The following is a 56,583-nucleotide window of genomic DNA, read 5'->3' as shown; positions in this document are numbered from 1 at the left end:
AAACCCAGCGCGCCTGCGTCGTGCCGTTGACCGCTGGCTGGAGCGATGTCGGTTGCTGGGCGTCGTTGTGGGAAGTGAATGAAAAAGACGCCAATGGCAACGTATCCAAAGGCGACGTGGTCATCCAGGACAGCAAGAACTGCATGATCCACGGCAACGGCAAACTGGTGTCGGTGATCGGCCTGGAAAACATCGTGGTCGTCGAAACCAAGGACGCCATGATGATCGCCCACAAGGACTCGGTCCAAGGCGTGAAACAAATGGTGAACACCCTCAACGAGCAGGGCCGCAGCGAAACCCAGAACCACTGCGAAGTCTATCGTCCGTGGGGCTCCTACGACTCGGTGGACATGGGCGGCCGCTTCCAGGTCAAGCACATCTCGGTCAAGCCGGGCGCGTGCCTGTCGTTGCAAATGCACCACCACCGCGCCGAACACTGGATCGTGGTCAGCGGCACCGCTGAAGTGACCTGCGACGAGAACGTGTTCCTGCTTTGCGAGAACCAGTCGACCTACATCCCGATCGCCTCGGTGCACCGTCTGCGCAACCCGGGCAAGATTCCACTCGAGATCATCGAAGTGCAATCGGGCAGCTATCTGGGTGAAGACGATATCGAGCGGTTCGAAGATATCTACGGTCGCTCCACCCCGATCGAACGCGGCGTGTCGGTGAAAACCATCGCGCAGTGATTGATCTGTAAAACTGAAAGCCCCCGTCCAGCCCGCTGCGTTTTTCCCTATCCGCAGCGGGTTGGTCGGGGGCTTTTTTTTAATCTAGCGACCCGGCCAATACACTTGTGTTTGTCCGGTAAAAATCCTGGGATTATCAGGATCGTAATCCGGGGCTTTGGAAATATTGCCTTGGCCTCTTTTTTTATAAAAATCATCCGCTCGAAAGATTTCCTCCCCGTCAAAGTATGGAACCCGAGCAGAGTGCGGATCCGCAGGGTCCGTTGGTATCATCGGAATAAAATCCGATAAAAACGTATCTGAAAGGTCCATGCCTGATTGCTGAAGAAAATGTAACGTATTGATTTTTTGTTCCATGTTGGGTCGGTAATGGCCGCTTTTGTTTTCGATAAACGCGATACGCCCCTGATAAAGGGTCATCAATCCTGCATCCAAAACCCTACCGCCACCAAAACCACTGCTGTGATGAATTTCATTGTCCTTGCTCTTGTAAATCAAGAGTTGCTTTTCGTTAGGTGAGTCCGCGTTCCAGCCCAATACATAAGCCATTTGCGTACGTTTCCAACTATGCGCGTTGGTGGTTTTGGGTGTTTCTCTTGTAACCGACCGGCCTCGAAGCATCACATCTGCCGAGGAAGTTAAAGGCACACTCTCGCCCTCGAGCGATGTTGAATAAATCCGTTTATTCCTTATCGTGACGGTATGGGACTGCCGCTCTTCTTGCCCCATATATTGCACCCCTCGGTATTGTCGCGAGTTGGGCGTTATACGTGACGGATCAGAGGTATTTTCCGCCGCATATTCCACCAGGCGCTTACTGCCCAACATTGGATGAATCAGCGCAGCAGGTCGCGTCTCCGGAAAAAGTAGCTCTCGGGCACGACGCCATCTTTCGCCCACCAATCCATAGGCATCCATTTTGCTGGTTGGGTTGTTAGTGACCATTGAAAAAAAATTCAGCCCGTCCACTTTCCCCGCCGGATCAGGGCTCAACCACCGCTGCAACCACGGCACGTAATACCTGAACCCATAGTAATAAAGCCCCGTCGCATCCCGTTCCTTGCCCGAATACCGCACAGTCTTGTAACTGACCTGAACCGACTCGTCGTTCGACCAGGCCGTGCCGCCAAACGGGTAATAGCGTTCCTGCGTGATGATGTTGGCATCCTGATCCAGCTCCAGAGTGCTGGACCCCAGATGATCCGTCAGGCTGTAGCGCTGTTGATTATCAGCAATCTGCGTCGGGCGCCCCGCCGCCCAATGCAACACCCGCACGCTACCGCGCCCGGTCTGGACATCGATCACATGCAGTTCTTCGCCGGTGCCGCTATGGGTGCGGATTTCCAGACCCGGCAAGTATCGGGTTTCGAGGATGTTGGTTCGGGCGCTGGTTTGCAGTGAGCGAATCTTGCGCACACGCATGCCCTCGGCATCGTAGATGTAGCGTTCGCAATCATCGGGACCGGAGTCGCGCGCCACCGGGCGCACTTCGCGAAGCTGATTACGCAGGTCCCAACTCAACGCCTGACCCGGTTGCAGGTTCAGCAAATTGCCGTTGGCGTCGAACCCGCTACGAAAGTCTTCTTCACCCGGTTCCATGCCATCGCGTACGGGCAGGCACCGATTGCTGTACGCGGCAGCGACCAGCCGATGGCCAGGGTTTTGCGCGCCGATGTGGATCAATTCGAGCAGGTTGTTGCCGTCGTCGTAGCGATAGGTCTGGCGGTAGTTGGCGAGACTTTCCGAATACTCGGAAAAGGGCCCCTGCCTGACGGTGCCGGCCTCCCAACCGGTGGCCTCAATCAGTTGCGACAGACTGTCATAGGCATAGCGATTGATCGGCTCGATGCGCTGATTGGCGAAGTAACGGATCGGCAGCACCGCGTCTTCGATGCTCAGCACATTGCCGAGTGGATCGTAGGCGTAACGCAGGTCCTGCAACGGACCTTCTTGTCCTGGTCGGGATAACAAACGCTTCAGTCGTGCGTCTTCGGCGGTGTACTCAAGGACAGTGACCACGCCATTACCCGCCACTTCCTTTTCGACCTGACCGTGGGCGCTGTAGGAGATGGCGCTGACCATCGGCAGCCATTCAGTGGTGCCGCTCAGGCGCAAATCCACCGCGCGCAACTGGCCGTTGCACGTCTGACTGAATCGCTGTTCGTTTCCCTGGGCATCTATCTGGGCATGTACGTCACCCAGCGGGGTCAACCGCCACTGCGTCGCGGCGCCCGGATCTGGCTCGTGGGTGAAGCGGCGTTCTTGCTTCAGTACCGCGCCGGTCAACCCGTAGTCATGGAACAGCAAAACGCCCGCCGGATCATCGTGACGAACCAATCGCCCGCACTGATTGCGGTCACTGAGCGACTTATCCCCATAAGCCAACTGCTCCGTACACTCGCCGTTCTCGAACACCGCAACCGGCCGCCACTGTTCGTCATAGCGAGTCTGTCGTCGAGTACCCCGCCCGTCCCATTGTTCCAGTTGCTGTTCGCCCTCCCCCCATAGACCCAACCGCCATCCGGCATCGACACTGTCCGTACCGAGCACCTTGGCGGAAAGCGAATACACCGTCGCCAGATTAGCCTGCGCCGTCCCCCATAAACGCGGGTCCCACTGTGCAACCACTCGCCCGAGCGGGTCGCGCATCGTGCGATCAATCCGGGCCTGCGCGAGCCGGCTGCCCTCGTCGCGCCAGTAACCCACCGTGCGAACCTTTAGCCCCCGCGAGTCCAGGGCCGTCACGGTCGGGGTATGGCGGTGGACAGACAATGTGGTCGACATTGACGGGCCGTCCTTGAACAGTCCGTCCATCTAATACTGGCGACGGAATAGTTGGCTACTGTCAGAAATTACAGGGTGGACAAACGGTAAGCTGCGCTTGGCCATCGCCAACCGCACCCGCGCTTAGGTAGGATGACCTTCTCCCTTCCCGAGGTTGTGCGACATGTTCATCGGCGTCCTGCTGGTCATCACCTGGCTGATCCTGTTGCTGCGCTACCCGGCCAAAGCCTTGCCGGTGTCCGTGGCTGCCGCCGTGGGTTTGGGCCTGGTCGCCACATGGGTGATCTGGCTGGACAACCGCGAGGTCAAGCAACTGGCGCGCCTTGAATTGCGCATCACCTACGCGCCGGAACAGTGCCCGGCGGACCGTCCGTTGCAGTTAACGATGAACAATGGCAACGACGTTCCGCTCACCGAATTGCGCTGGCGCATCGCCGCTTACGCGCCCGGCGACACGGTCAACCTGGCCGACAATCAATACGCCGCCCCGCGTTATCGCGGCCCCGGTGAGTTGCAGGCCGGCGCCAATTGGGAAGACTGCTTGCCGCTGCCACCGCTGCGTCCCGGTTATCGCCCGCAAACCCTGGAGTTTCGCGCCGAGCGATTGCAGGGTAGTTTCTCCGACTGATCCCCACTTCTTATTGCACAAGGACCGCGCCATGCCCGTTGCGTTGATTACCGGTTGTTCCAGCGGCATCGGCCGCGCCCTGGCCGACGTGTTCAAAACCGCTGGCTACGAAGTCTGGGCCAGTGCCCGCAAGGCTGAAGACGTGGCCGTCCTGGCGGCGGCCGGGTTCACGGCGGTGCAACTGGACGTCAACGATGGCGCCGCACTCCAACAGCTGAGCGAGCGCATCAACCATCAACATGGCGGCCTCGATGTGCTGATCAACAACGCCGGTTATGGCGCCATGGGACCGCTGCTCGATGGCGGCGTGCCGGCGATGCAGCGCCAGTTCGAAACCAATGTGTTCGCGCTGGTCGGCGTCACCCAGGCGTTGTTCCCGGTGTTACGCCGGGCCAAGGGTCTGGTGGTGAACATCGGCAGCGTGTCCGGCGTGCTGGTCACGCCGTTCGCCGGCGCCTATTGCGCCTCGAAAGCCGCGGTGCATGCCTTGAGCGATGCGTTGCGTATGGAACTGGCACCTTTCGGCATCCGTGTGATGGAAGTCCAGCCCGGCGCCATCAACACCAGTTTTGCCAAGAATGCCGGGCATGAAGCCGAACAACTGATCACCGAACAATCGCCGTGGTTTCCGTTGCGCGAGGGTATTCGAGCGCGGGCCAAGGCGTCCCAGGACAACCCGACCCCGGCCAGCGAATTTGCCACCGGTTTGCTCAAGGCTGTGCAGCAAAGCAAACCGCCGCGGCTGCTGCGCCTGGGCAATGGCAGCCGGGCGTTGCCGTTGTTGGCGGGGTTGTTGCCTAAAGGGTTATTGGAGTCGGGGCTGATGAAACGGTTTGGGTTGCGGGGGCAACTTTAAGACCGAGTCGACGCCTTCGCGAGCAAGCCCGCTCCCACATTTGGAATGCGTTCCTCCTGTGGGAGCGGGCTTGCTCGCGAAGGCGCCCTGACAATCACCACAAATCCTCAACCCCACCCCTTCATAAAATCAATAAACGCCCGCACCTTCAGCGGCAGATGCCGGGTGTCCGGGTACAACGCATACACCCCTTGCTGAGCGAATCGATGGTCCGCCAGCAAGCGCTGTAACCGCCCCGCCTCCAGATCCTCCTGAATCAGCCACTGCGGCAAAATCGCCACGCCCTGCCCGGACAACGCAAAGGCCCGCAGCGTCGCCGAGTTGTCGGCGACAATCGCGGTTTTCCCCGGTTTCGGCTGGTACAGATACTCAGTCCCGACCGGGTCGTTCACCGTCAGTTCAGGCACTCGCCCATGCCCCAGCGTCGGCAGCGACTCCAATGCCGCCAGTGTATCGACCGTCCCGAAACGCTCGACCAACACCGGCGCCGCCACCGCAAAAATCTCGAACGTCGACAACTGCACCGCTCGCAGGTTGGAATCAAGCATGCGCCCCAGGCGAATCGCCACGTCAAAACGCTCGGAAATCAGATCGGCGTGAGTCGAGGATGTAGATAAGTGAATGTTCAGCTGCGGATGCTGCTCACGAAACACCCCCAATGCGGGCACCACCTGAGCCAGGGCAAACTCCACCGTGGTGGTAATCCGCAACGTACCCTTGAGCTGCGAATGCTCGGAACGGGCCTCCTCGATCGCCAGTTGGGCCTCGTCCAGGGTGCGCAAACAGCGTCGATAAAAACGTTCGCCGGCATCGGTCAGGGCCAATTGGCGGGTGCTGCGGGTCAGCAAGGTCACGCCCAGCTCTTCCTCCAGACGCTTGAGGTTGAAACTCACCACCGCGCGGGTTTGCCCCAACGTATCGGCCGCAGCGGTTAACGACCCGGCCTCGACCACGGCTTTGAAAGTGTCAAAACGGTCCAGGCTGACCATGCTCGCGGCGCTCCCTTGTCAAAATAATTTTGACAAACTAGCAGTCAAAGCAGCGTTTTCCTAACGTCGCCAGCGCTCTACCCTGCACCTCTCATTACAGGGAAAGTGGCCATGGCCTATCGCTCGAAAGTCGCGCTGGTGTATTTATTGGGGTTCGCCCTCGACCTGCTGAACATGTTCGTCGCCACCATCGCCTACCCCGACATCGCCCGGGAACTGCGTGCGTCGGTGACGGAACTGGCGTGGATCAGCAACGCCTACATGCTCGGGCTGACGCTGATCATTCCGATGAGCGTGTGGCTGGCGGCACGGCTCGGTGAGCGGCGGCTGATCATCGGTTCGCTGCTGCTATTCGGGATCGCTTCGGCATTGGTGGCGCAGGCAGGATCGATTGAAAGCCTGATCGGCTGGCGATTGCTGCAAGGGCTCGGTGGCGGGCTGCTGCTCCCGGTTGGCCAGGCCCTGGCCTATCGACAGTTTCCTCCGGCCCGGCGTGCGCATTTCACCGGGGTGGTGTTGCTGGTGGCGCTGATGGTGCCCGCGCTGTCGCCGGCGGCCGGCGGGTTGATCGTCGAGGCGTTGTCCTGGCGCTGGATTTTCTACCTGAATGTGCCGGTCGCGTTGCTCGCATTGGGCCTCGCCGCGCTGTGGTTGAAACCCGATCAAGCCTCCAGCGAACGCCCGACACTCGATGCTCGCGGCTTACTGTTCGCGGTCTCGGCCCTGAGTCTGCTGCTGATTGCCCTGAGCCTGTTGAGCGAGCCCGACACGCGCCTTTTCGGCGTGCTCGGTCTGACATCAAGCGCGGCAATGGCGGTGTTGTACCTGCACGACGGCTGGGCAAAACCCGCGGCAATCCTCGACCTGCAACTGATCAGAAATCCATCACTACGCACAGCGATGCTGATCTACCTCTGTGTGCCCGGCATCTTTACTGGCACCCACCTGATTGCCGTGTTGTACCTGCACAACCTCGGTCTCGGCGCGGCGCAAATCGGCGCGTTGATGTTGCCGTGGGCGGCGGGCTCGGGGGTGGCGATCCTGTTGGGCAAACGCACCTTCAACCGCATCGGCCCCAAACCGTTACTGATCACCGGCATGCTGTTGCAGTGCCTGGGCATCCTGTTGCTGACACGCATCGCACAGCCCGTCGGCCCGTTGCTGATCATCGCCTACGCCGTGATGGGCCTGGGTGGCAGCCTGTGCAGCGTCACCGCCCAGACCTTGGCGTTCGTCGGCATCGCGCCTGAAAAAATGGGCCACGCCAGCGCCCTGTGGAACATCAATCGCCAACTCGGTTTCTGCCTCGGCGCGGCGCTGTTGAGTTCGTTACTCGGCGCGTTGGGCGCTCAAGGCTTCAACGATTGCTTCCTCGCGGCAGCACTGCTGACCGTGATGCCAATGGCCGCCGTCCTGCGCCTCGATACGACGAAAATCCTCGCTTTGCTCACCCCACCGCCCCTTCAGGAAAAATCCGCATGACTGACTACACCGACTACTTTGACGAAGTAATCCAGGCCCACGTGGCCATCGAAAAATGGTTCGCCACTGAACAAGACGAAGCTGCACTGGAACGTTTGCTGGCGCGATTTTCACCGCAGTTTTCCATGGTCTCACCACTGGGCCGGGTGCTGGATCTGGAGGCGTTGCGGGGGTTGTTTCGGATGGCGGGGGGGCAGAAGACCGGGTTCAAAATCGAACTCAGCGAGATGTGCGGGATTGCCCTGCATGAACGCGGCGCGACGGTGAGTTATCGCGAGCAACAGACCGATGCGACAGGGTTGCACTCGGATCGGCGGTCGACGGTGGTGTTCGAGAGGCTCGAATCAGGCAAGGTGGTTTGGCGGCATTTGCACGAAACGCTCTGTCAGGGTTAACACCAAACCTTTGTGGCGAGGGAGCTTGCTCCCGTTCGACTGCGAAGCAGTCGCCAACGCTAAATAAGCGGAGTGCCTGACAGAATCGGGATAACGGTTTTGGGGCTGCTACGCAGCCCAGCGGGAGCAAGCTCCCTCGCCACAGGGGTTATTCGCCGCCCTCTTGTTTCACCACCACAGTGCAGGTAATCCCCGCCGCCAACAGCACACCCTCCGGCACTTCATCAATGTGAATCCGCACCGGCACCCGTTGCGCCAGGCGCACCCAATTGAACGTCGGGTTCACATCGGCAATCAGCTCGCGACTTTCCGGGTTATCCCGGTCGTAGATCCCCCGCGAAATGCTCTCTACATGCCCCTTCAAAACCTCGCCGCTCATCAACTGCATGTCGGCTTTATCGCCCACGCGCACATGCGGCAATTTGGTTTCTTCAAAGAAGCCATAGACCCAGAACGAGTTCATATCGACCACGGCCATTTTCGCTTCGCCGATGCGTGCGTAGTCGCCGCGATGCACGTTGAGGTTGGTCACATAACCGTCCACGGCGGCGCGCACTTCGGTGCGTTTGAGGTTGAGTTCGGCGGCTTCCAGTTGTGCCTGGGCGTGCTGGTAATCGGCTAGGGCGGAGTCGGCGATGTTGCTGGCGTCGTCGCGGTTTTCCTTGGAGATCACCAGCGCGTCCATGTCGGCGCGGCGATGGGCGTTGACCTTGCGCATCTCCCACGTGGCCTTGCGCGAAGCCACCAGCGACTGCGCCTGTTTCACGGCGATGCGGTAGTGCTCGGGATCAATTTGCATCAGCAAATCGCCCTTCTTCACCAACTGGTTATCACGCACCGGCACGTCCACCACGGCGCCGGTGACGTCGGCGGCGACGTTGATGATGTCGGCGCGCACGCGACCGTCGCGGGTCCACGGCGTGTCCATGTAATGCACCCACAGGGTCCGGCCGATCCATATCGCGAGGGCCAGTACCAACAGGGTCGCGAGCAGGCTGAAAAGCTTTTTCATCAGTACGTTCTCAACGGTAGACAGTCAGCGCCAGGGCGCCGAACAGACAGGTAAACAGGCTTAGGCGCAGCAACGCCGGGTGCCAGAAAAAACGGTACAGATCGAACCCGGACAAGAACCGGTCCAGCGCCCAGGCCAGCGCGGCGGCGATGAAAAACATCAGGGTCATGGTCGGCATGTACACGCCGTGGAAGGCGATTTCACGCGGCATGTTCAACTCCTTTGGCCGTAGCTTTTATGTAGCCGGATAGCGGCGATTGGGGGTCCAGCAACGAGGTGCGGATGAAGTGCAGATAGCTCTTCACCCGACGCAACGCCGAGGTATCGAAGTGCGGGGCGAACGGTTCGTCGGTGGCTTGCACACGGCTGATCGCATGGTCCACAGCGATCAAGCCGCGTTCGAGATTGCTCTGGCTCGGCTGCAAAAACAGCCGTACCAGCGAACGCCCCATCACCCGGATCGCCTGGCGCCACGGCTGGGATTCGGCATACGCCGGGTGCACCGGCAAGATCGCCTGTTCCTTGCGCAACTCGATGATCGCGTGGCCGACTTCCAGCACCACGAACATCCAGCGCAGCAAGTCGCGCTGCACATGTGGCGAACCTACCGCCAGGCCATACGCCTGGTGCAGCAAATCCCGGGTACGACTTTCAAAACTCGACCCCAGGCCCTTGAGCTTGCCGCTGATCGCGTACACCACTTGCTCGCGCAAATCCTGCTCCAGCCGACGCCACAACCAGCGGCTGTTGGGCGGCAGGATGATCGCCCCGGCGGCGGCGCACACCAGCATGCCGAGGACCATGGCGATGTAGTCGTTGATAAAGGTGTAGGGGTTGTAGACCGTGAGGTTGTCCGGCACCGAACCGGTGCTGAAGAAGATCAGCAACCCGAGGCCGACCCCGGCGTATTGCGGGCGCGAGGCGAGGAACGAACCGAGCACGATCACCGGCGCGAGCATCACGCACAGCAACGGAAAACCATCGATCCACGGGAAGATGAAAAACATCTCGACGAAGCCAATCAGCGCGCCAAGCAACGTGCCGCAGGCCATCTGGAACGCCATGCGTTTCGGGTTCGGCGTCGCTGCGGAAAGGCCCACGGTGGCAGCGGCAATCAACGTCATCGTCGCCCCGCTCGGCCACGCGGTGGCGACCCAATAACTGCCGAGCACCACCAGAATAAACGCCGCGCGAATCCCCGACGCCGCCGACGCCAGCCAGTTGGTTTGCGGGGTGAACGGTTCGTCCCATTGCTCACGGGCGTGACTGTGATCCGCTAGCGATGCGTGGGTCTGTGCATAACTGTGCAGGTCGTCGACGAAGCGATAGAGCAATTCGTACGCGGTGTGGAAATCCAGCTGCTCGGCGTCGCTCGGGTCGCTCTCCTGGAAGGTCGCCCGCAGGCTGCGCACCCGCGCCGGCAAGCCTTCCTTGTACGCGGTCAACGCCGTGACCAGGCGCGCCGCATCGGCATCGGTCAATGCCCGACCGCTGAAGCCGTCGAGCAATTCGGCGAGGTCCTGCAAACCGGGTTTGATCGCCGCGACGACGTGATCCGCCTCACTGATGCGCAGGCGTTCAAGCAATTGGTGCAAGGCGTTGAAGCGCGTGGTGATGCTCATGAATTCGCTGTTCAAGCGACTGAGCCGACCGTTGCGCCGGCGCATGTGCGGGTCTTCGAACACCGTCACGCTGCGCAAGCCTTCCAGACCCACCGCTTCGGCGATGAATCGCACGTTGCTCGCCTCAAAAGCCTCGCGTTTGCTGCGACCGCGCAAGCCATCGGTGACGAACAACGCGAACACGCCGAAGCGCTGATACAAGGCGTTGCGCATCGCGGCGCTGGCGGATTGCGGCAGGATCGCGGCGCTGATCAGAGTCGAGCAAATAATCCCCAACGAGATTTCCAGCACCCGCCAGACCGCGGCCATGAATGCGCCGTCCGGGTGCGCCAACGCCGGCAAACCGACCATCGCTGCGGTGTAGCCGGCGAGCACAAAACCGTAGGCGCGGAAGTTGCGATAGCGCGCCGCGCCCGCCGTGCACAGGCCAACCCAGATCGCCAATGAGCCGAGGAACAGTTCGGTGTTCTGCGCAAACAACGCGATCAGCAACACCATCACCGCCGACCCGGCGAGGGTGCCGAGGAAACGATAAAAACTCTTGGCCAACACATGACCGCTTTGCGGTTGCATGACGATAAACACGGTGATCATCGCCGTGCGCGGTTGCGGCAATTCCAGGCGCATAGCCAGCCACAGGGTCAGGAATGCCGCGAGCAGCACCTTGAAAATGTAGACCCAGGTCACGCCGTCGCTGCGTGCCCAATCGTAGAAGCCACGGCGCCATTCGAGGGAATACAGCCAGCGCAGCGGTGCGGGCAAGGGAGTCATCGAATCCTGCTCATTGATATTTCAGTCGGGCCGGGACCCTGTGGGAGCGGGCTTGCTCGCGAAAGCGGTGTGTCAGTCAGCATCTGCATTGCCTGACACGCCGCATTCGCGAGCAAGCCCGCTCCCACAGGTTTTGGGTTCACTTCAGAAGCGCCGGGGTTTTCGGGGCCTGGGTCTGGCTGTCTGTCGGCACATCACCGCCAGCACCCAGCCCACCACCCAACGCCGTCACCAATTCCGCATGCGCACTCAACCGCGCCGCCTGCACTTGCTGCTGAACCTGCTGCTGCTTGAACAACAACGTCTGGGCATTGAGCACGTTGAGGTAATCCGTGAGCCCACGCTGGTAGGCGATCATCGCGATGTCGTAGGTCTTCTGCGCCGTGGCCACGGACTCAGCGGCGAAGGTTTGTTGCTTGTCCATCGACTCGCGGCGGATCAACTGGTCGGAGATGTTCTTCAGCGCATTGACCAGGGTCTGGTTGTACTTCGCTACCGCGATGTCATACCCGGCGGACGCTTCGCCCAGTTCCGAGCGCAAGCGGCCGCCGTCGAAAATCGGCAACGAGATCGCCGGGCCGACGCTGTAGTTGAGTTTTTTGCCGGTCAAAAACTCCAGTGCGCCGCCGCCCGTGGCCATGTAGCCGAGGCTGCCGACCAGATCGACATTGGGGTAGAAACCGGCGTGGGCCACATCGATGCCTCGGGCCTGGGCCGCGACTTGCCAGCGGCTGGCGACCACGTCCGGGCGTTGGCCGAGCAATTGCGCGGGCAGCGATGACGGCAGTTTCAGTGCGGCGCCTAAAGACAACGTTGGCCGCTGCAACTGCGCGCCCTCCCCCGGACCTTTGCCGGCCAGCGCGGCGAGTTGGTTACGGCTCAGGGCGATTTCTTCGTCCAGGGCATCGATCTGTCGATGGGTTTCCGGCAGTGGCGTTTCGGCCTGGCTGACTTCGAAATGCGTGCCGATCCCGCCGTTCAGGCGTTTTTGCGCCAGGTCGAGGATTTGCTGTTGTTGCTTCAGCGTCGCCTGCACGATGTCCCGTTGCGCGTAATGCAGCGACAGTTCGATGTAGGCGCGCACGATGTTGTTCTGTAATTCAAGCTGGGCCAGCCGCGCTTCGGCGGCGGTCATGTGCGCCATGTCGACGGCGCGCTCGGTGGCGTTGCTTTCGCGGCCCCACAGGTCGAGGGCATAGCTGAAGCCAAGCGAAGCGTTGTTGTCCCAGGTCGTGGTATTGGAAAGTTCGCCGGGGCCGTAGAACTGATCCGTCGGCCAGTTGTGGCGCTTGAGGGTTGATTCACCGTTGACCTGCAACGACTCGGCAGCCTCGGCGATGCCGGCCATGGACTTGGCCTGGCGCACCCGGGCGGTGGCCATAGCCATGGTCGGGCTGCCTTGCACGGCGAGGTCGATCCAGCGGTTCAGTTGCGGGTCGCCATAGGCCTGCCACCATTGCGCGGTGGGCCAGTGAGCGTCCTGTGCAGCGTTCTGGATGGCTTCGTCGGTGGCCAGTGAATCAGCCTCCAGTGCCTTGCCCTGCGGGGCAATTCCTCCGGTACCGATGCAGCCGCTGATTGCCAGGGTTAAAGCCAAAACACTGAGCGTCTTGAGCGCTCTGTTGATGCGACGCGGCACTGCTGCAAATTCCTAAGGTGGGGGGAGGCACGAAATATTGTGGGACCGGGCACTGACCCCTGTGGGAGCGAGCCTGCTCGCGAAAGCGGTTCGTCAGCCAACATCAACGTTGACTGATACTCCGTCTTCGCGAGCAGGCTCGCTCCCACAGGTATTGATGTTCCTGCGGTGGCGCAATTCTAGGGGTGGGCCTGGTTGGCGATAAGCTGGGAATCCTGTGAATCTTTGTTACCGTTACTGCGATAATCCCTTGGTCGGGGTCACTGCCCCGGTAACTTCGTGTCACAATTTGCCATCGAACCCGAGAGCACCCCATGGACACTTTGCAAAACATGCGCGCCTTCAGTTACGTGGCCGAGGCCGGCAGTTTCACCGCCGCCGCCGTGCAACTGGACACCACCACGGCCAACGTCTCGCGCGCGGTTTCCAACCTGGAAGCCCACCTGCAAACCCGCCTGCTCAACCGCACCACCCGCCGCATCGCCCTGACCGAAGCCGGCAAGCGCTACTTGTTGCGTTGTGAGCAGATCCTGGCCTACGTCGAAGAAGCCGAAGCCGAGGCCAGCGACGCCCACGCCCGTCCCGCCGGGCAACTGAAAGTGCACACCATGACCGGCATCGGCCAGCACTTCGTGATCGACGCGATCGCCCGCTATCGCAAGACCCACCCGGACGTGACCTTTGACCTGACCATGGCCAACCGCGTGCCGGACCTGCTTGACGAGGGCTACGACGTGTCCATCGTGCTCGCCAGCGAACTGGCGGACTCGGGCTTCGTCTCCCAGCGCCTGGGCATCACCTACAGCATCGTTTGCGCCTCCCCGGCTTATGTAAAAGCCAACGGCTGTGCACAAAAACCCAGCGACCTGCTCAACCACGCCTGCCTGCGTCTGGTGAGCCCGGTGATCCCTTTGGAAAAATGGACGTTCGATGGTCCGGAAGGCCAGGAAATGGTCACCATTAACAGCTCACCGTTTCTGGTGAACTCCGCCGACGCGATGAAAACCGCGATCACCAGCGGCATGGGCGTTGGCGTGTTGCCGGTGTACGCGGCGATTGAAGGGCTGCGCAACGGCACGCTGGTGCGGATGATGCCGAACTACCGCTCGCAGGAGTTGAACCTGTACGCGATCTACCCGTCACGGCAGTACCTGGACGCGAAGATCAAGACCTGGGTCGAGTACTTGCGCGGGTCGTTGCCGGAGATATTGGCGGCGCATCAGGCGGAATTGACGGCGTATGAATTGAGCGGAAGCCTGGCCGGCGCGCGACTGGCGAATTGAGCTACGGACAGTCCTACAAACTGCGAATTTTCTCGGACGTTTCCGACGTGTTTTGACGGTTGTTGTGTGGGAAGGGAAGTGGATAGGCTTTGGGAGTCACTGACGAATCAGTGACCGGGTCTGGAAAACCCGAATCGATACCTCACCTCAGCACATGGCATACTGCGGCGCTTTTTTCCGCTAGCAATGTTATGGCGGCTGTGCGCGGGAGACCTTCGGGTCTACCGGGTTTTGGTGAGGTTTGACCGGTTTTTCCAGTCCGCGCACGGCTGCCACCCTTCGTCTGGAAAACGAAAGTGGCAGCTCCATAACCTCACGATGGAGTAGCCCCCTTATGTTCAAGCCAACACCGAATCCTCCGCACACCCCCAGCCACCTGTTCCAGGTCGTCCCCGACGCCACCACCGAAGCCCTGATGGTCTACGCCAGCGAGTCCCTCGCCTCGGCCAGCGTCATGGCCAGCGACTTCGCCGGATTCGTCGACGGCACTCACCGCAACACCCTGCTCGGTATCCAGCAAGTCATCATGCTGGCCGAACTCTCGGTGAACCGGGTGCTGGACACCATCGACCCGCAAGACTGACCCACACCACAAGGGATAACTGTCATTCACAAGTGCTGTGTTCACTGAGAACCCTTGTGGGAGCGGGCTTGCTCGCGAATACAGTCTGACATTCAACATTGATTTACCTGACACATCGCTTTCGCGAGCAAGCCCGCTCCCACAGGGAATAACTGTCATTCACCAGAGTTGTGTTCGCTGAAGAACCTTTGTGGGAGCGGGCTTGCTCGCGAATACAGTCTGACATTCAACATTGATTTACCTGACACACCGCTTTCGCGAGCAAGCCCGCTCCCACAGGGAATAACTGTCATTCACCAGTGTTGTGTTCGCTGAAGAACCTTTGTGGGAGCGGGCTTGCTCGCGAATACGGTCTGACATTCAAGATTGATTTACCTGACACACTACTTTCGCGAGCAAGCCCGCTCCCACAGTTTTGATCCGGTGTTGATCGTGATAATGCGGTGCTGTCAACTGTCAACTCTGACAGTTTACGATGCACTTCCCCGTGTCTATCTTCAGCGCAAAGCCAGACACAGAGGAAAGCGTTATGCCTGCCGGCACTGCCAATCCAAGTAAAACAACCCACACGGTATTTGGCAGCGTAAACGCCATTATTCAAAAATATGGTCTTTTCGAAGGCACTGTCACGGCATTCACCACAAACAACATCCTGATCGGCATTAACGCCTCACACATCAACGCTGGCCCGCATGCCACCCACTTTTTATACCTGACCTTCCCGATAGACATTAAAAACAAACGCTACGAGTTTGTTGACGGCGGTCCGGTACAACCGCCGGTCTTTCGCCAAATCAAGAATGGCCAGCACACCCTCCATGAACCAAAACGCAATACCGGCCACATCACCTTCAACTTTGATCGGGACAACGGCACATTAAGCGCACCGTTCAACTTCAGCTTCATCGACAGTACTACCCAGGAAGAACTCATGTTTACCGGTGAGATAAAAGCGCAAGGCATTCAACTTCAGCTCCGTTAAAACCTGTGGGAGCGGGCTTGCTCGCGAATGCGGTGGGTCAGCGACCCATCTGTCGACTGACACTCCCTCTTCGCGAGCAAGCCCGCTCCCACAATGGGGGCGATGTACACCCGGGACCTCGCACAACACCTGAGAAGAATGTTAGCGTGCTTGGCATTCACCACCGCCCGCCGAGCCGCTTCCCATGAAAAAAACTGTCCTCGCTTTCAGCCGTGTCACACCCGAAATGGTCGAGCGCCTGAAACAAGATTTCGACGTGATCGTGCCGAACCCGAAAAACGGCGACATCAACGCCCAGTTCAATGAAGCCCTGCCCCACGCCCACGGTTTGATTGGCGTCGGTCGCAAACTCGGCCGTGCGCAACTGGAGAACGCCGGCAATCTCGAAGTGGTTTCCAGCGTCTCGGTGGGCTATGACAACTATGACGTCGCCTACTTCAACGAGCGCGGGATCATGCTGACCAACACCCCGGACGTGCTCACCGAAAGCACCGCCGACCTGGCCTTCGCCCTGCTGATGAGCAGCGCCCGCCGCGTCGCCGAGCTGGACGCCTGGACCAAGGCTGGCCAGTGGCAAGCGACCGTCGGCGCGCCGCTGTTTGGCTGCGATGTGCACGGCAAAACCCTGGGCATCGTCGGCATGGGCAATATCGGCGCGGCCATCGCCCGTCGCGGTCGGTTGGGTTTCAACATGCCGGTGATCTACAGCGGTAACAGCCGCAAGACCGAACTGGAACAAGAGCTCGGCGCGCAGTTCCGCAGCCTCGATCAACTGTTGGCCGAAGCCGATTTCGTCTGCCTGGTGGTGCCGCTCAGCGAGAAGACCAAGCACCTGATCAGCCACCGCGAACTGGCGATGATGAAGCCGAGCGCCATTCTGGTGAACATCGCCCGCGGCCCGGTGGTGGACGAGCCGGCGCTGATCGAAGCGCTGCAAAATAACCGGATTCGCGGCGCCGGCCTCGACGTCTACGAGAAAGAACCGTTGGCCGAGTCGCCGCTGTTCCAATTGAAAAACGCCGTGACCCTGCCGCACATCGGCTCCGCCACCGATGAAACCCGCGAAGCCATGGCCAACCGCGCCCTGGCCAACTTGCGCAGCGCCTTGCTCGGTGAACGACCGCAGGATCTGGTGAACCCGCAAGTCTGGAAAGGCTGATAAAAAAACGGGCCGATGTATAAAACACCGGCCCGTATTTAATTAACGCTTATTACTTGAAGTTCGATACACACCTTGAAAATCAGTGCATCACCGAAAACTTGATACCCTCTATAAACTCCGCGCCACTTACTCGACTTCCACGAGTTCTGGCTACGGAGAGCACATACATTGAATCACCTGACCACAGACCAACTCATCAGATACAGCAAAGCCGTGCTTATGGCGTCCTTCAGTTTCTTCGGACTATTAGTGATGGTCGGCAACTTTACTGATTACCCGACCAACTATGAATATGTCGGTCATGTCCTAAGCATGGACACCACCCGAGAAAACACCAATATCAGTTACCGCGCGATTAGATCGCCGATGCTGCATCACCGGATTTACTGGATCATCATTACCCTGGAAGTGATGTACACCGTTTATTGCCTGATGGGTACTTATCAACTGTTCAAACACATAAACGCGTCAGCCGACGATTTCCACGAAGCTAAAAAACTTTCAATCGTGGGGCTGCTGATTGCCATTTTTATTTATTACGTGTGCCTGCAAGTGGTCGGTGTCGAATGGTTCGACATGGATGAATCACAGATCTGGAATATCAAGGATTGGGCTCGGCATATCGTCGATTTTATCGTGCCCTTATTGATTTTCCTGGCATTAAAGACCGAGCGCTGACGGCGCGAGCGCCCGATCTTCAAATCCACTCAGGCCAGTTTGCCGCTGCCCTGCACCAGCGCGGCCTTGGGCTTGCGGAACACCAGCACGTTACCCAGCATCACCAGCACCAGGCCCACCAGCGCCGGCGCGGTCCATTGGTAGCCTTCGGCGAATGCCGAGACGTTCAGCGCCACCACCGGGAACAGAACTGTGCAATAGGCCGCACGCTCCGGCCCCATGCGCCCGACCAGCGTCAGGTAGGCGGTGAAGCCGATCACCGAACCGGGGATGACCAGGTACATCAGCGAGCCGATGTAACGGGCATTCCATTCGATGTCGAACGGAATGCCTTTGACCAGGCACCACACCGACAACATCGCCGCGCCATAGGCCATGCCCCAGGCGTTGGTGGTCAACGGTTTGAGCCCGGCCTTCTGTTGCAGGCTCGACAGCATGTTGCCGGCGGAGAAACACAGGGTCCCGAGCAAGGCCAAACCCAAACCGAGCAAGGTTTCAGGGCTGGCCGTATGGCCGGCGAGTTCCGGCCAGAACAACAGGCCAAGCCCCAGCAACCCCAGCGCACCGCCCATCAACACGTTACGGGCGATTTTCTGCCCGAAGAACACCCGCGCATTCAGGGCGTTCCACAGCGTGGCGGTGGAAAACACTACCGCAACGAGTCCGCTGGGGATCCATTGGCTGGCGGTCAGGAAGCACATGAAGTTGACGCAGAACAGGCACAGCCCTTGCGCCAGACAGATCAGATGCCCGCGACGGTTCATCACTTGCAGGCGGCGGCTGAGCAGCAGCATCACGAACAGCACCAGCGCAGCGAGGCCGAAGCGATAGACGATCGACACCGGAATGGCCACCACGCCCAGTTGCCACTTCAAGGCAATCCAGGTGGTGCCCCAGATCAGCACGGTCAACAGGTACAAAGACAGGTTCATGGCAAAGACTCCTCAATAGGCGTCCAGTGTCCTGCGCCGGCACCGGGTGCACTTGCATAAACTTGCGCTTTTGTCGGCCGACGGGCTGGCAGGCCAACGTCTACGGAGTAGGATGCGAAGCGTTGGAGAGAAAACGATCATGCCCGCACTGGAAACGTTGCAAGTCTTTCAAGCCCTCAACCGCTCGCCCAATGCTCGTCTTGAGCACAGCGCCGAGCTCGGTGACGGCATGGCTGCAGCTTTGTGGAGCAACCATCACGACGCTCAGGACTACGAAGCGCCGACTCACCACACCTTGTCCTGCTACATCGCCGGCGGCACCGGGACCTTTCGCCGCGACCAGCCCGGCAACAAGGGCGGCCCGGACAAGCTGTGCATCCTGCCCGCCGAGCATCAATCGGGCTGGGTGATCAATGGCGATATTCGCCTGGCTCATCTGTATTTCAGCCCCGAACAATTCGCCCTCGGCTGCGTCACGCTGCTGGACCGCGAACCCCGCGAACTGCAATTACGCGAAGGCACCTTCCTCGAAGATCCACAACAGGCCCGGCGTTTTCGGCAGATGCTAACCCTTAATTGGGAAGAACCCGGCGAGCGCGTGCTGACCAGCAGCCTGGCCCACGAAATGCTCAGCCACGCGTTGCTCAATCAGGTTGGCATGCGTCAGGGATTGCGACTCAAGGGCGGATTGGCGGCGCATCAGCGGCGGCAGTTGGTGGAGTTCATCGACAGTCAGTTGGCCGAACCCATCAGCCTGGGGCAGTTGGCGGGGTTGTGTGCGTTATCCGAATATCACTTTGCGCGGATGTTTCGCGAGAGCTTCGGCTTACCGCCGCATCAGTATGTGCTAGCGCGACGCATGAGCCGGGCGCGGGAGTTGCTGCGCTCGACGTCGCAGCCGTTGGGGGAGATTGCATTGGCCTGTGGGTTTGCCAGTGCGAGTCATTTCACCAATCGGTTTCGGCAGGTGTTGGGCGGGACGCCTGGGGAGTTTCGGTGGGCGTTTTTGCGCTAGGTCTGGAGATTATCGGTGCCTTTGAGGGCCTCTTCGCGGGCAAGCCCGCTCCCACATTTGATCGCATTCCCATGAAAAAATGCGGTCACCTGTGGGAGCGGGCTTGCTCGCGAAGAACGATGACGCGGTGCCCGATCAGAACTCCAACGTGCTCGACAGCGAAACCTGCCGCGAATCCCCCATCGACACAAAGAACCGGCTCGCCGCCGAGGTGTAGTAAGTGCGGTCAAACAGGTTCTTCACGTTGAGCTGGAACTTGACCTTCTGCCCTTCGACTTTGGTGTCGTAGGTAGCGAAGGCATCAGCCACGGTGTAGCCCGGCAAGTCGAAATCATTCGGCGCATCCCCCGCCCGCTCGCCGACATACCGCGCACCCGCGCCGACCCGCAGTTGATCGCCACCGACAATGGTGCCGAAGTCGTAGACCGCCGACAGCGAGCCCGTATTCTTCGCGACGTTTTGCAGTTTCTTGCCTTTGTAGTCCGGGTCTTCGGTGACTTCGGCATCGGTGTAGGCGTAGCTGCCGATCATGCTCCAGCGGTCAGTGAGTTGGCCGGTCAGGTCGATTTCCAGGCCACGGGAACGCACTTCGCCAGCGGCGCTGTAGATCGTGGTCGGGCCTTCGGAGTTGGCGATCAGCACGTTGCGTTTCTTGATATCGAACAACGCGATGTCACCGGTGATGCGCCCCGGCATGTCGAGCCGGGCACCGATTTCCCAGGACTTGGCTTCTTCCGGCGCGATGCTGCCGTCGAGCACGATGGTGCTGCCGCTCAGAGGTGCGATGGTCGAGTTGGGTTTGAACGATTGGGTGTAGCTGCCGTAGAACGACAGTTCATCGGTGTAGCGATACACCAGGCCGGCGCGGGGCACGAATTTCTGGCCATTGTTGTCGGTGTTGGCCTTGAACGGCACGCCTTTGCCGGCGTACTGGTCGTACTCCTGGAAGCGCCCGCCGGCCACCAGAATCCACTGATCGGTGAGGTGAATCGAGTCCTGGGCGAAGATCGACTCGCTGCGCAGTTCATCGGTCTGGGCGCTGTCGGGTGCGCTGACCGTGGTGCCGACAACTTCGCGGCCATACACCGGGTTGACGTAGCTGAAGGTGGTCAGGCTTTTCTGGCGGATCAGGTCTTCGCGATAGATCTTGCGGTACTCGTCATCGACGCCGAACACCAGGTCGTGCTGCATGCCGAGCACATTCACCTTGCCTTCGAGGCTGGCGGTGGTGAAGCGGTCGGTGCTGATCGCGTTCTGGGTGCCGTCCATGCTGCGGGTCAGGGTGCCCTTCTTGGTATCGATGGCGGTGACACGCACTTGGCTGGCGTCATAGGTTTCGCGGTTCCAGCTGTAGCCGAAGTGAGCTTTCCAGTTGTCGTTGAGGTCGTGATCGGCCTCGAAGTGATAGAGGTCCGAGCGCCCTTCCATGTTGTTGAACGGCTCGTCGAGGCGCTCGTTGCGCGAGATATCCAGCGGATGGTTAGTGCGCGGGTCGATGATCGTGCCACGGTCGAACGGCGTCAGGAATTCCCGGTGTTCGTAGGAGAACAGCAGCTTGGTGCTTTCACCGAACCAGGCCAGGGACGGCGCCACCAGGGTTTCGCGGTGGGTGCCGAAGTTGCGCCAATAGTCTTCGTCTTCGTGGTCCAGGACCATGCGATAGGCCAACCCGGAATCGCCCAAGGCGCCGGTGCTGTCGAGGCTGCCGCCGCTGCCATTCTTGCCGTCGCCGTAGGTCGAACCGCGCAGGGTCAGGGCGTTGTATTGAGTGAGTTCGGGTTTCTTGCTGACCATGTTGACCACGCCTCCCGGGTCCTGGATGCCGTAGAGCAACGAGGCCGGGCCCTTGAGCACTTCAACGCGATCGACGGTGGCGTTCATGCCACGGCCCTGCACGATCGGCATGCCGTCGCGCATGATCGAGCCGTTGCGGTTGTCGCCGAAACCGCGGGTCATCACCGAATCCTGGGTGCTCGCCAGGGTGTTGCCCTGGGTGATGCCGCTGACGTTGGCCAGGGCGTCATCCAGATTGCGCGGCGCCTGGTCGCGAATGACCTGGGCCGGAATCACGTTGATGGTCTGTGGGGTTTCCTGAAGCAACGCCGAGCTGCGCATCACCGAACTGGTGGGCGGCGGCTGATAGCTCATGGTTTGATCCATCACCGAAGTGATGGTGGTCGCGCCCAGGTTCAGGGTGCCTTCGGTGGGCACGGGTTCCAGCGCCAGGGTGTGGGCGTCGGTGCGGCGGAAGGTGAAGCCAGAACCGCTGAGCAAACGCTGGATCGCCTGTTCGGCACTCATCTGCCCGCTGACCGCCGGGGCGTTGATGCCGTAAGGCGCTTCGTCGGTGTAGACCACGCTGATGCCGGTGATGCGGCTGAAGTCACTCAGGGCCTGCGGCAGCGGTTTGGCGGCCAGGGCAAAGTTGAATTGCGTGCGCTGTTGCGTGCTGGCGGTTTCAGCGGCAATCGCCACGCTCAGCGGCAGCAATGCCAAAGCCGAAAAACTCAGCGCCGAGGCGCCGAACCATTGTTTGACCGAACCCGATTTTGCCCTGGACTTCATTGCTCATGACCTGTGTAGAACCGCAGCGGGATGCGAATGACTCGCAGTTTCAGTCACTACACGGATGGGGCTCGGGTTTACCTCATCATTATTTTGAAAATATTTTTATCTTGGATTCTGTGGTGTCTGGTCTGACGCCTTCGCGAGCAGGCTCGCTCCCACAGGGTGAATGCATTCCAAATGTGGGAGCGAGCCTGCTCGCGAAGGCGTCATCTGCCTCACCGCAAAATAATCAAATGCCCCATAACGCTGTGCTGCTCAAACCCCATCACCCCCTGCAACGAACTCAACACCGCCTGCGGGTCCTTGCTCGGGAAACTCCCGCTGACCCGCCGCGCCGCCAGTTCATCGTTGAGCAACACAATCCGCCCCGGGTAATAGCGGCGTAAATCCCCCACCACTTCCGCCAGGCTCGCCTTGTAGTAATTCAGCCAACCCTGGCGCCAGGCGAGTTGCGCTTCACTGTCCACGGCATGCAGTTTTTCCGCCGAGCCTTCGCCATAGGCAACTTGTTGGCCGGCGGTAAGAATTTGCTGCTCGGCAGTGCGATCCGCCGTCACACCCACCCGCCCGGACAACACCGTCACTTGCGCGCCATGGGGTTGCAGGCGCACTTCGAATTGCGTGCCCAGCACTCGCGCCTGACCTTTCTCGGCATCCACCACAAACGGCTCGCCGGTGTGGGTCACGCTGAAAAAACCGGCGCCGCGACGCAGTTGCACATGCCGTTCGCCACGGCTGAAATCCACGGCAATCGCGCTGTCGGCATCGAGGGTGACTTGGGTTTTATCCGCGAGGGTGACGGTACGAATTTCCCCCGGCGCCGAGACATAGTCCGCGCCCAGATCATCCACCCAACGCAACGGCTGCCATCCCGCACCGAGGCCGACCATCAGCAACAGGCACGCGGCCATCGCCAACGCACCGGACCAGCGCCGCACGTTAGGACGCCGCGAGCGGTTCATGGCGCTGAGATAACCCTGCAGGGCAAACGCCTCTTCGTCGGCCAGTTTTTGCGCCGGCACTTCGCTCAATTCCCACACCACTTGCGCCTGGGCGTAGGCCTCGGCATGCGCCGGGTCGGCCTGCAACCACTGACTGAACGTGAGTTGATCGCCACGGCTGGGCTGATCGTGCAACAGGCTCAGCCAGGCGAAAGCGGCCTGTTCCTGGGCGGGCGTCGGGGTGACGCGTTGGGCGTGGTTCACGGTGCTTTCCTTGGCGTGCGCGGTTCGGGTTCCCGCAGGCTGGCCTTGCAGGCGTCGAGGGCGCGCATCATATGTTTTTCTACGGCGCTTTGGGAAAGACCCATGGCCTTGGCGATCTCGGCGTACTTGCGGCCGTGAATGCGGTTGAGCAGGAAAATCTGCCGCGTACGCTCGGGCAACGCACGCAACGCCGCTTCGACGTGGCGCAAATCGTTGCCCGCCTCCAGCGCGGCTTGCGGCTCGCTGCCCTGGCTGTCCGGCGCATCGGGCATCCAGCCTTCGTTGACCCGCACTCGCGTGCCTTCGCTGCGCAAATGATCGATGGCAATGTTGCCGGCGCAACGCAGCAGATAAGTGCTGAGTTCTTCGACCTGTACCAGCGGCCGGCGCCAGAAGCGCAGGAATAAATCCTGTACCAGGTCCGCCGCCGTCGCCCGGCAGCCCACACGTCGACTCACCAGCGCTTCCATCTGCGAACGCTGGGACAGGAACACCTGGAGAAAATGCGCGCGGGCGCCAAGATGTTCGTCATCGTGGGATTCCGGAGGGCTCGCGAGCATCAGGTCAGCACTGCACAAACGGGGCTGGCGACCAGGCCCAACGCCGCCAACCACAAGGCCAGACGCGGGCGATACGGCAGCAGCAACACCAGCAGCAATGCACTGAGCATCAAGACGGCGAACCACTCGACTAAGCCGAGGCCCCAACCGGTGGCGGACACTGCGGCCCACAATGACAGAGCCAGCAACAGCCAGCCGCCGAGTCGCAGGTTGGATCGGCGGCGGGCCGAGGGTTTGCGCCCGAGCAAGTCAGCGTGATGCCGGTCCATCGACAGGCAAAGCGCGGTGAATCCGCCGTAGCACAGCAACAGAGCCAGCAGCATTCAGGTCGCCTCGCGCTCAAGGGTGACAGGACGGGCACGCTGCCGGGTGACGGGTACAGTGCGTCCCGAACGCTGCATTTTCCACGCAGCCCACGCCAGGAACAGGCCGCTGCCCAGGCACGTCAGATCGAACCCGGCCATGGCCCAATCGCCTTGGCGCAACGACACGCCCAAGTGATACGGCGAGGTCAGCGCGTTGAGCAACGGCACCGCGCAGAACAACAGGGCCGCCAACGCCAACTGCTCGACCCACGCCGCGCGGCCACGACGGAGCACGGCATGCAGCAGGCTCAGACCCCAAACGATGAAGAAACTGTTCTCTTCCCAATGCGCCCGTTCCGCCATCCCCACCGGCAACACTCGATTAGCCCAGAAGAACGCCGCCACGGCGATCACCAACCCCGACATGCTGGCGATGTTCAGCACTTCCACCAGCCGCAATTCGAAGGGCATCACGCCGCTTTTAGCATGTTTGAGTTGACGCTTGCCGAGCCAGATCACCAGTCCGGTGCCGATCATCGCGGTGCCGGCCAAGCCGCAAACGAAGTACAACCAACGCAACACCGGCCCCGCGAAATGGCCCATGTGCAAACCATAAAAACCGCCAGCAATCGCCATCGGAATCGGCTGCTCCGCAGATTTGCTCAGTAGCTGGCCAGTCACGCCGTTGAACGTCAGCGCGCGGCCAAAATTGTAGACCACGCCATCGGCGCCATCGCGCTCCAGCACCACCGAGGCATTGGCATCGCCGGGATTGTTCACCACCAGGCTACCGACTCGCCCGCCCGACCATTGTTCGCGGGTCTGGTCCAGCAACGAGGCCAACGGCGCCAACGTTCCCGGTTGGCCTGCGGCGGGCGGTGTGTTGGCCGCCGGGAACACTTCTTCGAAAAACTTCCCGGTCTGGCCGTTGTACGAAGCGAGGATGCTGGCCGGCATCACCATCGACATGAAAATCACCAGGCTGCTGTAGGTGATCATCAGGTGGAACGGCAACACCAGCACGCCCACTGCGTTATGCCCATCGAGCCAGGAACGCTGGCCCTTGCGCGGGCGGAAGGTGAAGAAGTCCTTAAAGATTTTCTTGTGGGTGATGATCCCGGTGATCAGCGCGACAAACATCAGCATGGCGGCGAGGGTCGACAACCAGCGGCCCCATGGGTAGGGCATTTGCAGCTCGAAGTGGAAACGGTAGAAGAACTCGCCGCCCAGGGTCGCCCGGCCCTGCACTTCGGCGCCGGTCAGTGGGTCGAGAGTCTTTTTGCTGAATTGGCCGCGCTTGCCCGGTTCGGCCGGGGCTTGCTGCCAGCGCACATTCAGGCCGGGCTCGCGAGCGGTCGGCAAGTCGATAATCCAGCGCGACGCGTTGGCGGCGTGCTGCTGAAGGTAGGTTTGCGCCACGCCCAGGCTGGCTTCGGAAGACACTGAACGCGCGGGAATCTCCGGCTGCATCCAGTGAGTGGTCTCGGCCTTGAAATACGCGAGGGTGCCGGTCAGGAAAATCGCGAACAATAACCAGCCGAAGATCAAGCCGACCCAGGTGTGCAGCCAGGCCATCGCCTGACGAAAGCCCTCTTTCATGGCTGGCCCGCCCAGTACGCTAATCCCGAAATCGCGCCCAACACCAGGCTCGGCACGAGCATGCCGATCCACGCCCGCCAGGCGCTGCGGCAGGCAAAGCACCAGAGCACCGCCACCAGATAGGCGAGAAACGAGGTCATCATCCCGGTGATCACCGCTTCGGCACGGGCCATGGGCAGCAGCAGGCTCAGGCTGACACTCGCCAAAGCAGCCACGACATAACCGCCCAGCACGGCAGCCAGCACTCGCGAGGTAACCGCCAGTCGGTAGGAAACGGGGAGCGTGCTGATCTTGCCTTTCATGTTTCGACCTTGAAACCGGGTGAGGCCCCGTGAACGTCGCAGGACCAACAAGCGCGCAATATTAATGATAAATATTCTCATACGCAAAAGAGATCCGATTGCCGGATGCGCGACGACGCCTTTACAATGCGAACAATTCTTGTTCTCTAACGTGTCCGTATGTGTCGGAGTGGTCCTGTTGCAGCCCGCCAATCCCGTCGAAGTCCTTTATCACGACCATCACAACTGGCTCACCGGTTGGTTGCGGCGCAAGCTCGGCTGCCCGGACAGCGCCGCCGACCTGGCCCAGGACACGTTCATGCGGGTGCTCACGACCCGGGAAACCCCACAGATCATTGAGCCGCGCGCCTTCCTGACCACCATCGCCAAACGCGTGCTGTTCAACCATTACCGCCGTCAGGACCTAGAACGCGCCTACCTCGATGCCCTGGCGCAGATGCCGGAATGCGTCGCGCCGTCGGAGGAAGAGCGGGCGATCATCCTGCAAACCCTGACGGAGCTGGACCAGTTGCTCGATGGCCTGCCGCGTCTGGTCAAACGCGCCTTTTTGCTGGCGCAGGTCGATGGCCTGACGTATCCACAGATCGCCGCCGAGTTGGGGATTTCCATCGCCACGGTCAAACGGCACTTGAATAAAGCGGCGATGCGCTGCTACTTCGCCCTATGAACGCCCCGCCAGACTTTTCCAACCGCGTCGCCGAGCAGGCGGTGTACTGGCTGCTGGAAATGCAGCAAGGACCGTTGAACCCGCGCCAGCAACACGCCTGGCAGCAATGGCACGACGGGCACAGCGAACATCAGCGGGCGTGGGAGCATATCCAGCGGGTCAATCAGCGCTTGCGCGGGTTGTCCTCGCCCCTGGCCCACGCCGCGTTGACCGCGCCGAAGTCCGGCAGTCGTCGTCAGGCGCTGAAGCTGCTGCTGATTCTCGGCGCCGGGTCTGCGGTGACCTGGGGCATGCGTGAACACAATCCGCTGACGCCATTGCTGGCGGACTACCGCAGCCCGGTGGGACAACGACGCAACGTGGCGTTGGGCAGTGGCAGCCAGTTGCAGCTCAATACCGCGACATCGGTGGATGTAGAGGCTGACGGTCTGATCCGTTTGCTCGAAGGCGAAATGCTGCTGACCGCTGCTCGGGGTTTTGGAGTGCGCACGGCTCAGGGTTTGTTGAAAACCCAAGGTGCACGGATGAACGTGCGGCAATTTGCGGATCGAACCCAGGTCGCGGTGTTTGAAGGGCGTGTCGAATTGACGCCCGATGGCGGCGCTCCGTTGTTGCTGCAAAGTGCCCGGCAGTTGAGTTTCGGGCCTCGCGGCATCGGCAATGCCCTGCCTCTGGACGCCAACAGTGGTGCCTGGGCCGATGGCATGTTGGTGGCGGCGCATATGCGTCTTGGGGATTTCCTCGATGAGCTGGGTCGTTATCGTCGCGGGCAGCTTAATTGCGATGCGAAGGTGGCGGATCTGTTGATCTCCGGGACATATCCGCTGGATGACAGTGAGCGGATTCTGCAGATGCTGGAAATCAGCTTGCCGGTGAAGGTGAGGCGGTTTACGCGGTATTGGGTGACCGTGGAAGCCCGTGCGTAATGATCGTTCCCACGCTCCCGCGTGGGAATGCAGCCGGGACGCTCCGCGTCCCATCCAGAGCCGAACGCTCAGCGTCCGTTGAGGCATTCCCATGCAGAGCGTGGGAACGATCGAAAAAAAGATGAGCCGTTTTTCAGATCTGGCGTGACAGAGAAGGAAAGCCCCCTTGATTCCCCCTTCTCAGGATCGTCGTCCATGCAACTCACCCGCCTCACCCCGCTGGCCCGCACCGTGCGCCAACTCTTGCTGGGCGCCAGCCTGAGCTTCGCTGCCGTCTCGCTGAGCCAGGCCGCCGACGCCAAGCCGTACCACATCGCCCCCACTTCCCTGGAAAACGCCCTCAACCAGTTCGGCCGTGAAGCCGGGGTGCTGATTTCCTTTGGCTCGCAAGTCACCAGCGGCGTGAAAAGCCGTGGCCTGGAGGGCAACTACACGACAGAACAGGGTTTGAACGCGTTGCTCGAAGGCACCGGCCTGCAAGCCCGATCCGAGGGCAACAACGCATTCAGCCTCCACCCGGCGGGCGACACCGCGCTGGAGCTGGGTACGTCGACGGTGGTCGGCGACTGGCTGGGGGATGCGGCGCAGATCAACGTGTTCGAACACCCCGGCGCCCGGGACGTGATTCGCCGCGAAGAGTTCGAACGCCAAGGCGCGACCCAGGCCAAGGACGTGCTCAACCGCATCCCCGGCGTCAACGCCCCGGACAACAACGGCACCGGCAGCCATGACATGGCGCTGAACTTCGGCATTCGTGGCCTCAACCCGCGTCTGGCCTCGCGCTCCACGGTGTTGATGGACGGCATCCCGGTGCCGTTCGCGCCGTACGGTCAGCCGCAGTTGTCGTTCGCGCCGGTCAGCATGGGCAACATGGACGCGGTGGACGTGGTGCGCGGCGGCGGTGCCGTGCGTTACGGGCCGCAGAACGTCGGCGGCGTGGTCAACTTCGTGACCCGGGCGATTCCCGACGCGCCAACGGTCAAGGGCGGTTTCCAGACGGAAACCAGCCCGTCCTCCAGCCACGACGGCTTCAAGACCACTGGTAACCTGCTGGCCGGCGGCACTGCCGATAACGGCTTGGGCGGCGCGCTGCTGTATTCCGGTACTCGCGGTGGCGACTGGCGCGAGCACAGCGATACCGAAATCGACGACCTGATCCTCAAGGGCAAATACCAGCTCGACGAGGCCAACAGTTTCAACGCCATGGCCCAGTATTACGAAGGCAAGGCCGACATGCCCGGCGGCCTGAACGTCGCTGATTACAATGCCGATCCGTACCAGTCCACGCGCCCGAAAGATCAGTTCTGGGGCCGCCGCACGATGTTCAATTTCGGCTATCGCTATCAGGAAGATCGCCGCGAATTCACCGCCAACACCTTCTTCACCAAAACCCTGCGCAGCGGTTATCTGGACCAGGGCACGTTCCTGTCGTTGTCGCCTCGCGAGTATTGGGTGCGAGGGCTGGAAACCCGCTTCGCACAGGGCTTCGACCTCGGCCCGACCAGCCATGAAGTCGGCGTCGGCTATCGCTACATCAACGAGGCCGGCCACGAACTGCGCTACCGCACGCCGATTGCCAGCAATGAACTGCCGACCACCAACAGCCGCAATGATCGCGACACCCGTGGCGGCACCGAAGCCAATGCGTTCTTCGTCGATGACCGGATCGACATCGGCAAGTGGACCCTCACGCCGGGCATCCGCTACGAGATGATCGAGTCGCAACAGACCAACAACCTGACCAACGTGAAGTACAAAGGCGACTACAACACCGCGCTGCCGGCGTTGAACGTGCTCTATCACCTGACCGACAACTGGAACCTGTACGCCAACACCGAAGGCTCGTTCGGCAGCGTGCAGTACAGCCAGATGCCTAACCGGGTGACCAGCGGCGAAGTCAAACCGGAGAAGGCCCGTACCTGGGAACTCGGCACCCGTTACGACAACGGTGCGCTCCGGGCGGAAATCGGCGCGTTCCTGATCAACTTCGACAACCAGTACGAAAGCAACCAGACCAACGACTCGGTGATCGCCCGGGGCGAGACGCGGCATCAGGGTATCGAGTCGAGCATCAACTATGCCCTCGATGACTTGAGTCCTGCACTGGCCGGTTTTGATGTCTACGCCACTTACGCCTATGTGGACGCGACCATCCGTGAAGACGGGCCGAACAAGGGCAATCGTGTGCCGTTCTCCTCGAAACACAAAGGCACGCTTGGCGTCGGGTATACCGAAGGGGCGTGGAAGCTGAACCTGGACAGCAGCTATCAGAGCGACCAGTTTGCCGACAACGCCAACACCTCGAAGGAAAGCGCCGATGGCAGCACCGGGCGAATTCCGGGCTACATGCTGTTCAGCAGCCGTGCGGCATATGACTTCGGGCCGAAGTTGTCGGATTTGAACGTAGCGGTGGGGGTGAAGAACATCTTCAACCACCAGTACTTCACCCGCTCGTTCGATGACAACAACAAGGGCAAGTACGTGGGGGAACCTCGGACGGTTTATGTGCAGACGTCGGTGGCGTTCTGACCTACCGCTGATCGTTCCCACGCTCCGCGTGGGAACGATCAGTGCGCACAAACAAAAACGGGCCTGCATAAGCAGACCCGTTTGTCAGTGGAAAGGTAAAAAGTGAATCAGGCCTCAGCCGTTTTGCGCAGCCTGTTCGTTCTCGAGAAATTCTTCTTCCAGCAGCACGTCAGCATGTGCGCCCCGTTCAAATGGGACTACAGCGGCACGTGGTTTGCCCCGCAGTTTGCCGAACAGATGGTCCAGTGCATGTTCCAGTTTGGTGGCCGCCCCGTCGATCGCTTGTTCAAGGGTATCGGCTTTATGGGTCACAGAAATTGGTTGATGGCCTTTAGGCCGCGCTTCCAGCTGGCAGCGCATGTCATGCGGTCCGGGCTTGTCGCCATTTTCGTCCCGCAGGTGAACCTCGACGCGGGTCAGGTCCTCTTCGTAACGTTCGAGCGTGCTCTCAATGGTAGTACGTACCCACTCCTCCAGTCGGATGCTGCTTTGAATATGGTTATCACTGTTGACTTGGATTTGCATAGTTCATCCCTTATTTCAGCTAGCTCGCGAGAGGCCGGTCGGCTGGCCCTTGGGCGTCATCACCGTGACCTCTTACTTACACAATCGGTCTGTGCGCAGAACATTTCAACCCCTAAAAAAAGATAAATATGGATTCGCAAAAAAAGCCGGACAACGGCCAAAAGCACTGTTAAGGTCGGGAGTTGGGTCGCAACGCTTCTTTGTCACAATTCCTCACATCTGCTGCTCCGCCAGTGGATGCAGACTCCGAAAAATCCCCGCCTCTTCCACCAGCCAGTCATGCACCGCACGCACGCCCGGATGGCTCAGCGCACCCGGCGCATACAGCAGCACGTAGCGTTTGTGGTTCGGCACCGCCAAGCCAAACGGCACGATCAACGTCCCCCGCTCCAACTCATCGTTCAGCAAGGTTCGCCGCGCAATCGCCACGCCCATGCCGGCAATCGCCGCTTCGATGGTCAGGTGATTGCGATTGAAGGTGTGCCCGCGCCGTACGTCGGCGCCTTCGAAGCCGATGGCGTTGAGGTAGAACTCCCATTCCGCGTACTCGTAACTGCCGCGCCAGGCGGTGATGTCGTGCAGCAACGGAAAGTGCACCAGGTCCGCCGGGCCGTGCAGCGGCGGGCGGCCGCGTAACAGGCTCGGGGCACACACCGGGAAGATCTGCTCGTCGAGCAAGGCTGTGGATAACAATCCGGGGTAACTGCCGTCGTTCAGGTCGATGGCCAGGTCGAAGTCGCCCTCGTGCAGCGGCACGCTGCTGTCTTCGGCCACCAGGCGCAGTTGAATGTCCGGGAATCGTTGCTGCAAACGCGGCAGGCGCGGGGTCAGCCACTTGCTCAGGAACGACGGAATCGAGCGCAAACGCAAAATCCCGCTGATCATTCCGGCGTCCAGTCGTCGCAATTCGGCGTCGATGCTGCCGTAAGCCTCGTTGACGGTGATGGCCAGTCGCTGGCCCTCGGCGCTCAATTCCACGCCCCGCGCGCGCCGATGAAACAGGCGAAAGCCCAGGCGCTCCTCCAGCTGTCGGATTTGTTGGCTGACCGCACCCGGCGTGATGTGCAGTTCTTCGGCGCAACGGGTGAACGACAAGTGCCGCGCGGCACAGGAAAACACGTGCAACCAGACGTAGGTCTGGGCGTGCAATTGACGACTCATCGTTTAGTCCTGCTAAAGGCTGTCTTAGGAAGTTTCGTTGGTCACGTAGGACCGAGGTGGGCAGTATCGCCGACATTGCGCTTGTCCTACAAAAATGGCAGCGATTTCTCTTCCATTGCTTGTATAGGCTTTAGCATGGCTATCAGTGTTTTCGATCTCTTCAAAGTTGGCATCGGTCCGTCCAGCTCCCACACCGTGGGCCCGATGCGCGCCGCCGCGACCTTTGCCCAGGCCTTGATTGACCAGCAATTGCTGGCCGACATACGGCGGGTGGAAATCCGACTTTATGGCTCCCTGTCGGCCACCGGCGTCGGTCATGCCACCGATCGCGCTTGCGTGATGGGCCTGATGGGCGAGTGGCCGGACAGCATCGATCCGAGCTCCATCGACAGTCGAATCCAGACGCTGCGCGAAACCGGTGAACTGTCCCTGGCTGGTAAAACGACCATCGCCTTCAACTGGCAACGGGATCTCCTACTTCTCGACGAGAGCCTGCCCTACCACCCCAATGCGATGTCCCTGACAGCCTTTGGCGAAACCGGTGAGTTGTGGGAGCAAACGTACTACTCGGTCGGCGGCGGTTTCATCATTGAGGCGGCCGAAGCCGAGTCCGGCATCGCGCCGACCAGCGACGTGGTACTGCCCTACGATTTCTCCAGCGCCGCCGAGTTGCTCAAGCTGTGCAACCAGCATGGCCTGCGGGTTTCCGAGCTGATGATGGAAAACGAACGGGCCTGGCGCAGCGACGCTGAGATCCGCCACGGCCTGCTGCATATCTGGTCGGTGATGCGCGAATGCGTCGAGCAAGGCCTGCTGCATGAAGGCATCCTCCCCGGCGGTCTGAATGTTCCGCGTCGCGCGGCGAAATTGCACCGCAGCCTGTTGGAAATCGGCAAACCAAATGTCATCACTTCGACGCTGTCGGCGATGGAATGGGTGAACCTGTTCGCCCTCGCCGTAAACGAAGAAAACGCGGCGGGCGGACGGATGGTCACCGCGCCAACCAACGGCGCGGCGGGGATCATTCCGGCAGTGCTGCACTACTACATGAAATTCAACCCGGACGCGTCGGACGATGACGTGGTCGCGTTCTTTCTGGGCGCTGCGGCCGTGGGCATTCTGTGCAAGAAAAACGCCTCGATCTCCGGCGCCGAAGTGGGCTGCCAGGGCGAAGTCGGCTCGGCCTGCGCCATGGCCGCTGCGGGTTTGGCCGACGTGCTTGGCGCCACCCCTGAGCAACTGGAAAACGCCGCCGAAATCGGCCTGGAACACAACCTCGGTCTGACCTGCGATCCGGTCGGCGGCCTGGTGCAAGTGCCGTGCATCGAGCGCAATGCCATCGCGGCCGTGAAGGCGATCAACGCCACGCAAATGGCCCTGCGCGGCGACGGCAAGCACTTCATCTCCCTGGACCGGGTGATCCGCACCATGCGCGATACCGGCGCCGACATGCACGACAAATACAAAGAGACTTCACGGGGCGGCCTGGCGGTGAGCTGGGTGGAGTGCTGAGGCGCACTCCCGACCGTCCGTAACACGTGAGCCCGAGCAAGAACAATAACGAGGCCCAAAACGATGACCGATGTACGTACACCTGCTGCCGATAATCCCGCTGTAGACCTGACACGCAATAGCGAAATTGCCCACAAAGGCTGGAGTAAATTCGACACCACCTGGATGCTTGGCCTGTACGGCACGGCGATTGGCGCGGGCACGTTGTTCCTGCCGATCAACGCTGGCGTCGGTGGTTTCTGGCCGCTGTTGATCCTCGCGCTGCTGGCGTTCCCGATGACCTTCTTCGCCCACCGTGGCCTGACCCGCTTCGTGCTGTCCGGGCGTTCGGGGGACATCACGGAAGTGGTGGAAGAACATTTCGGCATCGGCGCCGGCAAGCTGATCACGCTGCTGTATTTCTTCGCGATCTTCCCGATTCTGCTGGTGTACAGCGTGGCGCTGACCAACACCCTGAGCAGCTTCATGGAGCACCAGTTGCACATCGCCCCGCCGCCCCGGGCGATTCTGTCGCTGGTGCTGATCCTCGGTTTGATGGCCATCGTGCGCTGCGGTCAGGGCGTGATCGTCAAATGCATGAGCGTACTGGTTTACCCGTTCGTCGCGGCGTTGCTGCTGCTCGGCCTGAGCCTGATCCCGAACTGGAACGGCGCGTTCTTCGCCACCGCCAGCGAAGGCATGCCGCTGCCGTTGTTCTTCAAGACGCTGTGGCTGGCGATCCCGGTGATGGTGTTCTCGTTCAACCATTCGCCGATCATCTCCGCCTTCGCGGTCGAGCAGAAACAGCGCTACGGCGCTCAGGCCGAACGTAAAAGCAGCGGCATCCTCGCCATCGCCCACGGGATGATGGTGGTGACGGTGATGTTCTTCTGCTTCAGCTGCGTGCTCGCGCTGTCACCCGCTGATTTGGCCGCTGCCAAGGCGCAGAACATCTCGATCCTGTCGTACCTGGCCAACCACTTCCAGACCCCGGTCATCGCTTATGCCGCGCCGTTGATTGCGCTGGTGGCGATCACCAAATCGTTCCTCGGTCACTACATCGGCGCCAGCGAAGGCTTTCAGGGCCTGATCGTGAAAAGCCTGCGCGGCCGTGGCCGGGTGATGTCGTCGAGCTGGCTGAACCGCGTAACCGCAGTGTTCATGATCCTCAGCTGCTGGGCCGTGGCCACGTTCAACCCGAGCATCCTCGGCATGATCGAAACCCTCGGCGGGCCGATCATCGCGTGCCTGTTGTTCCTGATGCCGATGTATGCGATCCGCCGCGTACCGGCGTTGCGCCAGTACTCCGGACAAGCCTCGAACGTATTCGTGGTGTTGATCGGCTTGATTGCACTGTCAGCGATCATCTATTCATTCCTGCCCTGAATCGGGCAGATAAAAACACGGCGGGCCAGGGTGCCCGCCGTTTTTTTTGCCGTGATCATTGTCCGACAGTTTTCCCGGCATGGCCCTTGCTATGTCCATTACGCGACACGGACGAAAGCGCATGAACATGGAATGCCGATGGTCTGGTCTTGCGAACCAACCCGATCACGGCCGGTCAACAACTGCACGTTCAATCAGGCGGTGACGCATCATGGACAACCCTTTTCAGCTCATTACCGATGCCTTCGCATCGGATTATCAGATCAACCTGAGCATTCAGGGTCTGGACGGCAGCATCATGCTGACCCTGTCCAACGGCGGCCACGTGGTGGCCAAACGCATGATCAGTGCCGAACAACGAAACGACCCCAAGCGCCTCAAGCGTCTGGTGCAAAGCATTCAATTCGGCATCGCCATCGAACAGGGCCACAGCGCCGTGGCCATCCTCGAAGCCATGACCGACGGCGACAATCGCAACCTGCCGCCGCCACAAGTCAAAGGTCACGCACGGCCAGCCATGCGCCTTTAAAGCTCGCCCTTCTCCACCTCGGGATGTTCACCGGAGCCCGCGCCGATCTTGCGCTGCGGGTTCTCGATCTTCACCGAGGGGAATTGCGACGAGGCGTAACGCACCACCAGAATCGAAAACGCCAGCAGCAGAATCCCGCCGCACAGGTAGATGATGCCGATGTCCGGCGGGTTGTGGTGCGAGACGTTGGAGATCAGCAGCCGCGTCAGCGCGGTGATCGCCACGTAGATCAGGAAGCGCACCGGCATGTGGTTGGTCTTGAAGTAAATCCCGACCATCGCGCCCAATTCCAGGTAGATGAACAACAGCAGGATGTCATCGATCTTGATGTGCCCCGCCTCGATCATCTGCAAGAATTCCATCACCGCCGCCCACGCGGTCACCGCACCGATGGCGAACAGCGCCAGGTAGTGGAAGGTCTCGACGAACAGATTGCCCAGGGACTCGGCCAATTGATGCACGTTCTGCCGCAGGTTCTCGGCCCAGTTGATTTTCACGATGATTCTTCCTTAGCTCGGTTCGAGCGGATGATGCGGGTTGGACGTGACGGTTGTTCTGCATGCAGAAAAAAGGCCAGACGCTGTGAGTTGAGATGATGGCTGGGTGACATGAGGCACGTCGGCGGCGCCTGGACCGACGCCTTCGCGAGCAAGCCCGCTCCCACAGGGTAGGCGCGGTCCTTCTGGGAGCGGGCTTGCTCGCGAATGGGGCGATGCGGTTTAGCTGACAAACGCCAATTTCGGTCTACATTGAAATGCCACTACCCAAAGCGCAGGGATTCGCTTATCCTTTTCGCTGTATATAGATACAGTAGTCGCGAAGACAACTTAATGTGAAGGCATGTGAGGTGGTGAATGGCCGTCGAAGTGGTATACCGCAGCAGCCGAGATCTGGAGCGCTTGTTCATGGATAAAGCCGAAGCTGACCGTCATGACAAAATGCTCGAACTGGCCGAATTGCTGGCTGAAGTGTTGCAAAAAGCCGTGCCGTCCCTGAGCGAGCAGCAAGTGGAAGAAGCCGGTATCTACATGGCGAAGAACCGCGATGTATTCGCCAAGGCGTTCAAGAGTCAGCCGGACGCCTTGTCCGAATTGCTGAGCGCGCCTGCTGAAGTCGTTGAAACAGCAAAACCTGAAGAGGTGGCTGAAGCCGCCGAGCCGGTCAAGCCTGCGAAAGCAGTCAAAGCCGTCAAGTAAGCGATGCCCGAATTGAATAGGCCCTGAGTCGAATGGCTCAGGGCCTTTTTCATGCCAGGTGAAAAGACACCCTCAGCGATACAAAACCTTCTCCGCCAACTCATCCGCCACCCGTGCCGGCGAGCGTTTTTCCGCCTGGGCATGGGCAAAGACTTCGGTCAGCCGCGAGGCGATTTTCGACAGATGCGCCGTAATGGTCGCCAGTTCCTCGCCACGGTGTTTGAGCGAGACATAGATCAGCCCACCGGAATTGATCACGTAATCCGGCGCATACAGGATGCCGCGCCGCTCCAGTTGATCGGCAACGTCCAGGTGCGTCAGTTGATTGTTGGCCGAGCCGGCCACCGCCGAGCAGCGCAGTTGCGTCACGCTGTGGCTGTTGAGCACACCGCCCAGGCCGCACGGCGCGAGAATGTCGCATGGGGTACTGAGTAGCGCGTCGTTGGCAATCGGATGGGCGCCGAGTTGCTCCATGGCCAGTTGCACCTTGCCGTGATCGATGTCGCTGACCAGCAGTTCGGCACCCGCTGCGTGCAGTTGTTCGGCCAGGGCAAAACCGACGTTGCCCAGACCTTGAATGGCCACGCGCAAGCCTTCGAGGTTATCGCTGCCGAGTCGGGCCATGGCGGTGGCCCGAATGCCGGTGAACACGCCCATCGCTGCGTGGGGCGCAGGGTCCCCCGCCGAGGTGGTGCTGGTGACGTGTTGGGTCTGTTGAGCGATGCAGTCCATGTCCGCCACCGAAGTGCCGCTGTCGATCGCGGTGATGTAGCGGCCGTCGAGCTGATTGATGCAACGCCCGAAGGCTTCGAACAGTGCCCCACGGTTTTCCACATGGGCCGGGCGCACGATCACCGCAACGCCACCTCCTTGGGCCAGGCCGGCCAGGGCCGCTTTGTAGCTCATGCCTTGGGCAAGGCGAATGGCGTCCTCGACGGCGGATTCGTCGCTGGGGTAGGCAAGGTAACGACAACCGCCCAAGGCAGGCCCCAGGTGGCTGTTATGAATGGCAATCACTGCCTTCAACCCGGTGACCGGGTCTACGCTAAGGTGTAGCGATTCAAGGCGAGTGCTTTGCATGAGAGCGAACATCGTAGGGCTCCCGAATCACTTCTGGTAGTCGCCAGTATAGGCTTGCGCCTGAAAATTGCTGAAGCGCACCGGAATAAGCAGCGAGCCTTTGAGGGCTTTCGGACATAACCTGCAACCGTCAACGCGCGACACTGGACGAAAGCGTTTGGCAGGGCTAAAACGAGGCATTCCCCGGAGATTTTGATGACCCCGCGCCAACGTTTCTTTGCCTGCCTGCAACGCTCACCGCCCGCGCTGTTCGAGGCGGCGCTGTGGATTGCGGCCGAACACGATGCCGAGATGAATCCCGAGGTCGTACTGGCAGAGTTCACCGAGCTGCAACTGCGAGTCAGTGCCGGCCTGCCGATGCTGCCCGTGAGCGAACTGGCCCAGCCGTTGTTACGGCGCATGAATGACCTGGGGTTCGCCCAGGACGATTTCACCCCGCTGCGTCCGCAAGTGGCCTTGATTCACAAAGTGCTGGAGCGCCGTCGCGGCCAACCGCTGGCCTTGGGACTGATTGCGCTGGAACTGGCCAGAAGGCTGGAGATCCCCATGGTCGGGGTCAACTTCCCCGGGCATTTCCTGCTGCGGGTGCAAGGCGCCGATCACTTGCTGGACCCGTGCGGCGGGCGCCGCTTGTACCCCAACGACTGCCGCGATTTGCTGCAACGCCAATACGGTCCGAACATCAAACTCAGCGCCGAACATTTGCTGACGGCCGATCCGGTGCACATGCTCCAGCGCCTGTCACGCAACCTGCGCCAGTTGCACCTCACCAACGATGACTATATCGGCGCCCTGGTGGACGCCGAGCGCGTGCTGGAACTGGGCAACGGCAGCGCCTCTGATTACCTGGCGCGGGCCAGCCTCTATCAACGACTCGACTGCCCGAACGCCGAGCGCTTCGACCTGGAACATGCGCTGCTGCTCAGCGACGACCCGATCCAGCGGATTCGCCTGACGGAGCGCTTGGGGCACTTGCCACCAAACTCAGTCGTCCACTGATCGCAAAACCCTGTGGGAGCGGGCTTGCTCGCGAAAGCGCCCGTTCAGTCGACATCAATATCGGCTGACACGACGCCTTCGCGAGCAAGCCCGCTCCCACCTTTGTTCGGGGTCGCTTCTAGAGGCGAACGCACCTGAATAATGAACAACGCCGCAATCACCGCCGGAATCGCGCAGAAGAAGAAAATCTGCTGCACCGGAATGTGCATCGCCAGCAGCATGCTGCCAAACAGCGGCCCGAGGATCGAACCGAAACGCCCCACGCCCAGCGCCCAACCGGTGCCAGTGGCGCGCACCTGGGCCGGGTAGAAGTTGCTGGCGAAAGCGTTGAGGGTCAGTTGCCCGCCGATGATGCAGAAGCCCGCGGCAAACACGCTGGCCACCAGATAACGCGGGTTGTCGTGATTGAGGCCCAGCAGAATCGTGCACAGCGCCGCCGCAGCCAGCACACAGGACAGCAGCCGCACTTTGCTTTTGAGGCGGTCGGCAAACCAGGCCATGCAGATCGCGCCGATGGTGCCAGCGAACAGGAACATCGAGGTCGCGAGGTTGGCTTCATTGAGTTTCAAGCCACTTTCCAGCAACAGCGTCGGCAGCCAACTGATCATGAAATACAGCAGGATCAGGCTGACAAAAAACGTTGCCCAGATCAGCAGCGTCGGGCGCGCATAACCGTTGCGAAACAATTCCAGCACCGTCAGTTTGCTGCCCTGTTCCTGCTCGTTTTGTGCGATTGATGCGGCGGGCGGTTGCCAGTCCGGGAGCATCCGCGCGGTAACTTTACGCAGGCGTGCGTAAGGAGGTGCATCGCGCAGCAGACGCGGCAAGGATTCGGGAAGGAACCAGGCCAGAAACGGGAACAGCAGCAAGGGCGTGACACCACCGGCGAGGAACACCGCTTGCCAGCCGAAGCTGTCGATAAACCCCGCCGCGACAAACCCGCCCGCTGCCCCGCCGAAGGAAAACCCGCAGGCCGCCAATGTCACCATCAAGGTGCGCAGGCGGGGTGGCGAATATTCCGACATCAACGCCATCGCGCTGGGCATCGCCCCGCCCATGCCGATCCCGCAAATGAAGCGCGCGGCCATCAGGCTGTTCAGGGAATTGGCGAACACCATCAACACGGTGAGGGTGGCGTAAATCAGCACGCAGCAAAGCAGAATCCGCCGCACGCCGAAGCGATCTGCCAACGGTGTTACAGCAAGGGAACCAAGGGTCAGGCCCAACAGGTTGGCGCTGAACACCGGGCCGAATGCGGCTTTTTCCAGGCCCCAATCCTGGGCCAACGCGGGCACCACATAGCCAAGGACTTGCGCGTCGTAGCCGTCAGTGACGAGCAACAATGCCAGAAGCAACAGGAGCAACCACTGATAACGGGACACAGGACGGGCGTCGAGTGCCGCCCGGAAGCTGGCAATCTGGTTGTGCATCGCGAGGTACCTGTTTTGTTCTTATGGTGTTGATGCCGCCCCGAGTCCTTGTGGGAGCGGGCTTGCTTGCGAAAAGGGAGTGTCAGTCAGCATCTATGCAGCTGACATACCGCATTCGCGAGCAAGCCCGCTCCCACAGTGGGGATTGGTGTGAAGCTTTACGGGGTGTCGGGCTGGTTTGCCGGGTGCGCTTTTATGAACGCCGGGTGCGCTGCGGCCAACGCTGCCACCCGGCGAATCCGCGGATATGCCTCCAGCGGAATGTTGAAACGCTCCGCCGCATACAATTGCGGGATCAGGTAAACATCCGCCAGCCCGGGCTCATCACCAAAGCAATAACCGGCACCCCCGATCAACTGCTCCACCGTCGCCAGGCCCTGGCTGATCCAGTGCCCGATCCATTCCACCACCTGCGGTTCGTCGTGGCCCAACTGGCGCAGTTTGTTGAGCACGCTGACGTTGTGCAGCGGATGCACATCGCAACCAATCACCGCCGCCACACCGCGTTCGTGAGCGCGGGCGGCGAGGTCCTTGGACAGCAGCGGCACCTGTGGATAACGTTCCTCCAGGTACTCGATGATCGCCGGCGACTGGATCAGCAAGTCACCTTCGTCTGTGCGCAGGGCCGGCACCCGGCCTTGCGGATTGATCGCCAGGTACGGCGGCTGGCGGTGTTCGCCACCGGGCGGCGCGATCAGGTTGATCGGCAGGGCCTGGTAATCCAGTCCCTTCAGCGCCAACGCAATGCGCACGCGGTACGACGAGGTCGAGCGGTAGTAGGTATAGAGTTCCATGACCCGCTCCTGTTAACGCGCCGGAACGACTTTGCCACGGCACTCGCCGAAACCGATGGAGGCAAAACCATCGCGGCTGCAACGGGCGCGCAGGATGATTTCGTCGCCATCTTCAAGGAATTTACGCACCTCGCCGGAAGCCAGTTCGATCGGCTTTTTGCCGCCCTCGGTGATTTCCAGCAGGCTGCCAAACTGACCGCTTTCCGGGCCGGACAAGGTGCCCGAACCGAACAGGTCACCGGCCTGCAATTGGCAACCGTTGACACTGTGATGTGCAACCATTTGCGCCACGGTCCAGTACATGTGTTTGGTGTTGCTCAGGGTCAAGCGATGGGCCGGCAGGTTTTGCTCGCGCATGGTTTCGGTGAGCAGCAGCACTTCCAGTTCGATGTCGAAGGCGCCGCCATCCTGATCGCGTTTGTCCGTGAGGTACGGCAGCGGCAGTGGATCGCCTTCGGGACGCGCAGGTTGCGCGCGACGGAACGGCTCCAGCGCTTCGGCCGTCACGACCCACGGCGAGATGCTGGTGATAAAACTTTTCGACAGGAATGGCCCCAGCGGCTGGTATTCCCAGGCCTGGATATCCCGCGCCGACCAGTCATTGAGCAAACAGAAACCGGCGATGTGATTCGCAGCGTCGCCGATGGCGATGGAGTCGCCCATCTCGTTGCCCTGGCCGATCCAGATCCCCAGTTCCAGTTCGTAGTCCAGGCGTGCGCACGGACCGAAGGTAGGCTCGGTCTGACCGGCCGGCAAAGTCTGGCCCTTCGGACGGCGCACGTCGGTGCCGGACGGGCGAATGGTCGAGGCGCGGCCGTGGTAGCCGATCGGCACGTACTTGTAGTTCGGCAGCAACGGGTTGTCCGGGCGGAACAGTTTGCCGACGTTTTGCGCGTGCTCGATGCCGACGTAGAAGTCGGTGTAGTCGTTGATTTTCGCCGGCAGGTGCATCACGCAATTCGCCGCCAGTGGCAGCAGTTTGGCGCCCTGGGCTTCGATCTTGCCGTGCAGGGTGCTGCCTTCGGCGAACAGCTCCAGCAGACGTTCGCGCAAAGCAACACGGGGGTCGCGGCCCAGTTCGAAGAAGGCGTTGAGCTGACCGCCACGGGTCGCTTCCACCGCCGTGCGTGCAGCACCGTCGAACAGACCGGCGTCCAGCGCCGCTTCCAGATCAAAAATATGCTCGCCGATGGCCACGCCACTGCGAGGTGTCGAACCCTTCACGCTGAACACGCCCAACGGCAGGTTCTGCAGCGGGAAATCGGTGTGGCCGTTGGCGGAGGCAACCCAGCTACGAGGGATGGAAGTCTGAGTCATGGGTTATCTCCGGGTCGGGTCGAAAGTGACGGGCAGCGTGGCCCAGCAGGCGTCGTAACTGGATTGCAATTGCGGGCATTCGAGGGCGAACTGGCTCGGGCGCAGCACTTGGCTGGTCTCGAACATGAAGGCCATGGTGTTGTCGATTTTCGCCGGGGCGAGTTCGGCGTTGATCGCCTTGGTGCAGCTCTCGCCGTCGGGACCGTGGGCGCTCATGCAGCTGTGCAACGAAGCACCGCCGGGCACGAAGCCTTCGGCCTTGGCGTCGTATTCGCCCTTGATCAGGCCCATGAATTCGTTCATCAGGTTGCGGTGGAACCAGGGCGGACGGAAGGTTTTCTCGGCCACCATCCAGCGCGGCGGGAAGATCACGAAATCCAGATTCGCCAAGCCGTGGACGCTGGTCGGCGAGGTCAGGACGGTGAAGATCGACGGATCCGGGTGATCGAAACTCACGGTGCCAATGGTGTTGAAACGGCGCAGGTCATATTTGTAGGGCACGTTGTTACCGTGCCAGGCCACCACGTTCAGCGGCGAATGATTGAGCTCGCAGCCCCACAACTGGCCGAGGAATTTCTGCACCAGGGTGGTCGGTTGCTTGAGGTCTTCGTAATGGGCCACCGGGGTCAGGAAGTCCCGTGGGTTGGCCAGGCCGTTGTTGCCGATCGGCCCGAGGTCCGGCAGGCGCAATGGCGCGCCGTGGTTTTCGGCGATGTAGCCGCGGGCTTGGGGGTCGAGCAGTTCGACGCGGAATTTCAGGCCGCGCGGCAGCACGGCGATTTCCAGCGGTTCCAGTTCCAGCACGCCGAGTTCGGTGGCGATACGCAGGCGGCCCATTTCCGGCACCAGCAGCAGTTCGCCGTCGGCATTGAAGAACACGCGTTCCATGGAGCGGTTGGCGCGGTAGCTGTAGATACTGATCCCAGCCGGTTTTTCCGCGCCCGAGTTGGCAGCCATACTCACCAGCCCGTCGATGAAATCGGTGGGCTCGCTCGGGATATCCAGCGGGTTCCAGCGTAGTCGGTTGGGGGTCACTTCACCCAAGGCGCCGCCGGCCAGTTGCCGATCCAGTTTGACGAATGCCGGGTGATTGGCCGATGGTTGGATGCGGTACATCCAGGTGCGCCGCGCTTCGCTGCGGGCCATGGTGAATGCAGTGCCGGAGAACAGTTCGGTGTAGAGGCCGTACGGGACTTTTTGCGGGGAGTTCTGGCCGACGGGCAATGCGCCGGGCAACGCTTCACTGCTGAATTCGTTGCCGAAGCCTGACTGATAAGCCAACGCTGGCGCCGTTGAATCGAGGTTCATGGAGCCTCCTGAACAGGGAGTAGGCAATGGCCTGTCGCTCTGTTGCAGAGGTCTTGGCACGCCCGGGTTATTTTTATCGTAATCCAATTACGCTTAACGTAATTTGATTGGTATTGACCGTCAAGCTATAAAGACGCCCATTCGTCCCGGGATCACACCGCCTCCATGGAAAAGCCGCGCAACAACGATAAACAGAAAGTCCGCTCGGCCGAGGTCGGCACTGACATCCTCAAGGCCCTGGCCGAACTGTCGCCGTCGACCTCGTTGTCGCGCCTGGCCGAACATGTGCAGATGCCGGCGAGCAAGGTTCATCGCTATTTGCAGGCCCTGATCGCCAGTGGTTTTGCCGAGCAGAACGCCGCCACCAACCATTACGGCCTCGGCCGTGAGGCCCTGCGCGTGGGCCTTGCCGCGCTTAACAGTATGGACGTGCTGAAAGTCGCCGCCCTGCCCCTGGCCGAGCTGCGCGATGATTTGAACGAAACCTGCTTCCTGGCGGTATGGGGTAATCAGGGCGCGACCGTGGTGCACATCGAACCGGCGGTGCGCGCAGTGACGGTGGTGACGCAATTGGGCTCGGTGTTGCCGTTGCTCAGTTCGTCCACGGGGTTGGTGTTCAGCGCGTTCCTGCCGAATAGGGAAACCGTGGAACTGCGCGAAATGGAAATCCAGGCCAGCGCCGCCCATGCCCTGGCGGATGATCAGGTCTACGCGACCTTGTGCGAGCAGATCCGGGATCGTGGCCTGCATCATGTTCACGGCTTGCTGATGCCGGGCGTCGATGCGTTGTCCGCGCCGGTGTTCAATGCCGTGGGTAACGTGGCCGCGGTGCTGACCATCGTGGGTCCGACGTCGCTGTTCCACGCTGATGAAGACGGCCCGGCGGCGCAGCGCTTGCTGGCGGCGACCCGGGCCGTGAGTTGGCGGATGGGTTATGAGGCCCAGGTGTCCGACTTATAAACGCCGGCGCTTCATGCCCACAGCCCCAGCACTTTTGCCTTTGCCACGGCTTCCGTTCTGCGTTCGACGCCCAGTTTTCCATGAATCCGTCGCGCGTGAGTTTTAACCGTGTGCAACGAAATAAATAATTTATCGGCAATCTGTTGATTGGAAGCGCCGCTGGCAATCAACTTCAGCACTTCGAGTTCACGCCGACTGAGCGGGTTATTCCCATTCATCATCAGCGATTGATCGCCCAGGTCATGTTGCGTGTCCTGCAGCAGCTCCGGTCGTCGCAATTGCAAGTCGCGCAGTGCTTGCTGCCCGTGGTAACGCTCGACCAGTTGCAAACCTTCCCGCAGTAATTCCCTGGCCAATACCGGATCACCAGACAACCAGGCCACCTCGGCCAACGCGAGTTGCAACTCTGCTTCGAGGGCGAACATGCCATGACGCTGCGCCGTATTGCGCAACGTCTCAAGCACCGACAAGGGACTTTGCGCCTGATGCAAATAAACCTCGGCCAACACCACTAGATATTCAATCCGCGGAATCAACTCCAGCGTTGCCGGCGGAGCCTGTCGCGCATTCGGCCCGCGATAATGGCGCAACACCCGGCTCAGCGCTTCATGGGCCAACTCCGGCCGCCCCTGTTGCAACCAGAACTGGCTACTGACTTGCAACAGCACTCCGCGATACACCGTGTCGGGAATCTGCCGCTGCTGCATCAAGCGTTCGGCGTCGCGCAACCGGATAAACGCCTGGGCATAGTCGCCCTGATTGGCCGCCAATTGCGCCTGGCCGAGGAAGCCGTACAACACTCTTTTGTCCTGGCTGCGCAGGCAATCGTGCAGGCCCGAATCGAAGAACTCGGCTGCCTGCTCATCGTGCCCCTGGCTCAGGGCCAGACGCCCCCGGCGCAAGGCGATGCGCCCCAGCAGCGGCGTCGCCGGGTCGGCTTGCTGACTCAGCAGTTCGTGGATATTGGCCAGCAGGCTTTCGGCACGTCCGGCAGCGCCGCGTTGCTCCAGCAATTGTGCGTGGTCGAGTTCCAGCAATCCTTCGAACAACAGCGAATTGTGCGATCGCGCAAGACACAGCGCTTCGCGATTCAGGGCTTGGGCGGCTTCAAGGTCGGCATTGAGCAACGCTTGCTGGGTCAGCCCGGACAAGCACAACAAACGCGCGGGCCAGGCCTCGGCCGCTAGCGCTGTCAGTGCCTCGATAAAGTGCGCACGGGCAGACTCTCCGCGCCCCTGAAGATGCAGCAACCAGCCGATCAGCGCTTGCCAACGGGCGAGCAATTGGCGCTGCAGTGTCGCGCTCGGTTGTGGGGCGAAACGCTCCAATTGCTCGATACAGGCCGATGCCTGTTCGAAGCGACCGGCGAACAGCAATGCCGCCGTGACCAGCCCGACCAATTGCGGTGAACCGAGCATCAAGTCATCGCCATGTTGCTCATGCAAGCGCAACAGCAGCGCTACGTTTTGGCCGCGAAACAAATGCTCAAAACTGAAGTGCTGCAGCAGGCTGACGGCCACTTCGAACTCCTCCGCCAGCAACGCCTGTTCGAACGCCGCTTGCCAGTCTTCCTGGGCGCAAAACCACTGACAGGCTCGTCGATACCAGGAGCGCCCGCCCGGCCACGGCTCATCACGCATCAACCGACTCAGCGGTGAGAACACCTGCAACCAGTCCGGCGAATCGTGCCAGGCTTCGATAAAACAGCCGCGCACGTGTAACTCGTGCATCCAGCGAGCGCCCTCCCCGGCGCCGAACAAGTGCTCGCACAGGCTGGCATTGAACCGTGGCAGATGCGCCAGCACTTGCCAGGCTTCGATCAGTTCGGCGGGCAAGTTGCTGAACAATTCGTGCTGCAGATAATCGAGCAAGGTAGCGGTGCGGCCAGGATGATTCGGGTCTTTGGCCCATTGGCAGCCATCGAGCAAGGCGATGCGAACGGCGGCACACCAGCCACCGCTGCGCTGGAAAATCCGCCGGGCGGTTTTCGCCGCCAGGGGTGCCTCGAAGTGCCGCAGCAGTTGCTCGATTTCCGCCGCCGTCAGTGCCAGCGTCCGGCCTTCGAATTCATGCAGTTCGTCGTCCAGCAACAGACGCGGCCAGTTGCAATGGGGTCGCCGCCGACCGCTCAGCCACCAGGTGATCTGTGGGTTGCTGACCGCCAGGAGCTGATCGAGCAGCCCGTCCAGCTCCGGTGCGGGCACTCGGCAGTAGTCATCGATAAATAACCAGATGGGTGTCGACACACGCGCCAGCTGCGCCAGTAAGGCAGACTCGCCCGCTGCCGGCAGCTCAAGCGCCTCCGCCAGGCGCAGGCAGAAATCGGCCCGGCTCAACGCCACGCCGGACAACGCCAGCCACACCACTCGACACTGCGCCGGCGCCTGCAACAAGCACTCGGCCAGCAACGCACTCTTGCCGCTGCCCGCCGGCGCGCACAGCAGTTTTACCCGCGCGGACGATGCCAGCAGCGGTTCGCTCAACCGGGTTCTGGAGAGGTGATGGGATGACAGGCGAGGAAGGAATCCAGGACGATCCAGACACGGGGTCATGGCGGTCATTGCGGCGTGCCTTTTTATAGTTGTGCCGCCACCCTAGCCCTCTGCAACGCGCTTGTTGAGAAGTATTCAGAACGCTGATTGCTGCCCATAAAAAAGCGCGACCTGCTGGTCACGCGTAACCCATGTGGGAGCGGGCTTGCCCGCGAAAGCGGTGAGTCAGGCAACGACAATGTCGACTGATACACCGCCTTCGCGAGCAAGCCCGCTCCCACAGAGGGTTGTGGTGTTTCTTTAGCGAACACCCTCCGCACGCAGGGCCGATGGCGTGTAGTCCGCTGCCTTGGCTTCGAAGCCGAATTCGAAGCTGTGTTTCTCTTCGTTCTTCATGCCCAGGGCGATGTAGCGACCGGCAATGATGTCGTAGAGCGCTTCGAGGGTGTAGGCCTGGGCCTGGTGATCGTAGTAGTACTGGGCGTGACCTTCGGCGACGCGCCACAGTTGGCCGCGACCGTCGTAGTGATCCACCAGCGCCACTTGCCAGCTGTCTTCATCGATGTACATGTGGCGTTTGGCGTAGATGTGCCGCTCGCTTGGCTTGACAGTGCCGACCACTTCCCATACCCGATGCAGTTCATAGCGGGTCAGGTCCTGGTTGATGTGCCCGGCCTTGATGATGTCGTCGTACTTGAGGCTCGGAGAATCGAGTTTGTAGCTGTTGTACGGGATGTACATTTCTTTCTTGCCGATCAGTTTCCAGTCGTAGCGATCCGGTGCGCCGGAGAACATGTCGAAGTTGTCGGAAGTACGCAGGCCATCGGCGGCGGTACCCGGCCCGTCATACGCCACTTGCGGCGCGCGACGCACCCGGCGCTGGCCGGCGTTGTAGATCCACGCCAGGCGCGGTTCCTTCACCTGGTCGAGCGTTTCGTGCACCAGCAACACGTTACCGGCCAGACGCGCCGGGGCGGTGACGGACTGTTTGAAGAAGGTCAGCACGTTGGCGGCTTTCTCCGGGTCCAGATCCTTCATCAATTGCGGCACGGCGATCTCTTCTTCGAAGCGGATCGGCGTGTAGCTGCCGTTGGTCTGCGGGGTCACCTGGGTGATGATGCGCTTGAGGTTGCCACCGTGATAACGGGTGATGTGGTTCCACAGCACTTCCACGCCATTCTTCGGAATCGGGAACGCGTAGTAGCGGTTACCGGTGAAATTGGCGAGGCCGTTACCGTCGTTGATGCTGGTGACGTTCAATGCGCTGCGCTTGGCCGACTCGTAGATTTCCGGCGGCACGGCCACGGTGCGGTGGGTCGGGTAGACCGGGATCTTGTAGGTTTCCGGGTAGCGCTTGAACATCGCCACCTGGCCTTCCGAGAGTTTGTCCTTGTACTTGTCGACGGTCGCCGGAGTGATCACGAACAGCGGTTTTTCGTTGGCGAACGGGTCGGCGAGGAAACCTTTGCTGTCCACCGCGCCAGCGTTTTTCGGAATGCCGCCGGTCCAGGCCGGGATCGAGCCGTCAGCGTTGCCAGCCTTCTCCGCACCCAGTGGCGTGAGGGTGGTGCCAAGCTTGTTGGCTTCTTCCGGCGACACCGCCGCCATCACGTTGGCGGCCAGCAGGCTCAGGGCCAGGGCGCCGCATTGCAGAATCATCTTGCGCATTAAAATCATCCTTCTCAGCCAGATCAGAAGTTCACGCCGAAGCTCAGCGCCAGGAAGTCGCGGTCAGTCAGGGTGTTGTAGTCCCCGCCAAAAAAGTCGGTGTAACTCAGGCTCGCGGTGTAGGTGTTGCGGTAGTCGGCATCGACGCCGACGCTGATCGCCTTCGCACCTTCGTTGAACAGGCCGTTGGGGCCGTAGCCGCTGACGTCATGGGACCAGGACAGGTTGGGCTTGAGGTTGATGCCGCCGATTACGTTGGCGTAATCGAGGATTGCCCGGGCGCGGTAGCCCCAGGAGGTCGAGGTGACGAAGCCGTCGGTGTCGCCGCCAAAACCGTACTGGCCGTAGACCGAGTCACGGCCGTAACGCAGTTTGGTCCGCGACTCCAGGCCACCAACCCTCACCACGGCCGCTTCACCGACCAGGGTCAAACGCTGGGCGCCCAGCACTTGGTCGAAGAAGTGGGTCAGGGTGCTCTGGATCTGGGTCACTTCCTTGCGACGATAACCTTTGTTGTCAGAACCCGGCCCGGAGGCAATCGGCGAGGCCGCGCCGCCAGCAATCGGGTTGATCATGGCCAGGGTCAGGTCGTTGGTGTTGACCTGCACCGGGGCGTTAGGGCGGTAGCTGATCTCGCCGGTCCATGCGGTGCCGGTGGGCAAGGTGGTGGAGAAACTTGCGCCGTACAGGCGAATGTCTTCAGGGTATTCGAGGTAGTACTGACCACGACCCAGCATCACGCTCTGCGCCAGGCCCGAACCGCTGCCCGGTGCCAGTTGGTTGGCGATGCCGACCATGCCCGGCAGGCTGGCCAGGGTCGACGCGCCTGCAGTGACCGTGCCGACCGTTGGCGTACGGCTGTGGTAGTTCATGAAATACAGGCCGTACTCGGTGTCGTCACCGAGCCAACGCAAGGCCGTGCCCCACTGCCCCGAATCCCGGGCATCACGATCGCCGCCCCGAGGCACCACCACGCCTTCGCGGGTGACCTGGATCGGCTGGCCAAAGGCAGCTGCCAGCGGTGCCAACGGTGCAATCGCCGGGCTGCCGACGGTGTAGTTGTTGTTACAACCGTCCGCAGCCACATCGACCCCGAAGTAGGTGCCGCAGTTGTCGAGAACAGTCTGGTCCCATTCCAGTTGGTAGAAACCTTCGACGGTCAGTTGGTCGGTCAGGCCTTGGGAGCCGAACAGCATGTTCACCGGGATCAAGCCTTCCTTGATCTCGGCACCGGGACGCCGGAACGCGGAAACGTCGATCGGGTTGATGCTGTTGATCGAGTTACCGATGAAGGTACTTTCGCCCCAGCTCACCACCTGCTTGCCGGCACGCACGGTGCCCGGCAAATCGGCGATGGAATAGTTGTGATAGATAAAGGCGTCGAGGATCTGTGCCCCGGACGACTTGGCGCCTTCCTTGCGACCGCTGTCGCTGATCTGCTTGAACTCGCGGTCCTCGTCCTTCAGTTCGAAGTCGTACCAGTACTTGCCACGTACGAACACACCGGTGTCGCCGTATTTCAGTTCTAGGTCGTGGATGCCCTTGACGATCTTGGAGAAGGTTTCGCCCTTCTTGAAGTTCAGCCGCCCGTCATCACCGGTGGAAGACTGGCCCGTCCCGCCGTTGACCGTGCCGACCAACGACTTGTCCGCATCGCGCATGCCCCAACTCGCACCGACGGACAGCGAAGAATCGAACGTGCCCTCGATTTCCCCGATATTGAATGCAACGGCCTGGGCCTGTGCGCAGCAACCCAAAGCCACCGCAGCGGCAAGCGCCTGCGGCGTGAAGATGGCGCGCATTGTTGTTTTTGTCATGCGTCTTCCCCGGTGAGTGACAGAAGGCCCCACCCTACTGCCGAGCGTTGGGAGCGATAAGCGCACCAAGGAGGTATTCGCGTTGTACCTCCAAAGGATGAATGCCCGCACGGGACGGGGTTTTGCGCGGGGTATGGACGGGCTGGATGGCGGGTTATCAAGGGAATGGATGGACGCAATGGCGAGGTGCGGCGCGACTGTTACACGCCCCGTAACAGTGCATGTCTCGAATCGGTATTTTTCCTTTGGGTTCAAACCTTTATTCTTGCGGCGCTTTCACGGGAAACCACCGGGAAGCAGCAAGTCATGGCGTGGTGATCGATCCATGCCATCGACGCAAGATTTCAGATGAGTTGAAGCGGTTTTTCAGGTCATCGCTACCGTGTTCACTGACGTTGATTTATTGCTCCTTGATCAATCGTCTTACTTTGGCCGCTGCGGTTGCAGCGGCCTTTTTTATGGGCGATGAATAAGTGCGCTGTAAGAAAGATCCATTTACGCAAAAGATATTTCCTCCGTTATTACTTCCCCGCTGATACGTCTCTCAACCTCATAAGTAAAGGCTCACGCACCAATCGGACCCACACACTTCATTTCTGCGATAACTTAAAAATAGAAATCCAGCGATGCAGACGAATGATCGTGAAACAGCCGCCCCGACCACCCGCATTTGAATTGACTGATATTGAGGGAGCCGAAGTTCTGGCTCGAGAGCAGGTGCGACTTGCCGCACGGAAGGAGTTAATGCGATTGGCCACGGAGCAAGCAAGAACTGCTGCCGAGGCAGCCACGCGGAACAATGCTACTGAGCGGGCTCGTCTTGACGCGCTGGCAGTGTTTCAACGGCAAGTTGAGGTAATCGCTGCAAGCCAGGTATCAAGTCCGAGTGATTAAAAAAACAGCAAGGTCAAAGACCGTGACCTTGCTGATTTGATCACAGCGAATACTTCTGCAAATTCCCCATCATTTCCTTCAACGCTTCAATGTTGTCCTTAGGATGCGCCGCCCCTTCGAAATCGCAAATCTGCTGCCAGTGCGCCGCCACATCTTCCGGCGAGAAGCCCACCCGCGGATCAAACCCGGCGCCGAGGCTGCGTTCCCAGCGCACCTTGCCCATCCAGCCGCCACCAACTTCAAACAGACCTGAGGTTTCCTGGCAGTTTTCGCTGGCCAGGTACACCACCAACGGGCTGACCAGTTCCGGTTTGAGTTGTTCGAACACTTGCGGCGGGATCAGGCCTTCGGTCATGCGGGTGCCGCCAGTGGGGGCGATGGCGTTGACCAGGATGTTGTTCTTGCGGCCTTCGATGGCCAGGGTGCGGGTCAGGCCGTAAAGGCCGAGTTTGGCCATGCCGTAATTGGACTGGCCGAAGTTGCCGTAGATGCCGGAGGTCGAGGCGGTGAAGATCACGCGGCCATAGTTTTGCTCGCGCATATGCGGCCAGGCGGCGCGGGTGACTTTGTAGGCGCCTTCGACGTGGACGCGGTAAACCAGGTCCCAGTCGGCGTCGTCCATTTTGTGGAATGTCTTGTCCCGCAGGATGCCTGCGTTGTTGACCACGACATCCACGCGGCCAAACACGTCGAGGGCGTTTTGCACCAGTTTGTCGCCGTCGGTGACGGAGTCGTGGTTGGCTTCGGCAATGCCGCCCGCCTCGCGAATTTCGGCAACCACGCGGTCTGCTGCCGAGGCGTTGGCGCCTTCCCCCTGAGCCGTGCCGCCGAGATCGTTGACCAGCACTTTGGCGCCCTGTTTGGCGAACAGCAACGCATGGGCCCGCCCGAGGCCCCCGCCAGCGCCGGTGATGATCACGACTTTATCTTCGAAGCGCACAGACTCATTCATAGGGGAACTCCAGCAGGCCAAAGGGACGATGACCTCGAGTGTCAGGCACGGGGCGGCGGGTCACAATCAAGACGAGGGGGCTGAATGGTGTGCGATAAGGCAGGGGGATGATGAGGTGGAGTTAGAAAAAAGAACGCAGCCTTCGGCAGGTCCTACAGGGGAATGGGATCATCTGTAGGAGCTGCCGAAGGCTGCGATCTTTTCAGGAACACGCCCGCTTCAGCGGGGCAGAAACCTGCCTGTCACGAAACTCCAGATAATGCTTGAGCACCTGCACCGGCGCTTCGGTTTGCGGATAGTGACCAATGTCCGGCAGCAATACGGTGTCAGGATTGGGGATCAGTTCCCGGTAACGCTCGACCATGTGCGCACCGGAAATCGGATCGACCTCACCATCGATCACCCGCATCGGCACTTCGCCGCGCTGCATGGCGCTGACCCAGCGGTCGCGCTGGACCCGTCGTTCCGGGATGTAGCCAATCAACTTATGCATGATCCGCGGCCCGTGATTGCTGTCGATCAGGCTCCAGAAATCATCCATTTCGCTTTCGGTGGGTCGGGTCTGCGGACCGAAGATCTGCCGGAAGTTTTTCACCAGTGCATCACGGGTGAAGGCGCGGCCGATCATCCAGCCCAGCGGGCTTAGCAACAGTTTCTGTGTCAGCAGCGGGCGATGGGTTTCCGGGAACAATCCACCATTGAGGAACACGCAACTGGCGATGTTCACCCGTGCTTCGTGATGCCGGGCCAGCAGTTCCTGGGCGACGCTGTCGCCGTAATCGTGGGCCAACAGGTGCACCGGCTGTTCGATGTTCAGGTGCGCGAGCAAGGCCTGTTGCAGGTCGGCTTGCTCCAACAGGCTGTATTCGTGGCTCACCGGTTTGGCCGAATCGCCGAAGCCGAGCATGTCGCAGGCAATCACCCGATAGCGCTGCGTGAGCGGCTGCCACAGGTAATGCCAGTCCCAACTGGCGGTCGGAAAACCGTGGATCAGCACCAGCGGCTCACCCTGCCCGGCCGTCCAGTAGCGGATGGCCTGGCCACGGAATACGAAGGTCTGGCCGCGTTTGCGCCAGACACACAGCGGGATCTCGGCGAGTGGCATTAGAGTTTATAACCCGGGTCTTGTTTATCGAGTTTGCGCAGCAGCGCCGGCCAGGCCAGCGCGCCACCCATCCCTTGAGCGCTTTTGGTGACGCCGGCGATCATCGCCTTGGCGCCCGCCAGAATCTGCGGCTCGATGGCGATCAGTTCGGCGCCACCGTTTTGTGCGAGCACCTGGATATCGCAGGCGCGCTGGAAGGTGAACATCATCAGGAAAGTGTCGGCGATGGTGCTGCCGCAGGTCAGCAGACCGTGGTTGTGCAGCATCAGGAAATTGTTTTCGCCGAGGTCGGCTTGCAGGCGCGCTTTCTCTTCGTGGTTCAGCGCAACGCCTTCGTAAGCGTGATAAGCCAGGCTGGACAGGACAAACAATGACTGCTGGCTGATCGGCAGGATGCCCTGCTTCTGCGCCGACACCGCCACGCCCGCCGCAGTGTGGGTATGCAGCACGCAGACCACGTCGTGACGCACTTCATGCACGGCGCTGTGGATGGTGTAGCCCGCCGGATTGATCTCGTAGGGACTGTCCATCAGTTTGTTGCCGGCCTGATCGACTTTGACCAGGCTCGACGCAGTGATCTCATGAAACATCAGCCCGAACGGGTTGATCAGGAAGTCTTCGGTGCCCGGCACCTTGGCGGAAATATGGGTAAAGATCAGATCATCCCAACCATGCAGCGCGACCAGGCGATAGCAGGCCGCCAGATCGACACGGGTCTGCCACTCGGCGGCACTGACCTGATCTTTGACACTGTGGGGGGATTGGACGGGGGCGACACTCACGGAAGGAACCTCCTGGTTTTTATTATTTTTGCTCTCGTGTCAGCAGTCTAGTCAGCCCCCGAAGTTCGTGTAGTTGCATTCGCAGCCAGCTTGATGGCCGAGCGAGTCAGCTACGTGATGACCTTGGATCCATGTCAAAGGATCGACGCCAACAAGGGCGCCGCGAACAGATTCAGCAGCCCCGTCAGAACCATGACCAACCCCGCGACAGAGCCCTCTTCACCGCCCACTTCATGGGCCCGACTGACCCCGGCACCGTGGGCCCCGACGCCAAACAAGGCCCCGCGTGCCAGGGCGCTGCGCAGCGGTAACCACTTGAGCAGGATGCCGCCGAGCATCGCGCCGAATACACCAGTGAACATTACAAACACCGCCGTCAGTTCCGGTACGCCGCCGAGGTCGTGGGCCAGCGGCATGGCGAACGGTGTGGTGATCGAACGCGGCACCAGGGACATCGTCACCGAGCTGTCCAGCGCCAACGCCCTGGCCAACCCGAACGAACTGCCGATGGACGCCGCGCTGCCCGCGAGCATCCCGAGCAACAACGCCGACCAATGCCGCGCCAACATCTGCCGCTGCTGCCAGATCGGCACGGCGAACGCCACGGTGACCGGCCCCAGCACCAGCATCAGCCAATGGGTGTTGCTCGAGTATTCGGCATACGCGGTGTGCAGCGGCACAGCGAGTGCCAGCAGCAACATCGGGACCAGAATCAGCGGCGACAATAAATAGCGCCCCGTGCGCCGGTAAATCCAGCGACTGAACAAATAAGCGAGCAGCGTGAAAGCCAGCCAGAACATCGGCATCAGCTCAAGCGTCATGGGGCCTCCTCAAACGCACGACCAACTCCACGGTGAACGCCGTCACCAGCATCACCATCAAGGTGCTGACGCCGATCACCAGCAGAATCCGCCAGCCGTCATCGCGCATCAGCCCGCCGTAATCGAGCAGGCTCATCAACGCGGGAATAAAGAACAGCAGCATCTCGGCCATCAACAACCCGGCGCCCATCTGCAACGCGGCGGGCTTCACCCAACCGAACGCGAACGCCAGCAGCAACAACGCCATGCCGATCACCCCGCCGGGAATCGGCCAGGCCAACCAGGCAGCCAATTGGCAGCCGAGCAGGTAGATCGCCAGCAGCACCGCCAATTCAGCGACCAGTCGGGCGAGGTATTTCAGAGTTGATGCGTTCATGGTTTCGGTCCTCACAGGCGCTCATTTTACGGAGCGGGCTGATATCCCTGAAACGAATTGTTAGACTCAGCTTCATTCCAAATTGGAATCCTACCGATGGAATTCAAACAGCTACGCAGCTTCGTCGAAGTGATGCATCAGGGTGGTTTTACCCAGGCCGCCAAGACCTTGCACATCAGCCAGTCGGCGGTGAGCAAGCAAGTCGCCCAACTCGAGCAAAGCCTCGGCACTCCGCTGCTCGAACGTCTCGGCTCGCAATTGCGCCTGACCGCCGCCGGCAGCGTGGTCCTGCAACGGGCCGAGGGCATGCTGCGCCTGCGCAACGAGTTGCTCAGCGAACTGGATGATTTGAGCCAACTGGCCCGTGGCGAGTTGCGCCTGGGTTTGCCGCTGTTGGGCAGCGATGCGTTGTTCGCCGGGCTGTTCGCCGAATACCGGCGGCGCTACCCGAACATCACCATTCAGTTGCTCGAAGGCGGTAGCCGGAACATCGAGCAAGCGGTGTTGAGTGGCGAGCTGGAACTGGGCGGCAGCCTGTTGCCGAAGGATCCGCAATTCGCATTTCAGCCATTCTGCGATGAACCGCTGGACGCTTTGCTGCCAGTTGATCACCCGTTGGCGGCGAAGACGAAGATTGGCCTGGAGGAGTTGGCCGACACTCCGTTCCTGCTGTATCAGCGCAGCTTCGTACTAAACGACCGCTTGCTTCAGGCCTGTCAGCAGATGGGGTTTACGCCCAAGGAAGGCGGGCGCAGTGGCCAGGCGGATTTTCTCGCGGCGCTGGTGGCGGCCGGGCAAGGTGTGGTGTTGCTGCCCAGTGTGGTCGCGCGCGGGCTGGTGCGGCCAGGCGTGGTGCGCCTGACCTTGAACGCGCCGGCATATCTGCGCTGGGACATTGCCTTTATCTGGCGCCAGGGCGCGTACCTGTCAAACGCTGCCCAGGCTTGGCTCGCGCTGCTGCGCGAGCGTCCAGTCAGCCCCGCAGAGCGCTGACCAGCTCCGCCAGCCAAGGCTCGGCGTCGGTTTCCGGCGTGACGCTTTCGCTGGCATCCAGGCGCAGCATCGGCAGCACTTCGCGCAGGCCCAACTCGGCGAACAATTCGCGCATCTGCTCACCACCGCCGCAGAACGTATCGCCGTAGCTCGCATCGCCCAGGCCGATGACTGCGCCCGGCAAACCACGCCAGGCGGCAGGCAACTGATCGCGAATCATCGAGTACAGCGGTTGCAGGTTGTCCGGCAACTCGCCCATGCCGGTGGTCGAGGTCACGGCCAGGAAGGCTTCGGGGCCGAATGCCTGGACGTCGGCCAGACTCGCCCGAGGGTTGTGCCAGGTC

General features: G+C 60.8%; 50 protein-coding genes and 1 pseudogene (2 of these 51 running past the window's edge). 21 read left to right on the top strand and 30 right to left on the bottom strand.

The window, feature by feature from the left end:
* A protein-coding gene (locus ACIQY3_RS18560; protein WP_403021974.1) for a mannose-1-phosphate guanylyltransferase/mannose-6-phosphate isomerase crosses the window boundary here: on the top strand, positions 1-689 show its final stretch. Its footprint begins 763 nt before the window's first position; 689 of the gene's 1,452 nt are visible here — the last part of the coding sequence; its start codon lies beyond the left edge, outside the window; its stop codon occupies positions 687-689.
* Positions 690-773: 84 nt separating this feature from the next.
* On the opposite strand, the gene ACIQY3_RS18555 is transcribed toward ACIQY3_RS18560, so the two are convergent.
* On the bottom strand, positions 774-3,473 hold the full coding sequence (locus tag ACIQY3_RS18555; RefSeq protein WP_403021972.1) for an RHS repeat domain-containing protein: 2,700 nt from the start codon (positions 3,471-3,473) through the stop codon (positions 774-776).
* A 163-nt stretch (positions 3,474-3,636) separates the two neighbouring features.
* On the opposite strand from ACIQY3_RS18555, the gene ACIQY3_RS18550 reads away from it, so the two are divergent.
* Together ACIQY3_RS18550 and ACIQY3_RS18545 are read left to right on the top strand one after the other, a co-directional pair.
* Positions 3,637-4,101, top strand: coding sequence for a multidrug transporter (locus ACIQY3_RS18550; protein WP_163908550.1), 465 nt, complete (start codon positions 3,637-3,639; stop codon positions 4,099-4,101).
* 31 nt (positions 4,102-4,132) lie between these two features.
* Positions 4,133-4,957: an SDR family oxidoreductase gene (locus ACIQY3_RS18545; RefSeq protein ID WP_403021969.1), complete on the top strand. Its 825-nt coding sequence runs from the start codon at positions 4,133-4,135 to the stop codon at positions 4,955-4,957.
* Between the two features lie 107 nt (positions 4,958-5,064).
* On the opposite strand, the gene ACIQY3_RS18540 is transcribed toward ACIQY3_RS18545, so the two are convergent.
* The gene (locus ACIQY3_RS18540; protein ID WP_403021967.1) at positions 5,065-5,946 is read right to left on the bottom strand and encodes a LysR family transcriptional regulator; all 882 of its coding nucleotides are present in this window, start codon (positions 5,944-5,946) and stop codon (positions 5,065-5,067) included.
* Between the two features lie 111 nt (positions 5,947-6,057).
* Here ACIQY3_RS18540 and ACIQY3_RS18535 point away from each other — a divergent pair, with 111 nt between their 5' ends.
* Both ACIQY3_RS18535 and ACIQY3_RS18530 read left to right on the top strand, forming a co-directional pair.
* Entirely contained in the window at positions 6,058-7,428 is a 1,371-nt protein-coding gene (locus ACIQY3_RS18535) for an MFS transporter (RefSeq protein WP_403021965.1), read from the top strand.
* The gene (locus tag ACIQY3_RS18530) at positions 7,425-7,823 is read left to right on the top strand and encodes a DUF4440 domain-containing protein (RefSeq protein ID WP_403021963.1); all 399 of its coding nucleotides are present in this window, start codon (positions 7,425-7,427) and stop codon (positions 7,821-7,823) included. Before ACIQY3_RS18535 ends, ACIQY3_RS18530 begins: the two co-directional genes overlap by 4 nt.
* 148 nt (positions 7,824-7,971) lie before the next feature.
* Here the strand turns inward: ACIQY3_RS18530 and ACIQY3_RS18525 are convergent, their stop codons facing one another.
* The 4 genes from ACIQY3_RS18525 to ACIQY3_RS18510 form a co-directional block, all read right to left on the bottom strand.
* Complete coding sequence (locus tag ACIQY3_RS18525; protein WP_403021961.1) at positions 7,972-8,835, bottom strand: efflux RND transporter periplasmic adaptor subunit; 864 nt, start codon at positions 8,833-8,835, stop codon at positions 7,972-7,974.
* A gap of 10 nt (positions 8,836-8,845) precedes the next feature.
* Entirely contained in the window at positions 8,846-9,046 is a 201-nt protein-coding gene (locus ACIQY3_RS18520) for a DUF1656 domain-containing protein (protein WP_007896379.1), read from the bottom strand.
* Positions 9,036-11,228: an FUSC family protein gene (locus tag ACIQY3_RS18515; RefSeq protein ID WP_403021959.1), complete on the bottom strand. Its 2,193-nt coding sequence runs from the start codon at positions 11,226-11,228 to the stop codon at positions 9,036-9,038. The genes ACIQY3_RS18520 and ACIQY3_RS18515 overlap by 11 nt, the downstream gene beginning before the upstream one ends.
* A 139-nt stretch (positions 11,229-11,367) precedes the next feature.
* A complete protein-coding gene (locus ACIQY3_RS18510) occupies positions 11,368-12,867 on the bottom strand; it encodes an efflux transporter outer membrane subunit (protein WP_403021957.1) in 1,500 nt (499 codons plus the stop codon).
* 314 nt (positions 12,868-13,181) lie between these two features.
* Between ACIQY3_RS18510 and ACIQY3_RS18505 the strand changes: the two genes are divergently transcribed.
* The 5 genes from ACIQY3_RS18505 to ACIQY3_RS18485 all read left to right on the top strand — a co-directional run bounded on the left by ACIQY3_RS18505 (position 13,182) and on the right by ACIQY3_RS18485 (position 17,555).
* Entirely contained in the window at positions 13,182-14,150 is a 969-nt protein-coding gene (locus ACIQY3_RS18505; RefSeq protein ID WP_123405442.1) for a LysR family transcriptional regulator, read from the top strand.
* Between the two features lie 334 nt (positions 14,151-14,484).
* Positions 14,485-14,733, top strand: a complete 249-nt coding sequence (locus tag ACIQY3_RS18500; RefSeq protein WP_403021954.1) for a DUF6124 family protein — start codon at positions 14,485-14,487, stop codon at positions 14,731-14,733.
* Positions 14,734-15,262: 529 nt separating this feature from the next.
* The gene (locus ACIQY3_RS18495; RefSeq protein ID WP_403021952.1) at positions 15,263-15,715 is read left to right on the top strand and encodes a hypothetical protein; all 453 of its coding nucleotides are present in this window, start codon (positions 15,263-15,265) and stop codon (positions 15,713-15,715) included.
* A 184-nt stretch (positions 15,716-15,899) separates the two neighbouring features.
* On the top strand, positions 15,900-16,874 hold the full coding sequence (locus ACIQY3_RS18490; RefSeq protein WP_403021950.1) for a 2-hydroxyacid dehydrogenase: 975 nt from the start codon (positions 15,900-15,902) through the stop codon (positions 16,872-16,874).
* 171 nt (positions 16,875-17,045) lie between these two features.
* A complete protein-coding gene (locus ACIQY3_RS18485) occupies positions 17,046-17,555 on the top strand; it encodes a DUF2165 family protein (RefSeq protein ID WP_403021948.1) in 510 nt (169 codons plus the stop codon).
* Between the two features lie 29 nt (positions 17,556-17,584).
* Here the strand turns inward: ACIQY3_RS18485 and ACIQY3_RS18480 are convergent, their stop codons facing one another.
* Positions 17,585-18,487 carry a DMT family transporter gene (locus ACIQY3_RS18480; RefSeq protein ID WP_403021946.1) on the bottom strand — a complete coding sequence of 301 codons (903 nt, stop codon included), beginning with the start codon at positions 18,485-18,487 and terminating at the stop codon, positions 17,585-17,587.
* A 139-nt stretch (positions 18,488-18,626) separates the two neighbouring features.
* Between ACIQY3_RS18480 and ACIQY3_RS18475 the strand changes: the two genes are divergently transcribed.
* Positions 18,627-19,502, top strand: coding sequence for a helix-turn-helix transcriptional regulator (locus ACIQY3_RS18475; protein ID WP_403021944.1), 876 nt, complete (start codon positions 18,627-18,629; stop codon positions 19,500-19,502).
* A 135-nt stretch (positions 19,503-19,637) separates the two neighbouring features.
* On the opposite strand, the gene ACIQY3_RS18470 is transcribed toward ACIQY3_RS18475, so the two are convergent.
* The 6 genes from ACIQY3_RS18470 to ACIQY3_RS18445 all read right to left on the bottom strand — a co-directional run bounded on the left by ACIQY3_RS18470 (position 19,638) and on the right by ACIQY3_RS18445 (position 26,041).
* Positions 19,638-22,067: a TonB-dependent siderophore receptor gene (locus tag ACIQY3_RS18470; protein ID WP_403021942.1), complete on the bottom strand. Its 2,430-nt coding sequence runs from the start codon at positions 22,065-22,067 to the stop codon at positions 19,638-19,640.
* Positions 22,068-22,285: 218 nt separating this feature from the next.
* Complete coding sequence (locus tag ACIQY3_RS18465) at positions 22,286-23,275, bottom strand: FecR family protein (RefSeq protein ID WP_403021941.1); 990 nt, start codon at positions 23,273-23,275, stop codon at positions 22,286-22,288.
* Complete coding sequence (locus ACIQY3_RS18460) at positions 23,272-23,835, bottom strand: RNA polymerase sigma factor (RefSeq protein ID WP_403021939.1); 564 nt, start codon at positions 23,833-23,835, stop codon at positions 23,272-23,274. Before ACIQY3_RS18460 ends, ACIQY3_RS18465 begins: the two co-directional genes overlap by 4 nt.
* Positions 23,835-24,158, bottom strand: coding sequence for a DUF3325 domain-containing protein (locus ACIQY3_RS18455; RefSeq protein WP_403021937.1), 324 nt, complete (start codon positions 24,156-24,158; stop codon positions 23,835-23,837). Before ACIQY3_RS18455 ends, ACIQY3_RS18460 begins: the two co-directional genes overlap by 1 nt.
* The gene (locus ACIQY3_RS18450; protein ID WP_403021935.1) at positions 24,159-25,739 is read right to left on the bottom strand and encodes a PepSY-associated TM helix domain-containing protein; all 1,581 of its coding nucleotides are present in this window, start codon (positions 25,737-25,739) and stop codon (positions 24,159-24,161) included. It lies immediately after the preceding gene.
* Positions 25,736-26,041 carry a DUF3649 domain-containing protein gene (locus ACIQY3_RS18445; RefSeq protein ID WP_403021933.1) on the bottom strand — a complete coding sequence of 102 codons (306 nt, stop codon included), beginning with the start codon at positions 26,039-26,041 and terminating at the stop codon, positions 25,736-25,738. The genes ACIQY3_RS18450 and ACIQY3_RS18445 overlap by 4 nt, the downstream gene beginning before the upstream one ends.
* 178 nt (positions 26,042-26,219) lie before the next feature.
* On the opposite strand from ACIQY3_RS18445, the gene ACIQY3_RS18440 reads away from it, so the two are divergent.
* The 3 genes from ACIQY3_RS18440 to fecA all read left to right on the top strand — a co-directional run bounded on the left by ACIQY3_RS18440 (position 26,220) and on the right by fecA (position 30,163).
* On the top strand, positions 26,220-26,708 hold the full coding sequence (locus ACIQY3_RS18440) for a sigma-70 family RNA polymerase sigma factor (protein WP_403021931.1): 489 nt from the start codon (positions 26,220-26,222) through the stop codon (positions 26,706-26,708).
* Positions 26,705-27,634, top strand: a complete 930-nt coding sequence (locus tag ACIQY3_RS18435; protein ID WP_403021929.1) for a FecR domain-containing protein — start codon at positions 26,705-26,707, stop codon at positions 27,632-27,634. Before ACIQY3_RS18440 ends, ACIQY3_RS18435 begins: the two co-directional genes overlap by 4 nt.
* Positions 27,635-27,829: 195 nt before the next feature.
* Positions 27,830-30,163 carry a TonB-dependent Fe(3+) dicitrate receptor FecA gene (gene fecA, locus ACIQY3_RS18430; RefSeq protein ID WP_403021927.1) on the top strand — a complete coding sequence of 778 codons (2,334 nt, stop codon included), beginning with the start codon at positions 27,830-27,832 and terminating at the stop codon, positions 30,161-30,163.
* 114 nt (positions 30,164-30,277) lie between these two features.
* Here fecA and ACIQY3_RS18425 read toward each other — a convergent pair whose 3' ends face one another.
* Positions 30,278-30,688: an HPF/RaiA family ribosome-associated protein gene (locus tag ACIQY3_RS18425; protein WP_149418217.1), complete on the bottom strand. Its 411-nt coding sequence runs from the start codon at positions 30,686-30,688 to the stop codon at positions 30,278-30,280.
* Positions 30,689-30,901: 213 nt separating this feature from the next.
* Positions 30,902-31,849 carry a LysR substrate-binding domain-containing protein gene (locus ACIQY3_RS18420; protein WP_054049783.1) on the bottom strand — a complete coding sequence of 316 codons (948 nt, stop codon included), beginning with the start codon at positions 31,847-31,849 and terminating at the stop codon, positions 30,902-30,904.
* A gap of 135 nt (positions 31,850-31,984) precedes the next feature.
* Here ACIQY3_RS18420 and ACIQY3_RS18415 point away from each other — a divergent pair, with 135 nt between their 5' ends.
* From ACIQY3_RS18415 to ACIQY3_RS18405, 3 genes are all read left to right on the top strand, one after another.
* Entirely contained in the window at positions 31,985-33,361 is a 1,377-nt protein-coding gene (locus ACIQY3_RS18415; protein ID WP_403021924.1) for an L-serine ammonia-lyase, read from the top strand.
* A 63-nt stretch (positions 33,362-33,424) separates the two neighbouring features.
* Positions 33,425-34,726 carry a serine/threonine transporter gene (locus tag ACIQY3_RS18410; RefSeq protein ID WP_403021922.1) on the top strand — a complete coding sequence of 434 codons (1,302 nt, stop codon included), beginning with the start codon at positions 33,425-33,427 and terminating at the stop codon, positions 34,724-34,726.
* Positions 34,727-34,937: 211 nt separating this feature from the next.
* Positions 34,938-35,255, top strand: a complete 318-nt coding sequence (locus ACIQY3_RS18405) for a DUF3509 domain-containing protein (RefSeq protein WP_403021920.1) — start codon at positions 34,938-34,940, stop codon at positions 35,253-35,255.
* Here the strand turns inward: ACIQY3_RS18405 and ACIQY3_RS18400 are convergent.
* Complete coding sequence (locus tag ACIQY3_RS18400; RefSeq protein WP_123405399.1) at positions 35,252-35,752, bottom strand: phosphate-starvation-inducible protein PsiE; 501 nt, start codon at positions 35,750-35,752, stop codon at positions 35,252-35,254. The two genes, ACIQY3_RS18405 and ACIQY3_RS18400, sit on opposite strands and share 4 nt — an antisense overlap.
* A gap of 357 nt (positions 35,753-36,109) precedes the next feature.
* Between ACIQY3_RS18400 and ACIQY3_RS18395 the strand changes: the two are divergent.
* A pseudogene (locus ACIQY3_RS18395) lies at positions 36,110-36,364 on the top strand (YebG family protein); the annotation flags it as partial.
* A 159-nt stretch (positions 36,365-36,523) separates the two neighbouring features.
* Here the strand turns inward: ACIQY3_RS18395 and ACIQY3_RS18390 are convergent.
* On the bottom strand, positions 36,524-37,543 hold the full coding sequence (locus ACIQY3_RS18390) for a Glu/Leu/Phe/Val dehydrogenase dimerization domain-containing protein (protein ID WP_054049794.1): 1,020 nt from the start codon (positions 37,541-37,543) through the stop codon (positions 36,524-36,526).
* Positions 37,544-37,726: 183 nt separating this feature from the next.
* On the opposite strand from ACIQY3_RS18390, the gene ACIQY3_RS18385 reads away from it, so the two are divergent.
* On the top strand, positions 37,727-38,530 hold the full coding sequence (locus ACIQY3_RS18385; protein ID WP_163908493.1) for a SirB1 family protein: 804 nt from the start codon (positions 37,727-37,729) through the stop codon (positions 38,528-38,530).
* A gap of 44 nt (positions 38,531-38,574) precedes the next feature.
* On the opposite strand, the gene ACIQY3_RS18380 is transcribed toward ACIQY3_RS18385, so the two are convergent.
* The 4 genes from ACIQY3_RS18380 to hmgA all read right to left on the bottom strand — a co-directional run bounded on the left by ACIQY3_RS18380 (position 38,575) and on the right by hmgA (position 43,379).
* Positions 38,575-39,960 (bottom strand): MFS transporter, encoded by a 1,386-nt coding sequence (locus ACIQY3_RS18380; RefSeq protein ID WP_403021917.1) that lies wholly within the window; start codon positions 39,958-39,960, stop codon positions 38,575-38,577.
* A 158-nt stretch (positions 39,961-40,118) separates the two neighbouring features.
* On the bottom strand, positions 40,119-40,754 hold the full coding sequence (maiA, locus tag ACIQY3_RS18375; RefSeq protein WP_403021915.1) for a maleylacetoacetate isomerase: 636 nt from the start codon (positions 40,752-40,754) through the stop codon (positions 40,119-40,121).
* Between the two features lie 12 nt (positions 40,755-40,766).
* Complete coding sequence (gene fahA, locus ACIQY3_RS18370) at positions 40,767-42,071, bottom strand: fumarylacetoacetase (RefSeq protein ID WP_403021913.1); 1,305 nt, start codon at positions 42,069-42,071, stop codon at positions 40,767-40,769.
* 3 nt (positions 42,072-42,074) lie between these two features.
* Positions 42,075-43,379, bottom strand: coding sequence for a homogentisate 1,2-dioxygenase (hmgA, locus tag ACIQY3_RS18365; RefSeq protein ID WP_403021911.1), 1,305 nt, complete (start codon positions 43,377-43,379; stop codon positions 42,075-42,077).
* Positions 43,380-43,544: 165 nt separating this feature from the next.
* Between hmgA and ACIQY3_RS18360 the strand changes: the two genes are divergently transcribed.
* Positions 43,545-44,339, top strand: a complete 795-nt coding sequence (locus ACIQY3_RS18360) for an IclR family transcriptional regulator (protein ID WP_403021909.1) — start codon at positions 43,545-43,547, stop codon at positions 44,337-44,339.
* 11 nt (positions 44,340-44,350) lie between these two features.
* Here the strand turns inward: ACIQY3_RS18360 and ACIQY3_RS18355 are convergent, their stop codons facing one another.
* The 8 genes from ACIQY3_RS18355 to ACIQY3_RS18320 all read right to left on the bottom strand — a co-directional run bounded on the left by ACIQY3_RS18355 (position 44,351) and on the right by ACIQY3_RS18320 (position 55,246).
* Entirely contained in the window at positions 44,351-46,900 is a 2,550-nt protein-coding gene (locus tag ACIQY3_RS18355; RefSeq protein ID WP_403021907.1) for a LuxR C-terminal-related transcriptional regulator, read from the bottom strand.
* A gap of 231 nt (positions 46,901-47,131) precedes the next feature.
* Positions 47,132-48,499: a DUF1329 domain-containing protein gene (locus tag ACIQY3_RS18350; protein ID WP_403021905.1), complete on the bottom strand. Its 1,368-nt coding sequence runs from the start codon at positions 48,497-48,499 to the stop codon at positions 47,132-47,134.
* 23 nt (positions 48,500-48,522) lie between these two features.
* Entirely contained in the window at positions 48,523-50,316 is a 1,794-nt protein-coding gene (locus ACIQY3_RS18345; RefSeq protein WP_403021903.1) for a DUF1302 domain-containing protein, read from the bottom strand.
* A gap of 934 nt (positions 50,317-51,250) precedes the next feature.
* Positions 51,251-52,162, bottom strand: a complete 912-nt coding sequence (locus tag ACIQY3_RS18340; protein ID WP_054049821.1) for an SDR family oxidoreductase — start codon at positions 52,160-52,162, stop codon at positions 51,251-51,253.
* Positions 52,163-52,364: 202 nt separating this feature from the next.
* The gene (locus ACIQY3_RS18335) at positions 52,365-53,267 is read right to left on the bottom strand and encodes an alpha/beta fold hydrolase (protein ID WP_403021900.1); all 903 of its coding nucleotides are present in this window, start codon (positions 53,265-53,267) and stop codon (positions 52,365-52,367) included.
* Complete coding sequence (locus ACIQY3_RS18330) at positions 53,267-54,049, bottom strand: class II aldolase/adducin family protein (protein ID WP_403021898.1); 783 nt, start codon at positions 54,047-54,049, stop codon at positions 53,267-53,269. The genes ACIQY3_RS18335 and ACIQY3_RS18330 overlap by 1 nt, the downstream gene beginning before the upstream one ends.
* A 134-nt stretch (positions 54,050-54,183) precedes the next feature.
* Positions 54,184-54,870, bottom strand: coding sequence for an LrgB family protein (locus tag ACIQY3_RS18325; RefSeq protein ID WP_403021896.1), 687 nt, complete (start codon positions 54,868-54,870; stop codon positions 54,184-54,186).
* Complete coding sequence (locus tag ACIQY3_RS18320) at positions 54,860-55,246, bottom strand: CidA/LrgA family protein (RefSeq protein WP_403021894.1); 387 nt, start codon at positions 55,244-55,246, stop codon at positions 54,860-54,862. Before ACIQY3_RS18320 ends, ACIQY3_RS18325 begins: the two co-directional genes overlap by 11 nt.
* Positions 55,247-55,342: 96 nt before the next feature.
* On the opposite strand from ACIQY3_RS18320, the gene ACIQY3_RS18315 reads away from it, so the two are divergent.
* Complete coding sequence (locus tag ACIQY3_RS18315) at positions 55,343-56,239, top strand: LysR family transcriptional regulator (protein ID WP_403021892.1); 897 nt, start codon at positions 55,343-55,345, stop codon at positions 56,237-56,239.
* Here ACIQY3_RS18315 and ACIQY3_RS18310 read toward each other — a convergent pair.
* Positions 56,220-56,583, bottom strand: partial view of a flavodoxin gene (locus ACIQY3_RS18310; RefSeq protein WP_403021890.1) — the 3' portion only. The gene runs 92 nt beyond the window's last position; 364 of the gene's 456 nt are visible here — the last part of the coding sequence; the start codon falls outside the window, past its right edge; the stop codon is at positions 56,220-56,222. The two genes, ACIQY3_RS18315 and ACIQY3_RS18310, sit on opposite strands and share 20 nt — an antisense overlap.

It is taken from the genome of Pseudomonas sp. NPDC096950 (assembly GCF_044762525.1).
GTDB lineage: Bacteria > Pseudomonadota > Gammaproteobacteria > Pseudomonadales > Pseudomonadaceae > Aquipseudomonas.
Note: the sequence above shows the minus strand (reverse complement) of the source record. Positions and strands in the feature narration are given on the sequence as shown.

What these genes read in the sequence shown, in the direction of transcription:
- ACIQY3_RS18555 (WP_403021972.1), bottom strand. Translation starts at nt 3,473, where the DNA reads ATGTCGACCACATTGTCTGTCCACCGCCATACCCCGACCGTGACGGCC.
- ACIQY3_RS18550 (WP_163908550.1), top strand. Translation starts at nt 3,637, where the DNA reads ATGTTCATCGGCGTCCTGCTGGTCATCACCTGGCTGATCCTGTTGCTG.
- ACIQY3_RS18545 (WP_403021969.1), top strand. Translation starts at nt 4,133, where the DNA reads ATGCCCGTTGCGTTGATTACCGGTTGTTCCAGCGGCATCGGCCGCGCC.
- ACIQY3_RS18540 (WP_403021967.1), bottom strand. Translation starts at nt 5,946, where the DNA reads ATGGTCAGCCTGGACCGTTTTGACACTTTCAAAGCCGTGGTCGAGGCC.
- ACIQY3_RS18535 (WP_403021965.1), top strand. Translation starts at nt 6,058, where the DNA reads ATGGCCTATCGCTCGAAAGTCGCGCTGGTGTATTTATTGGGGTTCGCC.
- ACIQY3_RS18530 (WP_403021963.1), top strand. Translation starts at nt 7,425, where the DNA reads ATGACTGACTACACCGACTACTTTGACGAAGTAATCCAGGCCCACGTG.
- ACIQY3_RS18525 (WP_403021961.1), bottom strand. Translation starts at nt 8,835, where the DNA reads ATGAAAAAGCTTTTCAGCCTGCTCGCGACCCTGTTGGTACTGGCCCTC.
- ACIQY3_RS18520 (WP_007896379.1), bottom strand. Translation starts at nt 9,046, where the DNA reads ATGCCGCGTGAAATCGCCTTCCACGGCGTGTACATGCCGACCATGACC.
- ACIQY3_RS18515 (WP_403021959.1), bottom strand. Translation starts at nt 11,228, where the DNA reads ATGACTCCCTTGCCCGCACCGCTGCGCTGGCTGTATTCCCTCGAATGG.
- ACIQY3_RS18505 (WP_123405442.1), top strand. Translation starts at nt 13,182, where the DNA reads ATGGACACTTTGCAAAACATGCGCGCCTTCAGTTACGTGGCCGAGGCC.
- ACIQY3_RS18500 (WP_403021954.1), top strand. Translation starts at nt 14,485, where the DNA reads ATGTTCAAGCCAACACCGAATCCTCCGCACACCCCCAGCCACCTGTTC.
- ACIQY3_RS18495 (WP_403021952.1), top strand. Translation starts at nt 15,263, where the DNA reads ATGCCTGCCGGCACTGCCAATCCAAGTAAAACAACCCACACGGTATTT.
- ACIQY3_RS18490 (WP_403021950.1), top strand. Translation starts at nt 15,900, where the DNA reads ATGAAAAAAACTGTCCTCGCTTTCAGCCGTGTCACACCCGAAATGGTC.
- ACIQY3_RS18480 (WP_403021946.1), bottom strand. Translation starts at nt 18,487, where the DNA reads ATGAACCTGTCTTTGTACCTGTTGACCGTGCTGATCTGGGGCACCACC.
- ACIQY3_RS18475 (WP_403021944.1), top strand. Translation starts at nt 18,627, where the DNA reads ATGCCCGCACTGGAAACGTTGCAAGTCTTTCAAGCCCTCAACCGCTCG.
- ACIQY3_RS18470 (WP_403021942.1), bottom strand. Translation starts at nt 22,067, where the DNA reads ATGAAGTCCAGGGCAAAATCGGGTTCGGTCAAACAATGGTTCGGCGCC.
- ACIQY3_RS18460 (WP_403021939.1), bottom strand. Translation starts at nt 23,835, where the DNA reads ATGCTCGCGAGCCCTCCGGAATCCCACGATGACGAACATCTTGGCGCC.
- ACIQY3_RS18455 (WP_403021937.1), bottom strand. Translation starts at nt 24,158, where the DNA reads ATGCTGCTGGCTCTGTTGCTGTGCTACGGCGGATTCACCGCGCTTTGC.
- ACIQY3_RS18450 (WP_403021935.1), bottom strand. Translation starts at nt 25,739, where the DNA reads ATGAAAGAGGGCTTTCGTCAGGCGATGGCCTGGCTGCACACCTGGGTC.
- ACIQY3_RS18445 (WP_403021933.1), bottom strand. Translation starts at nt 26,041, where the DNA reads ATGAAAGGCAAGATCAGCACGCTCCCCGTTTCCTACCGACTGGCGGTT.
- ACIQY3_RS18435 (WP_403021929.1), top strand. Translation starts at nt 26,705, where the DNA reads ATGAACGCCCCGCCAGACTTTTCCAACCGCGTCGCCGAGCAGGCGGTG.
- fecA (WP_403021927.1), top strand. Translation starts at nt 27,830, where the DNA reads ATGCAACTCACCCGCCTCACCCCGCTGGCCCGCACCGTGCGCCAACTC.
- ACIQY3_RS18425 (WP_149418217.1), bottom strand. Translation starts at nt 30,688, where the DNA reads ATGCAAATCCAAGTCAACAGTGATAACCATATTCAAAGCAGCATCCGA.
- ACIQY3_RS18420 (WP_054049783.1), bottom strand. Translation starts at nt 31,849, where the DNA reads ATGAGTCGTCAATTGCACGCCCAGACCTACGTCTGGTTGCACGTGTTT.
- ACIQY3_RS18415 (WP_403021924.1), top strand. Translation starts at nt 31,985, where the DNA reads ATGGCTATCAGTGTTTTCGATCTCTTCAAAGTTGGCATCGGTCCGTCC.
- ACIQY3_RS18410 (WP_403021922.1), top strand. Translation starts at nt 33,425, where the DNA reads ATGACCGATGTACGTACACCTGCTGCCGATAATCCCGCTGTAGACCTG.
- ACIQY3_RS18405 (WP_403021920.1), top strand. Translation starts at nt 34,938, where the DNA reads ATGGACAACCCTTTTCAGCTCATTACCGATGCCTTCGCATCGGATTAT.
- ACIQY3_RS18390 (WP_054049794.1), bottom strand. Translation starts at nt 37,543, where the DNA reads ATGTTCGCTCTCATGCAAAGCACTCGCCTTGAATCGCTACACCTTAGC.
- ACIQY3_RS18385 (WP_163908493.1), top strand. Translation starts at nt 37,727, where the DNA reads ATGACCCCGCGCCAACGTTTCTTTGCCTGCCTGCAACGCTCACCGCCC.
- ACIQY3_RS18380 (WP_403021917.1), bottom strand. Translation starts at nt 39,960, where the DNA reads ATGCACAACCAGATTGCCAGCTTCCGGGCGGCACTCGACGCCCGTCCT.
- maiA (WP_403021915.1), bottom strand. Translation starts at nt 40,754, where the DNA reads ATGGAACTCTATACCTACTACCGCTCGACCTCGTCGTACCGCGTGCGC.
- fahA (WP_403021913.1), bottom strand. Translation starts at nt 42,071, where the DNA reads ATGACTCAGACTTCCATCCCTCGTAGCTGGGTTGCCTCCGCCAACGGC.
- hmgA (WP_403021911.1), bottom strand. Translation starts at nt 43,379, where the DNA reads ATGAACCTCGATTCAACGGCGCCAGCGTTGGCTTATCAGTCAGGCTTC.
- ACIQY3_RS18360 (WP_403021909.1), top strand. Translation starts at nt 43,545, where the DNA reads ATGGAAAAGCCGCGCAACAACGATAAACAGAAAGTCCGCTCGGCCGAG.
- ACIQY3_RS18355 (WP_403021907.1), bottom strand. Translation starts at nt 46,900, where the DNA reads ATGACCGCCATGACCCCGTGTCTGGATCGTCCTGGATTCCTTCCTCGC.
- ACIQY3_RS18350 (WP_403021905.1), bottom strand. Translation starts at nt 48,499, where the DNA reads ATGCGCAAGATGATTCTGCAATGCGGCGCCCTGGCCCTGAGCCTGCTG.
- ACIQY3_RS18345 (WP_403021903.1), bottom strand. Translation starts at nt 50,316, where the DNA reads ATGACAAAAACAACAATGCGCGCCATCTTCACGCCGCAGGCGCTTGCC.
- ACIQY3_RS18340 (WP_054049821.1), bottom strand. Translation starts at nt 52,162, where the DNA reads ATGAATGAGTCTGTGCGCTTCGAAGATAAAGTCGTGATCATCACCGGC.
- ACIQY3_RS18335 (WP_403021900.1), bottom strand. Translation starts at nt 53,267, where the DNA reads ATGCCACTCGCCGAGATCCCGCTGTGTGTCTGGCGCAAACGCGGCCAG.
- ACIQY3_RS18325 (WP_403021896.1), bottom strand. Translation starts at nt 54,870, where the DNA reads ATGACGCTTGAGCTGATGCCGATGTTCTGGCTGGCTTTCACGCTGCTC.
- ACIQY3_RS18320 (WP_403021894.1), bottom strand. Translation starts at nt 55,246, where the DNA reads ATGAACGCATCAACTCTGAAATACCTCGCCCGACTGGTCGCTGAATTG.
- ACIQY3_RS18315 (WP_403021892.1), top strand. Translation starts at nt 55,343, where the DNA reads ATGGAATTCAAACAGCTACGCAGCTTCGTCGAAGTGATGCATCAGGGT.